Origin of the sequence: Nostoc sp. CMAA1605, assembly GCF_021596505.1 — a bacterium.
GTDB lineage: Bacteria > Cyanobacteriota > Cyanobacteriia > Cyanobacteriales > Nostocaceae > Trichormus.
Window position 1 is genome coordinate 57,672 of the sequence record NZ_PJIZ01000006.1, and the last position, 56,151, is coordinate 113,822.

Consider the following 56,151-nt stretch of genomic DNA (forward strand, 5'->3'; position numbering starts at 1 on the left):
AACTGAGTGCCATTGAAATGGTGTATGGGGTTTGGGGGTGAAGTTGGAAATTGTCAGGTTGAAGTTGAGTGGTCTTCTACCTTTACCCCGACATTCCCTTTGTAACCAACTAACTGTTTCGGCAATACCCAAAACGTCAGCATCTGTCTCCCCTGGTAAGCCGATCATAAAATATAACTTGATTTTATCCCAGCCTTGTTCCCAGGCAGTTTTGACACCTCGTAATAGTTCTTCGTTAGTTAAACCTTTATTGACGATATCACGCATTCTCTGTGTGCCAGCTTCGGGGGCAAAGGTGAGGCCACCTTGGCGTGTACCACCAAGAATATTGGCGATGTTTTCATCAAATCTATCTACACGCTGGCTAGGGAGCGACAGGGAAATATTTTCATTTCTTAATCGATTTTTAATTTCCATCCCCACAGATGGTAGGGATAAATAGTCAGAACAACTCAAAGACAAGAGAGAAAACTCATTATAGCCAGTGGCTCTCATGCCTTGTTCAATGGCTTCTACCACCTGTTCTGGTTCGACATCCCTAGCGGGTCGAGTCAGCATTCCTGGTTGACAGAAGCGACAACCACGGGTACAACCACGGCGGATTTCTATTGTCAGGCGGTCATGTACAGTTTGGACGTATGGTACTAGTCCAATGGAATAGGCGGGGATTGGGGTAGCGACTCGCCGCAAAATCCGTTGGGGTACATCTGGACGGACTGGTTTGACTGAACCATCTTTGTCTGGTGCGTAAAACTGCGGTACGTACACCCCAGGGATTTGCGCCAAGTCTAGGAGTAAATTTTCCCGACTTAGTCCGGCTTGTTTGCCTTCTTCTAAAATTAAGCCGATTTCTGGGAGAAGTTCTTCCCCGTCTCCCAAGGCGAAAAAGTCAAAAAAGTCGGCGTAGGGTTCAGGATTGGATGTTGCTGTTTGCCCTCCTGCGAAGATAAGCGGGTGATTCCCCTGCAATCTTGCTTGCCATGTCAGGGGAATTCCCGCTAAGTCCAACATTTCGAGAATGTTGGTTGCTCCTAATTCATAACTGAGACTAAAACCTAAAATATCAAATTCTTTTAGCTCTCGCTTCGACTCAACCGCAAACAAGGGGGTATTTGTCGCCCTGAGTTTGTCGGCTAAGTCTGTACCTGGTAGGTAAGCGCGATCGCACAACTGTCGGGGTTGGGCATTCAAAATGTTATACAGGATGATATGCCCTAAATTAGATGCACCAACTTCGTATACTTCTGGATAAGTCAACACCCAGCGTATAACTGCCTGATTCCAAGGCTTATGTACCGCCAGTTGTTCGTTACCCAAGTAACGGCCTGGTTTTAAGATATCAGATGTGATTAATTGTTCAAATGCAATAGCCACTTTGCCAACTTTGCGCTACTCGAATTACAGCTACGTCTTCCCTCCAACATTAGCATTGATTAGCTATTTGGGTGGCTTTTGTTGTAGCAAGTTACAAGTGTTTTACACTTAGTTGCTCAAAGGCGTGGCTTGTGTTAATCTAGCGAGCCTGTGTGCAAGAAGTTATCCCTGAGATATCTCGAAAATCTGATCAAGTTGAGTCAACTCTAAAACTATTTTGATCGCTGGGGATACGGAATCAAGCTGAAAGCCTTTGCCTAGATTCTGAGCTAACTTCAGCGCAGATACTAAAGCCATCAGTCCAGAACTGTCACAAGAATCTACTGCTGCTAGGTCTACTAATAACCCAGCCACATCTTCTTGAGCTAGCGTTGTGGACAACTCTCGCTCAAACTCCAGCGCGTTAGTTGCATTTAGGCAGTTATGGGGACAAGTAACTGCTACCTTTTGACTCTTTAGTAGTGCTTGCATATAGGCATCCTAATCAGAGTTATTTAACCATGAAGCTTGAATTTATTTGAACATAAACTGTCAGCTCATACATCGACCAGATGTCTTACATCTCTTTGCTGAATCTTTATTTTTTTCCTGTGTATGTTTAAAGTTGTCATAATTTCGGAGTAAAAAGTATTTATATATACTTTTTTTCTAATGAGTTACCAAAAAAATCAACATAGATAACCACAAAGCAAAAGACGGGAAAACAGTCATCCATAATTGTGCGGAAAAATCATGCCCGTCTTGAGAGGTACAGCAAATTGAATTGTTATATGGCCAGGGTTGAAGGGCATTTGCTGTTGATGATATTTGTGGCAACTGTTAAGTTTAATCAGGAACTATCTACTTGAATTAAGTGTGATTTAAATCACTAGTACAATAGTGTGACAATCACATTTTATACTGAGCTTCATCCTGGATAATTTAGTATCACTTTATATTGGGTTCATTACCTATGAGAACTAGATACGTAATTCGTCAGTTAGTGCAGAAAGCCCTCGATATCAAGAAATTAACTCCAGAGATAGAGAATGAAATCAACTCCGAATTGACTCAACAAGGTTACATATCGGATGTAGATTACGAGGCTTTGGAATTGTTAATGACCGAAATGGATGCTGGGCGTATTCAGTTAGTGCCAAGTCTGGGATATTAAATTTCATTGATGACAAGCATCTAGAAAACCTGCTGCTTCTACACGATATTTACTATTTATTTACCTGGTGTGGCGTAAACTGTGCTAGTGAGTCTTCACTTGTGCATTAGTAAAAAGTCGCCATGCAGCCTGCTAAACGTTTAGAAAAAATTCCTCCTTATCTATTTGCTGAGATTAACCGCAAACGGGAAGAACTTGTCGCCCAAGGAGTTGACATCATTAATATGGCAGTGGGTGATCCTGATAAGCCAACTCCTGCTCATATTCTCCAGGCCATGCACACAGCAATTGATCAAGCGAGTAATCATAATTATCCACCCTATGATGGTATGCCAGCTTTTCGGGAAGCAGCAGTGGAGTGGATGAAAAGGCGTTTTGGTGTTGCAGGATTAAACCCGAATACAGAGGTTATATCTTCCATTGGTTCTAAGGAAGCTATACATAATACTTTCTTAGCTTTTGTAGAAGCAGGGGACTATGTATTAATACCTGATCCTGGTTATCCCGTGTATCGAACTGCCACAATTTTTGCTGGGGGTGAGCCATTTACTATGCCTCTAAAGGCAGAAAATAAATTCTTACCTGACCTTAGTCTCATTCCTGAAACTGTAGCCCGAAAAGCAAAACTATTGTGGATTAATTACCCAAATAATCCCACTGGGGCTTTAGCTACCCTAGAGTTTTTCGAGGAATTGGTGGCGTTTTGTCGGCATTATGAGATTTTGCTGTGTCATGATCATGCCTATTCCGAAATGGCTTACGATGGTTACAAGCCACCGAGTGTATTGCAAGTACCATGTGCTAAAGATGTGGCTATTGAATTCCACAGTCTGTCTAAATCTTACAATATGACAGGTTGGCGGATTGGTTTTGTCGTGGGCAATGCCAACGGGATTAAAGCTTTAAGCCAAGTCAAAACCAATGTCGATTCGGGCGTGTTTAAAGCTATTCAACAGGCAGCGATCGCAGCTTACAATACTGATGAAGCTGAATTAACGAGTTTGATGTCAGTGTATCAAAATCGCCGTGACATAGTTATTCAAGGACTACAATCTTTAGGCTGGCCTATTGAACCACCAAAAGCCACTCTCTACGTTTGGGTACAAGTACCTTCAGGATATTCTTCTATTGAATTTGCTAACCTCCTCCTAGATAAATGCGGTATCTTAGTCCCTCCAGGTAACGGCTACGGTGCATCAGGAGAAGGTTACATCAGAATTGCGTTGACTATCTCTGACGAACGTTTACAAACAGCAATAGAACGGATGCGAGATGCGGGAATTCGCTACAGTTGATAGCGAGTACACCAATTTTGGATTTTGGATTTTGGATTTTGGATTAAAAGCTTAGATTCATAGCCTATTCCAGAATCTTGAAACAATACCACTTGTCCCAATTTGGTATAACACCTGACACAGCTATAGTCTCACCCCACTCAATACTCAGCACTCAACACTCAGCACTCAACACTCAGCACTCAACACTCAGCACTCAGCACTCAGCACTCCTCACTCTCTCCTGATAAGCTTGCCAAAGTTGGTGAATAAACTGATGGAGTTTGCTTGTAGCTGTTGTGTCTAGTTCTGATTTTGGTTCTTTAGCCAAAAGTTGACCTAAAAAGGTGATGACTTCTGTGTCTAGGGCTGGCCGAAACAACTCACCAGGCCACAACAAGTCAGAACCATCCCGCAAGTCAGTAATTGTGGGTATTTCTGGGGTGTGTGTGACTAGGAGTAAGGGACGCACCCAGCATAACTGACGGGAAACCACAACTTGAATTACTTCCGCATACAGATTTTGATCATCATGCTCTAAAGACACTATTTGTCCTGGTTGAAAATCAAAACTCATGTCCATAATTACTTGATTTAAGGCAGTAGCACGGATTAGTTGATGGTTTCTTCTAACCTTATTGTAGAAGTGAAAGGGACGAATTACCGTCAAGCTCAGTAGAATGATGGGGAGAACCCGACACCTGAAAACCCTCTTCCCTTCTATCTTCTACCTTTTCGACGGGGAACTTTTGATCAAATATCAGGTTTTGGTAAAAATGCCCTAGAATAAGTGAATAACTGTTAAGCGATCGCCTAAACAGAACCCTGTTGTAGTAAACCAGCAAATTAGAAGAGCAAAAGTCGTGTCAGTCGAAACCATTGAGAAGCGTTCTACATCCCGCAAGCTTGCGCCTCGGTATCGCGTTTTGCTCCATAATGACGACTACAACTCTATGGAGTATGTGGTACAAGTGCTAATCACTACAGTACCCAGCCTGACCCAGCCCCAAGCTGTCAGCATTATGATGGAAGCCCACACCAATGGGCTAGCTTTAGTCATTACCTGCGCGCAAGAACACGCCGAGTTTTATTGTGAAACTCTCAAAAGTCATGGACTTAGTAGTACGATAGAACCTGAAGAATAGTTGTGAGTCATTAGTCATAATCTGAAATGATCAAGTTGTGACTTTGGACTCAATTCGATATGAAAATTAATTTGATGAACTTAGCTCAACGCCCCGCCCCCATTCGGCTGGGTTGTTTTATTTTAGTCCTATTATTGCTGTGGTTGCCTATAGCTGCACCAATTTATTTACTAGTAGATGATTCTAATAGAGTCAGCATCATCACAATGGTGGTGTTATATGTAGAGTTTATTTTCCTGTTGAGATTCTGGGGTCAAAAAGTCTATCAGCAACCACAGATATTAAAGCTTTATGGGTTGAAGTTCACACGACGTAATGGTGTAGAACTACTTTTTGGATTTATTTTAGGCATAATTAATATTTTTATTTTATTTGGAGCGCAAAGTCTTTTAGGTTGGCTAGTTTGGCAGTCACCGAAAATCTTTCTGCCAAAGCTAATTTTAGAAGGGTTACTTGTGGGTATTGGTGTAGGGTTTGCGGAAGAATTATTATTTCGTGGCTGGTTATTAGATGAGTTGCAAAGAGATTACACTCAGCCTGTAGCATTGTGGACAGATGCACTCATATTTGCAGCTTTACACTTTATCAAACCACTAGCAGCAATTATTGAAACATTGCCACAGTTTCCCGCTTTAGTCTTGTTAGGTTTAACGCAGGTATGGGGAAAGCGTTGGCGGCGGGGACTTTTGGGCTTACCTATAGGTTTACATGGTGGTTTAGTAGGTGGTTACTACATTATTAATGTGGGGGGATTAAGTCAATATTCTGGTCGAGTTCCCAACTGGGTAACTGGCGTTAATAATAATCCCTTACAAGGATTAATGGGGGTATTTTTTATGAGTATCTTAGCAATATGGATGTGGCGGCGGAGTGTGAAAGGTTAATGATGAATAAATACGGTGTGATTTTATTAATATTAATATTAATAGTATCTTGCTCTTGGATGTCTCCTGCTTGGGCTATAGTCTGCCGCCACTATGAAGGACATGAAATTTGCATTCTCAGTATCAAACGTAGTGCGAAAAAATATTGGGAATATCAAGCATCTGTAAGTGTTGATGGAGTGAAAACACCTGTAGAAATTTACAATTGTCGAGGTAAGTTTAAATTACAAAAAGATAGGAATGTCATTCAATTTACTGAGAATAGTCCTGGTGAAATGATTTGTAGTTTTTTTAATAAATAGGTAATTACAATTATTTTTGTGCTATAGCAATATATAAGTCAAATTCACAATTACTACATGGTAGGTAATGACTGTTTAAGGAAATATTAACTAAATTTTATTATTTAACTTTAGTTAATGAAAAGGAGTATTTATGAATACAGATGCAGCTTTATGGCAAGCCGTTCTTAAAATGCCAGATGTTCTTAAGACAGAACTTTTACATTATGCAGAATATTTACTAGCAAATTACCCAAATCTTACAAAACCAACGGAAAAGCTTGAAAAACAACATGGTTATGGTAGTTGGGCTACTCAAATCATTATGTCTGATGATTTTGATGAACCACTAGCAGATTTAGAGGAATATATGTAAGATGAAATATCTTTTAGACACTCATACATTCCTTTGGTATTTACTTGGCGATCGCAATTTAGGACTGAAGGCAAAGGAAATTATTGATACTAAAGAGAATTTACATTTTAGTATTGTTAGTTTATGGGAAATTGCCATTAAAATTAACATTGGCAAGCTGACAATTAATCGACCGATTGACGGGTTGTTGGCAGAATTGCAGTATATCAATGCTCAAATTTTATCTATAGGATTTGAAGACATTGAATTATATGCTAAACTCTCTTTTCCAACTAACCATCGTGATCCATTTGATCGGCTTATGGTGGCGCAAGCAATGAATCATGGGTTAGTTTTATTGAGCCGAGATTCAGCTTTTGATGCTTATTCAATTCAGAGGTTATGGTTATAACCTTTTCTCCATTAAAGTACCGACTAAACAAGCTTTCTCTAAATTCACACCATTTAAATTCGCACCTTCCAACTCAGCACAAAGCAAGTTAGCCCCGATGAAATTCGCCCCGGCTAAATTCGCCCCTCGTAAATCAGCTTCTTCTAAATTGGCTTCACTCAACAACGCCCCTTGCAAGTCAGCGCGGCTTAAGTCTGCGCCTTTGAGATTTGCACCCGTTAAGTTAGCACCCCGCAAATCAGCACCGCGTAAATCAACGCCTTGCAAATTAACGTTCATCAAATTAGCACCACTTAAAAAAGCACCAGCTAGGGACACATCACTCAGTCTTGCGCCCATCAAGCTAGCACCACGCAAGTTACTACCTCGTAAGTCAGCACCAGTTAAATCTGCTTGCATGAGGTTAGCCCCCATCAGATTAGCGCGTAAGTCGGTGGCTTGGAGGTTAGCACCCATTAAATTTGCGCCTTCTAAATGTCCGCCTTCGAGTTTAGAACCTGTAAAATTAGTCCCGACAAGGGTAGCACCGGCTAAATTAATGCGGCTTAAATCCAGTTGAGAGAGTTCCTCATCTTCTAAATTTACCCCTGGAAGATGTTTCAGTTGTCCTTGTTTGATAGCTTCAATATTCATCATGGGTAAATTCTCATCTCTTCACTGGCCTGGTTTTGACTTTGCCACCGGGAATCAAGCAGCCACATACCTGTGCTAGCTTTGGTTGTCATTAGGGGTAAGTCTAAACCCTGTTGTAAGCCCATAACTAACAAAGTGAGTGCATCTAATAGTTTAGGGTCAAAGCGGTGAGATTGTTGTCTACATTCGGCTAAGGCTTGAGCAAATATTTCTTCTCGTGGCTGCTGGGAAGATTTTTGTTGATTAACTCGCCATTGAAATTCAGCAACTAAAGCCAAAATTCTGGACTCTAAAGGAATCGCATCACCGACTAATCCGGCTGGTTCTCCTGTACCATCCCAATGTTCGGTTTGGTGTGTGATAATTTGGGCTACTGCCCTTAATCTGGGCATTTTTCGTAATACTTGCGCGCCTGGAACTAGTGGACAACTAGGTGCGGTTTCTTGCTGATTTGTAGTATGACTGCTAGTGAGGACACTGGGTGCTGTGCGGAATGGATCTATGCGATGTAATAATGCTGCTAGTTTTAGTCTTTTGATTTGCCATGCAGGGAGATCCAGAAGTTGCGCCATTGTTTCCGCGATCGCACTCACTTCCGTGGCGGCCATAGGATTATTAATATCCCCTAGTTCCATCAACTGCGCCATCCGCAAAAATGCTTGCACTTCGTTAGAAAGCAAGTTGCTATCTAAGGCTTGCTGACGCATTGTGGTAGGAATTGATAGTTGTTCCTGTCCAGTTTGCAAATAATCTACAACACGGGAGACAACTGTACTTAAGTCTTCTGGGTTAATGATGGCTGGGGGAATGGCTTGTTGATGCGCCGAGAGTTTCTGTGCTAATTCTGGATTGTACTTTTGAATGTGAGCGATCGCTAATTCTGCTGTCTCACTCACCAACGTCGGCTCAAATGTCCACAACCCATAAAACTTACGCTCTAAATCGGTAGCAGGTAATCCTCTGGCACCATAATCAGCATCTGACAACTCTTGACAAAGTACCATTGCTGTGTATTTGGGCGATAAAATAATCAAATGCCATTCCTGTGCCACTGGATCAGTTTCATCCAGTCCTATCAAGTCCACATTCGACAATTGACTAGTAGGATGTTCCACAAAGCCCGTATCTGGTGCAGCCATAATCACGATTTGGCGGCTATTTTTGGCAATGTCTGCGTATCTTTCCGCCTCCTGCAAATACCACTTACCTCGTTGAAAAGCTGTGATGACTAGGGGTGTGCTGTCATCGCTTAATATGTGGTCTTCCAGCGCATGGCACAAAGCCACCAGCGTATTTTTATAATACACCCCAAAGTGAATCGGCCTAACAGTCGAGCGATGGGCGGTTTCTAGTAGTTGGAGAATTGAACCTTCTAGCATAGGCAGGGGGCAGGGGAGGCAGGGGGGCAGGGGAGGCAGGGGAAGCAGGGGGGACAGGGGAAGCAAAGAAGAAAAACTAATGAGTCATTACTCACAACTCAGCACTCAGCACTCAGCACTCACAACTCAGCACTCACTAACTGTTTCTCTTTCGTTTCTATCGGTGCAGATAGTGCTGCTTCTAAATCGGCACAACCCAACTTTTCCTCTAAGATGTTCATGACTTCTCGTCCGAAATCGTTGGGGTTTCTTTGCCAGGCTTGCAAACAAACTTCACCAAAGAATGAACCAAGGGGTTCAGGATTCCATAGTAGTTTTTTAGCAGTCCACGGCATTAAACTCATGGGATTATACCCTGGTTTGAGAACACCTTGTTTCAAGGCATATTCTTCTAGGTGGGTATGGGGTTGTAAACCGATAAAGAAAATGGCGGGTTCAACTTTATCCGCCCCGAAAATCTTTTCTAGTTCTCGGTGGTAAGCAATGGTTTGACGAATGGTTTCGGGACGTTCATCGATAACGTTAAAGGAATAGTTAACAGAGACTAAATCGTTGAAACCAGCTGCTTTTAAATCACGACAATTTTGCAGTACAGTCCGCAAGTTGTAACCCATCCGCATTTTCCGCACGAGTTCTTGAGAACCGCTAGTAATACCAATTTCAAAGTAATTCATCCCTGTTTTCGCCATCAAATCGCACAACTCTGGTGTGAGGTTGTCAGCTCTGATGTATGCTGCCCAATGAATATCCGTCATCCCAGAATCAACGATTTTCTGTAAGAGTTCTACAGCATCGTCAATAAATCGCCGCGCCGGGATAAACTGAGCGTCTGTAAACCAGAAATTGCGAACACCACGATTATATAGTTGGCGCATTTCTGCCACTATTTCTTCGGCGGGGTTAATTCTTACCTGTTTCCCTTCGACAACGGTATACACACAATAACAGCAGTTGTGGGGACAACCTCGTTTAGTCTGTACACCGATGTAAAAGTCTTGTTCTTGGAGGTAATAATTAAACTCTGGCCAAATAGTTTCTATATAGTCATAGTTACAGGCGGTTTTTTCTAGGGGCGTGGGTTGTTCGTGAATGAGTCGTTGTCTTGGTTGGGCTTCCCCTACCACATAACAACGTTCATCTCGAAATTCTTTACCACTCAGAAATTTTTCCAGCAGGGTTTCCCCTTCACCTACAGAAATAATTGTGCCTGGGGGTAGGCTTTTTCCTAATTGTTCGTAAAATACGCTAACTGCACCGCCACCAACGACAGCACGGGCTTGAGAATGATATTGTCTGGCGCGTTTCAAACCCCGTTTGATGAGTCCCAGGTTACGCCACAACTCTACATAGTAAGCAATGAAAATGCGTAAACCGCCCAAAGCACCACGCAATTTAATGAAGGGGTTTTTCGCGTAGTAAAATTCAAAGGCGTTTTGTAGCGGATTCCCACCACGCCCACCCACTGGGGCGTAGATTTGAATATCCCGCCAAGAAAATACTAGTAGTGTAGGCTGGAATTCATCGATACAACGATCTAAGGCTAAGGCATAGTCTAGAGGTGGGACTGTTCCCAAATCAAAAATACGTTGTTCGATGTGGGGAAAAACCTTGTGGACGTGATCACTTAAGTAAACAACCCCTATGGGGAAGATAGGGTTACAAGGAAGGCGAACATACAAAATTCGATTTTCCATCATCTTGCCGGTTTTGGGGAAAGTCTGAGAAACTATTAATTTCTTATGTGCTAATTGAGTAAGCATTTAATTAGCAATCATACTTGACATTTAAGCAGATTCTTGATAAGTAAGTTTGCTTAGTTTTGGCGAGTATGAATCAGGTTTTATGAAGAAAATTTTCATATATCTTTACCATAACATTGAGTTTCTCAGAAAGTTGCTCTCCGTTCACGTGATTTGATGAATGGGGAGGAAAATTTTAGTGTGTTCTTGGAAACTTCCAGAAAATAAACTATCCCATTTCTGTGAGAAGACATCGTGATTTTTCCCACTGCCCCCCGTCCTCTGACCCTTGCCTACAGAGTGATAGTATATTTTTTAAGTTTGAAGTCCTTTGAGCTACGCAGAGTGTTAACCATTAACCTGTGATCCCTGTCTTCATCTTTACCAGATAAAAAAAAGGCAGAAATTCCCCATACTTAAGATTCAAGAGTGCTGAACGTAAACAGTATGGCGATGCTCAAGGTTAATTAATTTAGGTAAAAACTCAAAAAATTTCATTTGTAGTGTAAAATTATATGTGGCGTAAAATTTTTTATTAAAAGTTCATAACTTGAACATAACTTTAGATAGAAATAAGGCAGAAAATTTCAGTTGGTAGTCGGAGTTACAGCATATAGGGATCAGCAAGTGTTAACTTTGCTGGTGTAATGTAAAATTGTGGCGTAAAGCTCCTCGGCAGTTATGGCTCAAATATTAGATCCTCTACCACCTGAGCAATTGGGGAAAGTTCTCTGCTGTTACATCAATGCCACGAGCAAAATTCAGGTAGCCCGCATCACCAACATTCCCAATTGGTATTTTGAAAGGGTAGTTTTTCCTGGACAACGCCTCGTGTTTGAAGCTCCTTTAGATGCTCACATGGAGATTCATACAGGTATGATGGCGAGTGCGATTTTATCGGATACAATACCGTGCGATCGCTTGGCCGTGATCGAACACAGCAACAGTGAATTAGATACAAAATCAATCGGTGCAGACCCTATTAGTACAAAGGCAATTGTGCAACCAAATAATACAAAATCTAGTGATACAACAAAACCTTTAACAGTTTCTGGTTAAGCATCAATTGATAAAAAAACAAATTTAAAACTTCAAAGGTTGCTGATTGCAGCAGCCTTTTTATTTTTAGTCAATAGTCAATAGTCATTAGTTATTGGGCATTGGGCATTGGGCATTGGGCATTGGGCATTGGGCATTGGGCATTGGGGTAAAATCTACCTTGTCTACCTTGTCTACCTTGTCTCCCAGTCCCCAATCCCCAGTCCCCATTCCCCAATCCCCAGTCCCCATTCCCCATTCCCCATTCCCCATTTATGCACCTACCTTCTTTTCTCTGGTTGTGGAAAATAGCTGCTTGGTCGATGGGATTATCGATAGTGGCTTATCTATTTTTGGCTGTTACAGGTTTTTGGATGTGGCGGGTGCGAAATGGTGAGGATGTTCGGGATTTTTGGTTAGGTAATTGGGATACTCTGGGAATGTGGCGATCGCTCCACTATACAATAGGCATCAGCATGGTTAGTTTAGTGCTGTTACTGCTGGCTATTGGTATAGTCGGCACTTTAGGTCACTTCGGTTCGCTAGGACACTCCTCCCACCTATGGGCAGGATTAGCAGTAGTAGGATTAGTTTTAATCTCAGCTTTTAGTGCCACACAAATTAATAGCCAAAGACCTTGGGTTAGAACTTTACATATTACTGTGAATATTATTTTATTTTTCGGCTTTACCTGGGTATCACTCACAGGCTGGAGTGTAGTGCAGAAATATTTACCATAATCTTAATATTTCAAAGATTCTGAGGAGCGATCGCAGTAATTTCAGTGAATCGTTTGAAATCATCTGTATTGAAGGTAAGCAAATGACTGATTTGATGAACAATCATCGCAGCTACCAGTCGTGTATCGTGAACTTGCTTTCCTCTAACTTGGTACTTAATTGCCAACTGCTCCCAAGTTGTATAGATTTCAGGAGTATCGGATTTTAAAGTAAAAAGACTCTTCAAAAGCGAACTTTCATGAGCTACTTCTTCTATTGTTAACCCTAATCCATTTGCACTTGTAGGTCTTGTTGCTACTGCCCAAAACTCAATCAAGTTCTGTGACACAACATAAAGTGATTCATTTTTCCGCCGCAGCAATACGTAGGCCTTCTCAGCATCTTTGTGCATGGGATCAAGTCGATGTACCAAACGCAACAGAACATTTGAATCTACCAAATAACTCATAACTGCTGCTCTTCTCGTTCTTGGTAGATACTTTCGCGGCTGATGGCTTCATCTGATAGTGGCAGTGCTTTCGCTAGAGAAGGACTTCTGCCCAATTGATCAAGGATTAATTTCCATTCAGATTCTGCCGATGTTGCTAAATGGCGTTCAATCAGCAATTCGAGATAACGATCTACGGATATTCCCTGCATAGTAGCTTGGGCAATCAAATGTGCTTCCATTTCTGGCTTCAAATTCACTTGAATGGTCATGCCTGCTACCTTTTAACTATCCAGCTAAATTATAAATCAACCCTGGGGGCGGACTCAAATCTAAGGGAAGGGTAAAAAGTAAAAGCTAATACCAATTCTGTATGAAGATGTACAGTTTTTCTCTTTTGCAATTGTGCCTTTTACCTTTCGCCACCATATTTCCCAATCTCCAGTTCAGTTAGACTAAAATCAACAGCCCATAATTGATGATTGATTGAACTGTGACCACAAATTCAGCTAATACTTCAGTGTCGATTTTCCGTTTATCTCCCCTAATTCGGATCACACTGTTGAGTCTTTATCTTGCACTCACTTTACCTTTACCGTTTTTAGCCAAAGCTACCGCCGCACCCACTCCCCCCGCTTTGTTGTGGGTGGGAATTTGTGTTGGCTTCATTGGTTTATATGCGGTGTTAACTGAAAGAGTTATTGTAGACGACCAAACCATACAAGTCACTTACCCCGCTTGGGTATCTCGCTTCTGGCGTAAAGGTTGGTCTTTAGCTTGGACAGAAATTAAACAGCTTAAACCCCGCACTACAGGTCAAGGCGGGTTAGTTTATTATTTTCTCAGTCAAGATGGCAAAGCTTATCTACTGCCAATGCGCGTAGTCGGATTTGCCCGTTTAGTAAATATAGTTCAAGCTAAAACGGGGATAGACACCACAGATGTACGTCCTTTAGCACAACCTTGGATGTATATGATTTTATTCGGTTGTACAGTCCTGTTATTGTTAATTGATGGCTGGACTATTACCACAGCCTTAGCTATTTAGATAGGGATTGGGGATTGGGGATTGGGGACTGGGGACTAGGAAAAAGCTCTATCCTACCCCTCATACCCTTACACCCTTACACCCCTACACCCCTACACCCCTAATGCACCAACTCCGGCTAGAACAAGTTAATCTGTTTGCCAAGCTGAAAACGCAGCTTCAGGGATACCCCATTTTGCGGGATATTTCTTTTACTGTTTCCCCTGGAGAACGTTTAGCTATTATTGGTGCTTCTGGTGCTGGGAAAACTTCACTGTTACGCTTAATTAACCGGCTGAGTGAACCTGCTAGCGGCAAAATTTATCTAGATAATCAAGATTATCGTCAAATTCCGATTATCAAACTGCGCCAGATGCTCACACTGGTATTACAAGAGCCAAGACTTTTGGGGATGACAGTCCAGCAAGCCTTGGCTTATCCTTTAGTTTTACGAAAATTACCTAAACAAATAATTCAGGAGAGAGTGAATTATTGGGTAGAAGAACTACAAATTCCCAATGATTGGTTAGGACGCACTGAATTACAGCTTTCAGTTGGACAAAGACAGCTAGTAGCAGTTGCGCGTGCTTTAATCATTCAACCGCCAATTCTGCTGTTAGATGAGCCAACCTCAAGTCTAGATAGTGGCAAAGCTACCCATTTAATGGAAGTTTTAATTAAACTCAATCAAACTCATCAAACTACAATTTTGATGGTCAATAATCAATTAGATTTAACCCAGATATTTTGCACCCGGTTGTTAAATCTCCAGCAAGGAAGTTTGTTATCTGACCAAACAGCCTCTCATATCGACTGGGTTAATATACGAGAAAGGTTACTGCACACTGAAGCTCAAATCAGTGAAGAATGGAGCTAATACCATTAGGTGCAATTTAACAATCTACTGGTTTACATCCTCAGCATTTTGTTGATGGAAAATCGACCTATGATAGTTGTCCACTTAGTGTTGAGCGTTGATTGCTAAATCTCTCCTTTGGTAACTTTGGTTGTGTTTGGGGAACATTAGCATTCAAAATTTCCATGTTAAATCTGTATCCCACATTCCGAATAGTTTGAATCAAACTTGGTTGACGGGGATCAAGTTCAACTTTTTTGCGTAGCGATAACACATGAGTATCAATGGTACGCGGGTTGTCAATAGCATCAGGCCAAGCACGGCGCAACAACTCAGACCGACTCAATGGTACACCACCAGCTTGGGCTAAGACATACAGCAAGCTAAATTCCTGGGGTGTGAGGTCGATAAACTCCCCTTGGAAGCGCACACGACGCTGTACTAGGTCAATTTGCAAAGTACCATAGTCCAGGTAGGCAGGTGCGGTTGGCGTGCGCTTACGCCGAATTAGTGCTTCTACCCTCGCCAAAAACTCCTGCATTCCAAAGGGTTTACTCAAGTAGTCATCTGCTCCTGCTTTCAAGCCAGCAACTACATCAGCTTCATTGCTACGAGCCGACAGCATTAAGATTAACGGCTGTTGCTGACGATGCAACCACCGACAAAACTCAATACCGTCTCCATCTGGCAAATCTGCATCGAGAATCACCAAAGTTGGCTGATGGCTCAAGAAAGCTTCTCTAGCTTGATAAATGCTAGCAGCTTGATGAACTCTATATTCCAATTGTTGCAAGTGCCAACCAAGCAACGACCTAAGATGGGGATTCCCCTCAACGATTTCAATACAAACCGAACCCACGGCGGCTAGACCCCTTAGCGTCTGATGAATTTCAAAGTAACAAGCCCATGCTCAAGGTTTTGTAGTCTTTGTTACTCCCTTAATAATTCCCTTTATATTTCCTCAATACAAAAATTGACCAAATGTTTATTTTCTGCCTGTTCCAGAGATAAATTAGGATTTTTATTAAATTTTTGTTATGATTATTAAAATTTTTCCTGCCAATTATCCTGTTCGCTATTTTCCAGTCAAGAATTAATCACAATAGCCAAAGTGGCCAAAATCAAATTGACACACCAAACTGACAATCATACCGTCGGTGTTTGATGTTCTTAACCGATTTAATGGTTGCAATTACCCATACTAGCTAACTAATAGCAGCACAACCCTCACCCAAGATGAAGATTTCTCGTAAGACAACACCAGATTTAAGTCCAGGCGATGTGATGTTTCCCAACAAGCTACCATCCTAAAAAAGTATAAAAATAGCTGATGAGACTATCTAATCGATGTTTTCTGGAATAGGATGTAACTATGTTGTAGTTGCTGGAGGCATTGCCACCAGTCGATGTTAGAGCTTTTGAGAGCAGAGCCGGAAACAGACCCCCTTCACTTTTTAGTCGGAATCAATTAAAATTCTCATTCCAAAGAGATCAACATAGCAGTTATGCTCCAAGACACACAAACCATCCGCCATTACCAAAAAATTACTGACGCCTTCGTCGAGTTATGGAATCGCGGGTATCGCTCGGATGATATGCGGATGTATTTGGATGGCTATCTAGCCGCACTGCGAAATGGCAACGTTATTGAACCATTCCTGATCCATCGTTTGGAGGAAGAAGCTAGTCGTTACTTATACGATGCGTCAAATTTTGTTATGCCACAACCACAGCCACAGCATGATTATTACTAATTCAAAAGCTATTCATAGTGGCTATAAAGCAACGCAGATAATCATAGCACATTATCTGGTAATGTCAACAACTGTATTCATGTTAACTTTGGGAATCTTGTAATTACAAAAATCACCCCTCAACCTTTGAGGGGTATTTAATTAGGGTTTGCGAAAAATTAAACGCAAAGTATCGCGAAGGTTGACGCAGAGGGGCGCGGACTTTTAATGATGGCGTTGTATTTTGGATTAAAAAAAAGGGATGCTTTGTTGCAACCCAAATTAAGCTAATTTAAATTTTATTTTTCACTGATGCAGAATTGATTAAGAAGCTAGTGCGATTTCTACCATTTGTTGTAATTTACCTTGTTGGTAAAGTTCAATCATAATATCAGAACCGCCAACGAATTGACCATCAATATAAACTTGGGGAATTGTAGGCCAGTTGGAGTATTCTTTAATGCCTTGGCGAATTTCGTAATCATCTAAAATGTTAATGGTTTCAAAGGGAACGCCCAGAGTATTAAGAATCTGCACAACGTTGTTAGAGAAACCACATTGGGGCATTAACTTAGTTCCCTTCATAAAAACGAAAATTTTATGATTGTTAATTAATTCTTCAATTCTTTGTTTTACTTCTGGTGTCATGGTTGTTCTGTTCCCTATTTTTGCTGATATTTTTGATAGCTAATAGTCGTTGACTATGGACTAATTTATTTAAGAAGCAGCCCCTTGCCAAGCTTCTGGGGTATATGTTTTTAATGCCAAGGCGTGGATAGCTTCAGTGGACATAGCTTGGCGCAAAGCACCATAAACTAACTGATGCTGCTGCACCAGTCCTTTATCTGCAAACTGCGATGAAACTACTGTCACCTGATAATGGTCGCCACCACCGGTCAAGTCTTGTACTTGCACTTGAGCATCTGGCATTTCCGCTTTGATCATTGCTTCAACTTGCTGCGGAGTAATCATCGCAATTCCTGAAAAACCTACTTATATATTATTAACAGATATGGCATGATTAACTCTGCCAAATTGCGGTTATGGCAGTTTGATTTCAACATTGGTTTTTTACTCCCCTGGTATTGGTGGGAGTCTATGGGATTGGGGATTGGGAGTTGGGGATTGGGGATTGGGGACTGGGAATTGTATTTTCTTCCCCTGCGCCCCTGCCTCCTCTGCGCCCCTGCTTCCTCTGCTTCCTACTTCTGGGATGAAGAAGAACTGCCGCCTTGTCGGGGGTAGGGAGCGTCAACGAAACCTAATTCAAACAGTTGTTGATAGGCTTTTTTGCCTAGTTCGCGTGTGGGGCTTTGACTTTTAATAATTTGCACTAATAGAGGTACGGCAAATTCTGGTTGATTTTGGGCGCGATGCACAAGTGCTAGTTGATATGTGGCTTCATCGCGTTTTTGGGCTGTGATGCGAGCTTTTTCACGCTGGGAATCAGAGACACGCAGGTCTATGCCGGAAAAGCTAGAGTTTAACTCTTGATAAAAATTGGATAGCTGGTTATATACCTGACGGGCTTCTTGGAGCTTTTTAGCAGCTTGGGTGTAGTTTTGGGCAGCTACAGCTTGCTCTGCCTCTTTCATCAAGCGATCGCCACCTTCTATGCTCAGTAGGCTATTATTTTGGGCTGTAGGACGTAAATTATTGGGACTATTAGGATCAATCGGCTTTGGTTGATTTTGAGCTTGAGCAGGTGCAACCAGGGCTAGGGTTGCTAACACCGCTAGAGTAGTCAGACGAATTAAGGGAGCAGGAGCAGCAACTTTCATGGGGTCAATTTGTGCAACAACTATTAAGAAATCGAACAAGGTAGGCAAACTTCGGGTATCTTAACTCTGTTTTCGTTTTTAACAAAACGCAGCTAAGTACGTAGTTTCTTTGATTTAGACTGAAAATCGGTTTTACAGAGTTCCCATTGCCCTTGCATCAACCACAATCGCCCCTATGAACAATCGCAATCTATCTTCTGATTCCGCAAATAACGGTGAACCAGCCAGCAGTATGGGATTAGTTCTGCAACGGGGAGGTGAAGAATTAATCTTAGCGAAAGCTTTAGACCGCTTCACCATCCGTTTTGTCACCGACTTTCCTGTGCAACAATTATCTCAGGTTAGTTGGGCTATTTGGCAGCGTAGTATCATTCAAGCCAAATTAGAACTATTTCAAACTACGCCAGAACAGATAGAAATTGCGATCGCCCAAGCACGTCATGACGATAATGTAGTTTTTGCTAGTCATGTCTACACCGTTCAGAATAATCCTGAAACTTACGTTTATTTGGCTGACCAAATGACGATTCAGTTTGCTGATGGGGTAGATAGCGTTAAAATCAATCTCATCGCTGCCCAATTTCAGCTAGTTCTAGATAAACCCATACCTGGATTACCCAATGCTTTTGTATTTTTGGTGAGCAAACAAGCTACAGAAAATCCCCTCAAAATTGCTAACCAATTGCAAAAAATGCCGGAGGTATTGGCGGCTGAGGCTAATGTGTTAATTGAAAGCGAACCACATTATAAACCCAGTGACACATTGTATAGTCAGCAATGGTATCTCAACCATAATGGCGGTAGTGACCTATCCCTTGGTTCTCATATTGCAGTAGAACAAGCTTGGGATGTTACCCGTGGGGTTCGGTCTGTGGTTGTGGCGGTGGTTGATGATTCTTTTGATTTGAATCACCCAGACTTTCAAGGTAGTGGTAAGGTGGTTGCACCCAGGGATTTAAGGGACAATGACTTTTTACCTTTACCAGATGGCAAAGGTAGTAGTCATGGTACAGCCTGCGCTGGGTTAGCGGTAGCGGAAGAAAACGGTGCGGGGATTGTGGGAGTCGCCCCTGGTTGTGCTTTAATGCCGATTCGTACCACTGGATTTTTAGATGATGAATCCATTGAACAGATATTTAACTGGGCAATAGAAAAGGGTGCTAGTGTAATTTCTTGTAGTTGGGGAGCTTCGGCGGTTTATTTTCCTTTATCTTTGCGGCAAAAGGCGGCTATTACTAGGGCTGTGACACAGGGGCGCAATGGTAAAGGTTGCGTTGTTTTATTTGCGGCTGGTAATGCTAACCGTCCTGTGAGTGGAACTGTATATGAACAGGATTGGCCTAATAATGTTTTACAAGGTCTGACAGACTGGCTCGGTGGTTTTGCTGTTCATCCTGATGTGATTACCGTTTCCGCATCGACTAGCATGGGGAAAAAGGCTGCTTACAGCAATTGGGGGACGAATATTTCTGTGTGCGCCCCTAGCAATAATGCGCCTCCGGGAATGTCATTTCCAGGAAAGGGTTTTTTATATACACAACCCACAATCAAGACTTCTATCATGGGTAAGGGAATGTTGACCACTGACCAGATAGGGGCAGCAGGTTACGATGTAGGAAATTTTACTAACAATTTCGGGGGAACTTCTAGTGCGACACCTGTAGTAGCTGGGGTAGCGGCTTTGGTGTTATCTGCTAATCCTAATTTGACAGCGCAGCAAGTAAAACGCATTTTAGAAACTACCGCAGATAAAATTGTAGACAATGAACCTGACCCGCAATTGGGACTGTATGGCGGGACTTATGATACCAATGGCCATTCTCAATGGTTTGGTTATGGGAAGGTGAATGCAGCTAAGGCGGTGCAAGCTGCTTTACAAATGCGCGCTGATAATATCAATGCAAATCAGCAAATTCAGGGGAGTAATTCTAATCCAGTCGAAATTCCTGATGGTAATCTTCAAGGGGTGAAGAGTGCGATCGCGATTGCTGAAGCGAGTACAGTTAAAGATATTCAAGTTACTGTCAATCTCACCCATAATTTTTTAGGTGATTTAGAAATTTACTTAATTGCACCTAATAATCAGCAAGTTCTATTACAAAATCGGACTTTAGGATGTCGCACTGAGTTAAAAACAACTTATACACTGCGATCGCAGCCTTTACTCAAACAGTTAATCTCTCAGTCTACTAAGGGTAGTTGGCAGTTATGGCTTGTAGATTATGCACCTCAAGATGTTGGTAAACTCATTAGTTGGGAGTTGAGGTTGGGGATTTAGTTATTAGTTATTAGTCATTAGGATTCTTGCATAAATACTTTGGTGTTGCTGACAAGACTATTTAAAAGCTCACGCATTCGCCGCCAGGCGTTCCCGCAGGGTAGGCGCAGAGACGCAAAGAAGAACGCAGAAAGTCACTCTTGAATTTATGTATTTGGAGTGTTCAATTATTCGTGCAAGAGGTTTAATAGTCAATGGTCAATAGTTATTGGTCACGGGTATGTAAATAATTTAATTCGAGTTCATTTTCTGTGTCTCTGGTTCTTTGGTAAACTATGGGGCAAAGTTTTGTGTTGGCACTCATACAATCCATGTGTGGTGTTTTGGCACACACTATGAGTAATCCACCTAAAATAAATAACAAACCACAAATTGCGGCTGTTTGTAGCCACGAAATTTCTAAGATTCCGTGGACTACTATTTCTCTGAGGACAGAAACAATCGCTACTTCTACGGCTACACCTACAGCAATGCTGTGTTCTTGGAGATAAACCATTAATAGGCGAAATAACTCAACTAAAATTAAGACAAAGAGGATTTTCGCTGTAACGTGTTTATAGTTTAGGGGTTGGGCGATCGCAATAAATATTCCCCATAATTCTATAACCATGAAACTAAACAAAGCTAAACATAAAACTATGACTAATAAGTCTTGAAAAGCTTCCATATTACGCACGATCGCATGACGGTCTAACCAGCGATCGCAAAATAAAAATCTACTTTTGATGCGCTTTTTCATGTAAATTTCCGGTTTTCAATGGTTAAACAGCAGTACAGTCAACTCATGACATACTCCCATTGTTACCGAATGTCAATTATTCTTGCATCAGCACAAATAATAATTTTAGAGTTATTATTTATGAACTATTACTTTGTAATTTCTTAACGAATAAACATCATAAATTAGTATATAAAACTGTTCACTCTTGACTATTTATTGTTGAGACTTTTGTGCTTGTTGCAACAATAATTCAGCATTTTTTGACCACTGTAAATTACCCTGTGAACTATATAAATTTTTGGCATGGGTAAGCACTTTCACCGCTTCCCCATATTGATTTAACTGCATAAATGCTAAACCTGCACCATAATAAGCATTGGGATAATTAGGGTTAGCTTCTGCTGATTTTCTAAAAGAGTTTAAAGCTTCTTGTAATTTACCTTGATTAAACCAAATTACGCCGAGATTATAATGCGCGTCGGGATATTGGGGGTTAATTTTAATGGCTTGTTCAAAGGCAGCTTGAGCTTGACTAATTTTACCTTGTTGCAGATAACATAAACCAACATGATAGTGAGGTTCTGGCGCATTTTTACTATAAGTCACGGCTTTTTGAAAAGATGCGATCGCACCTTCCCAATCTTGCTGCTGTTGTTTGACTAATCCTAAGTTATAGTGGGCAAATCCTAGTTGTGGATCTAGTTCTAAAGCGCGTTGTAAATATTCAGTTGCTTGTGGTAAATTATTTCCTTCTAACAATGCTCCTCCTAAATTCGCAAAGGCAAGAGAAAAGTTAGGATCAGCTTGAGTTGCTCGATAAAAGGCGTTAGCTGCTGGCTGTAATTGTCCAGTTTGTCGCAATGCTAAACCTAAATTGTAATGGGCTGCGGCTAAATTGGGATCTAATTGTGATGCGCTTTGAAAAGCTGCGATCGCATCTTGCACCCTTCCCGCCTGAATTGCTTGTAAGCCTTGATTTAATAAGGCTGTGGCTGTGGGTAAGCTAGTTTGTGCTAAGAGTTTAGGGGTGTGGGCGTTTTCTTGTAAGCTGAAATTGTGAGTATCTAAGTTGAAAGCTTGGGTAGTAGGGGATTTTGCTGAGATCGGCGCAATCATTCCCCAGGATAATGTTAACCCCAGTATTGCAATTAGCGGATAGTTATAGATAGATAATTTCATTGATGTATTGACTCTAGCTAATTTCCGTCACTGTTATTCATAAAAAGTTTTTTAAACAATTAGGTTTTAACAAAACTTTTAGCTTTGGTATTAAAGTTAGTTTTCCTTAACCTTTCTTAAGGTAAATCTTACGACAGGCTACAATTTTTTTTGCCTTTAGTTAAACAAGAGATAATGACAAGTTAAAGGGGGGATAATTCTCCAGCAAGAGAACAATTATTCATCCCTGAAAACAACAGGGCTATGCGGTAAGAGAGAGTTACTGCAAGGGAGGTTTTATGAGCGAAAAAGTCATATCAGGTTCACGGAACGTTGCTATTGTCGGCCCTTATTTAAGTGGAAAAACCACATTATTAGAAAGTTTGTTATTTGTGACCGGTGCGATTTCTCGCAAAGGTAGCGTTAAGGATGGTAACACAATCGGTGATAGTGCGGGAGAAGCACGCGATCGCCGGATGAGTGTCGAAGTGAGTGCAGCTAGCACAGAGTATAACAACACGCGTTTTACTTTTATTGACTGTCCCGGTAGTGTAGAGTTTGCCCAAGAAACTTATAACGCTTTAATTGGTGTTGATGCAGCAATTGTAGTCTGCGAACCTATCCGCGATCGAGTTTTAACCCTAGCTCCTCTATTTAAATTCCTAGATGACTGGGAAATTCCCCATCTAGTCTTTGTGAATAAAATGGATCGAGCTAATATTCATGTTTTAGAAACATTACACGCTCTCAAAGCTGTTTCTAGTCGTCCATTAGTAGCGCATCAATACCCCATCATGCAAGGGGAACAACTCACAGGTTTTATTGATATGGTGAGCGAACAAGCCTATCAATATCACCCAGGTGCGCCAGCTGATCCTATTCCTTTTCCTGAACATTTAAAAGCAGAAGAACATACAGCTAGAGCCGAAATGTTAGAAGCTTTAGCCAATTTTGATGATCATTTACTTGAAGAACTTTTAGAAGACATCGAGCCTCCCCAAGAAGAAATTCTCTCAGATTTAAAAATGGAATTAGGAGCTGATTTAGTAGTTCCTGTATTCTTTGGCGTAGCCGAACAAGATTATGGGGTTAGACCTTTATTAGAAGCACTGCTACGGGAAGCACCAGAACCAGAATCAACCGCCCAACGTCGCCTCAAAGATAGTAAAGCCAGCAATACACCCCTAGCCCAAGTCCTCAAAACCTATTACACTCCCCAAGGTGGTAAACTCTCTCTCGTGCGGGTTTGGCAAGGCAAATTAACCGATGGTATTGTTCTCAATGGTGTGCGCGCTGGTGGAATCTATCGCCTCATGGGACAACAACAACATTCAGTCAATGAAGCTGGCGTGGGTGAAATTGTCGCTTTGAGCAGATTAGAAGGCGTTAAAACTGGGGATATCCTGTCTACAGAAAAACCCATTGCATTACCCAAAGTTGAACAGTTAGAACCAGTGTATGCACTAGCCATCACCCCAGAAAAGCGCAACGATGAAGTGAAACTCAGTGCAGCCATTACTAAGTTACTAGAAGAAGACCCCTCTTTAGCTTGGGAACAACACGGGGACACCCATGAGGTGATTCTGTGGGGACAAGGTGAAATACATTTGCAAGTCGCTTTAGATAGACTGCGGCGCAAATATAACCTACCGATGTCTACCCACTTACCCCAAGTACCCTATAAAGAAACCATCCGCAAAACCGTAAATTCAGTACATGGACGCTACAAACACCAAAGTGGTGGTCATGGTCAATTTGGCGATGTTTTTCTAGATATTAAACCCTTACCACGGGGTGAAGGCTTTAACTTTAAAGAAACTATCGTTGGTGGTGTAGTTCCTAGACAATACATTCCCGGCGTAGAAATGGGAGTGAGAGAATTTCTGTCTCATGGGCCTTTGGGTTTCCCTGTAGTCGATGTGGCGGTAACGCTGACTAATGGTTCATATCATAACGTTGATAGTTCCGAACAAGCCTTTAAGCAAGCGGCGCGGTTAGCAATGCAAACAGGTATACCTCAAGCGCAACCTACGCTTTTAGAACCAATTTTGCGGATACAAGTCACCACACCCAGCGAATTTACCTCTAAAGTCCTGCAACTGTTGAGTGGACGCAGAGGTCAAATTTTAGGCTATGAAGGTAGAAACGATTGGCAAGGTTGGGATAATATCTCTGCTTACTTACCCCAAGCCGAGATGCAAGACTTTATTGTAGAGCTGCGATCGCTCACTTTGGGCGTTGGTTATTTCCACTGGGAATATGATCATCTTCAAGAAGTCCCAGAAAAACTTGCTGAACGTGTTATTGCTGGTAACGGTTCCAACGGTCACAGCAAATAGTTTCAATTTACTCAATGTCTCCTCTATTTTGAATCATGGAGTGGCAGTAATTGTCACTCCATTTTCTTCTGCACATCAAATAAGAGAACTCAAGGCATTTAAACAAAAATGGGGTGAAACAGGATACCAAAAATTTCAAGATTTCATTAGATCAAGATTCAATATTAATTAAAAGTTTTTAAAGTCACTGTTATAATATTTTAAAATTAGCTGTTATAGTCTCATTATATTTAGTGATGGTAACACTTCAATTAAGACAATTAAGTGTACCGCCGGGACATAGAGTAATACTACAAAATGTTAGCTGGCAAGAATTTGAAGCAATTCTCGCAGAACTAGGCGAACACCGTGCAACTCGGTTGGCTTACATTCAGGGAACTTTGGAGATAAGAATGCCATTACCAAAGCACGAAGTAGCCAAAGTTATCATCGGTGATATGGTAAAAATTCTCTTAGAAGAATTAGAAATTGATTGTGAATCTTTTGGTTCAACCACATTTAAAAGAGAAGATATGAGTTGTGGTGTAGAACCTGACGATTCTTTCTATATTCAAAATCATGCTCAAATGATTGGTAAAGAACGTATAGACTTAACAGTTGACCCACCACCAGATTTAGTCATTGAAGTTGATGTTACTTCTAAAACTCAACTGGAAGCTTACGAAGCCTTAAAAGTCCCTGAATTGTGGCGATATGAAAAAGGTAAACTGCAAATAAATATTCTGCAAGATGGAAAATATGTTGAATCAGAAATCAGCCCTAATTTTCCCAACTTGCCGATTATAGAAGCAATTTCCCAATTTGATGAACAAAGCCGAACTTTAGGGAGAAGTCCCACACTTAGGTTATTTAGGAAGTGGGTAAAAACACAAATTGATTGAAGCGCACATCATTGCGCCTCTAAGAATTATGTGTGTGTCCACGAAGAAGTTTCTAACTAAAATAAATCAAAGTTCTTGTTGCAGATATTGCTGATATCCTAGCTGTTCTAGTTTAGCTTGCTTATCCATCACCATATCACATAGACTTTGGCGATAATTCTGCACCTTTTCTAATAAATCCGGTTGATGAGTTGCCAGAATTTGCACCGCCAAAAGTCCAGCATTTTTCGCATTACCTATAGCAACCGTCGCCACGGGAATCCCGGCTGGCATTTGGACGATAGAATACAAAGAGTCCACACCTTGTAAATTACGAGTAGCAACAGGAACACCAATTACAGGCAAAGGTGTTAAAGCAGCTACCATACCAGGAAGATGAGCCGCACCACCAGCCCCCGCAATAATGACTTTAATTCCGCGTTGATGGGCAGATTTAGCGTACTGTACCATCCTTTCTGGGGTACGATGGGCAGAGACGATCGCGACTTCACTTTCAACACCGAATTGATCACAAACAGCGATCGCATCTTTCATCGTAGGCAAATCTGAATCACTGCCCATAATAATGCCAACAACAACAGACATAATAATTAAAAATTAAAACTTCAAAATTTAGCCACACCAGAAGGTGAAGTGCAAATATCATCTCATATTTAATCAATAGTCAACAGTCAACAGTCAACAGTTTTTCCCCCTGCCCCCTGCCCCATTCCCTATGCCCTATGCCCTATGCCCCATTCCCAACCTATAGACATTATCAACGCTAGAATTCCCGGTTATCAGGGTTTGCAAATGCTTTTAGTGAATTCTCAGGGCATAATTGAGCAAATTCTGCCGATGGGAACAGTATTTAAGCGAATTACGCCACAGGATTTGCAAATATTAGACGTAGCTGGAGATTGGATTTCTTTAGGAGGGGTTGATTTACAAATTAATGGGGCTTTAGGTTTGGCGTTTCCCGATTTAGCACCGGAAAATTCTCATTTGATGGCGAAAATTTCCCAATATCTCTGGAATGAGGGAATTGATGCTTATTTACCAACTCTTGTAACTACTTCTGTAGAGAATATACAGCGATCGCTGGCTGTGATTGCAGATTTACTTTCTACTCCCCAAACTACAGCGCAAGTTCTCGGTGTCCACTTAGAAGGGCCATTTTTAAACTATCACAAGCGCGGCGCACACCCAGCCGAGTATTTATTGCCCCTCACTATCGATGAAGTCAAGCGGGTATTAGGTGATTATGCTCATATTGTAAAAGTGATCACCTTAGCACCAGAGTTAGATACCACAGGGGAAGTCATCCCCTATTTGCGTTCTTTGGGTATCACCGTCAGTCTAGGACATTCCCAAGCCACGGAAGCGCAGGCAAAACAAGCTTTTGAACTAGGCGCAACGATGGTAACTCATGCTTTCAATGCTATGCCACCCCTCCACCACCGCGAACCAGGATTATTAGGTGCAGCGATGACTCACCCTGGTGTCATGTGTGGCTTTATTGCTGATGGGGAACACATTACACCCACAATGTTAAAAATTCTCCTCCGTGCTTGCCCAGGCTTATTTTTAGTTAGTGATGCGCTGTCACCTCTGGGATTACCCGACGGTGTTTATCCCTGGGATAGTCGGGAGATAGAGGTAAAAAACGGCACTGCCAGACTACCCGACGGCACATTATCGGGGACGACTCTCCCTTTATTAGTGGGAGTGCAGAATTTAGTCAAATGGGGAATTTGTGACATAGAAACTGCGATCGCCCTCGCTACCGATGCACCTCGAAAGGCGATCGGTTTACCTGGAATTTCCCCTAAGCAAGCCGCTAACTGCTTACGCTGGCATCAAAATCAGACCACTAAAGAACTTCAGGTTATGCGAATATTGCATTAATTTTTACATTTCTTTAGCAATAGCTTTTAACTTTACATCTTAATTAGCGTTAGAATAAACGATACTTTCCCAGCAATTGATACCAATTCACAAAAAGTTTGATCAAGATGCAAACGCTAAAAGTTTTGCTGAGTATCACTTTTTGAATTTTCAATTTTGCAGGCGCAAGCCTTATCATAGGCGTATTGTGAATTGGTGTGACATCAGGGTTATCAATCAACTTCTTTAGTAGAAAAAGTTAAGTAAAAATGGCACTCTACTTCTTGATTTTGTTGTGTGCTGGTTTAATGTCTGCTTGTTTTTTGTTAAAAAACAATCACAGAGAAATTGCATATTTAGTAGGTATATTTGCGATTATCAGCTTAATTGCCATCTTAATCCTAGCTCCCTGGCAATTCCTACTTTTACTATTGATTCCTGTAGTTATCAGTACAAGTTACGAATACTACATTAATACTCGTGTTTCTATAGAGACAGAAGCAGCACAAACACCTGTATTGCTGAACGAACCAGAAGATAAATTAATTTATCGTGGTGCGATATATCACGCTGACAACCATCATAAATCTGATGAAGTCAAAACATCACCAATTACTCATAAACTACACTACAGGGGGGGTATTTACTCAGTGTGCGCTGATGGCAATGACTCCCACACCACAACAGATACACCATCAACAGACTGTAAATTAAGCTTTCGGGGAAATACATATTCCATCAAATTACAAACAGAACAATTAAAGGAAAAAGCCAGTCAGTAGTTTATGAATGAGGCGCACCCAATAAAACAATTGAGCAGTTTAACTCATTAATAACTTGGGTTGTAACTTCACTGACAGCAAATCCACCTGTGGTTCGATAACGAACAGCGCGTAAAATTGCCAAATCAAAAGTTGCTGCTTCTTTGATGATTGCTTGAGCAACATCATCATCTCGAACTATCTTAATTTCTGTTCGCGCCTGCACTTGACTATTAACGATAATCTCAGATAACTGAGTCGCAAATTTTTCTAATAGCGGTGCTGGTGTACTCAAACCACAAACGTGCAGTAATACCACCTCACCTTGATTACTGTCAGCCATAATTTGCGCTAGCCTTAAAGCACCTACAGTTTGTGGCCTTAAGTCACCAACAGGGACTAAAATTTTGCGGATGGCATTGGGGCTATTTAACAAGCGTGCCACCGCTACCGGACAATGAGAAGACCAGAAAACACTATCAATGACGCTACCAAATAATCTGGCGCGTAAACCCGTAGTTCTAGACCAACCCATCACCACTAAACTAGCATTTTGTTCTCGACTAGCGCGGCTGATTCCTAAAGCCACATCATCATCAATGCGAATAGCAGATTGTACTTCCACGCCAAATTCTTGACCGATATCTTTAGCTAATCTCAGTCTTTGTTGACTTTGTTCTAGTGCTATTCCCAATTGGGGATCATCCATATGCACATGAGATTTAGCAATAGCTAATGGAACAATCCGCCCAGTTTCGTGATGAGCTAAAATTGCCGCCATTTCTATAAGGTATCGTTGGGTTTGAGGATTATATATTGGGACTAAAACTGTAAAAGGATAATGATTTTCTTCTAATAGTTGTTCTTCAGCATTTCCCCACCACATAGCCAGACTATCTGTGTCTAATTCTGTTTGAGGCAATTGTAATAAAGTTGCAGATTTAGCAGTAATAATCGGCCCGATAATTGATGTGACTAGCATCAAGACAATAACACTATTTAAAACACCTTCGTCAACTAACCTTTGCCCTGCCGCATTTATACTTTGATAGGCTACTAATGTAGCTGCTAATGTAGCTGCTACCTGTGGTAATGATAAAGACCACATAGTAATCAGTTCTGCATTATTGTAGCGGTAAATTAATTTAGCGAACAATGCAGCTAAAAATTTACTCCCAATCAAAGCCACAACAATCAATAAAGTTAACCAAAAAGAAGAAAGGGTTTTGATAAAGGCTGGGATGTTAATCAACAATCCCATATCCACAAAAAAGCAGGGAATAAATAAGGCACTACCAATAAATTCGACCTTCTCTTTAACAGGGCTACGTCCCAAAACATCATTAACAGCTAAACCTGCAAGAAATGCGCCTACAATCTTCTCTACGCCAATGATTTGCGCTCCTACGGAAGCTAAAAATAATGCCAGTAAAATAAACAAAAACTGGTTACTTTGCTCGTCTCCAGAACGCCGAAAGAATTCCTTACCCAACCAATCAAAACCAAACAGCACCGTAATCGAGTAAATTGTCAACCCGCCTAATAAAGTTAAGAGACTTAACGTTGTAAAATCACCACTGTGAATACCTACACAAATAGCCAGAACTAGTAAAGCACCTGTATCAGTAAAAATTGTGGCACCAATTGTTACTGTGACAGCTTCATTCATTACTACTCCTAGACGGCTAACAATGGGATATGCCAAAAGAGTGTGAGAAGCCAGTAAAGAACCTATTAAAACAGATGTATTCCAGCTAAAATTAAAAATGCGGCCAACTAAAATTCCGGCGATCATTGGCACTATAAAAGTCAAGAAGCCAAATCCCATCGACCGATTTTTTGTTCTGCGAAACTGCTCAATATCAACTTCTAAACCAGCGACAAACATTAAGTAAACTTTACCGATATCCGAGAGTAATTTCACAGTTTCGGAATCGGGATTTAAAAGCTTTAAACCACTTTGTCCTAAAATTACCCCTGCTAACAGAAGTCCGACTAATCCAGGTAATTTTAAGCGTTCAAATATCGGCGGAACAGTGAAAATTACTGCTAAAAGAATCGTAAAAGCAATAATAGGAGTGTCAACTAGTAAATTAGAACCCATATATTGTGATTATTATTTAAAGGTTAAAATATAACTAAGAAAGTATTCTTGGCGATACTTGATAAATTGGCTATCTATAAACAATTTGATGGGACAAACTATATTTTCTGGATATCAACTCCTATATGGTGTTTATGTCGTAGGCTATTATGGCACCTTTATGATAATTTTATTCAAATATAGAAAAATCTATATATATGCGAATTAATTTAGTATTAATGAGAGTTTACAGGGGCGATCGCCATTAAAAATTTCTCACATCTGAATTTAGAGAAAATACAGTCTCAATCATGATGTATCGACACAATTCACCATACCTACACCAGATATTTACCTCCCATAACCTCACAAAACTGTATTGACCCACACAATTTACCAAACAGCCGATTAGTAATCGTAGCCTTATTGCCGCCTCATCGTAATGCTGCACCAGACATAATTCCAGAAAAATCTGGAAGAGTGTTCTGAATGTTGGCTATCAATGATAATTTTAAGAATCGGGAAGCCTTAAAAATCGAAGTTTATGAACGCAGCCGACGATAAAACTATTGTTCGTGAGTATTTCAACTCCACAGGGTTTGACAGATGGAGACGGATTTATGGCGATGGTGAAGTTAACAAAGTCCAGCTAGATATCCGCAATGGCCACCAAAAAACCGTGGATACCGTCATCGGCTGGCTCAAAGATGATGGTAATTTAGCAGACTTGTCAATCTGTGATGCTGGGTGCGGTGTGGGCAGTCTCAGCATTCCCTTAGCTACGGCCGGTGCGAAGGTTTACGCCAGCGATATTTCCGAGAAAATGGTAGAAGAAGGCAAACAAAGAGCGTTAGCCGCCTTGGGAACTGCTGAAAATCCCACCTTTGCCGTTCAGGATCTAGAATCTTTGACAGGTAGTTATCATACCGTCATCTGTTTAGATGTCCTGATTCACTATCCCCAAGATAAAGCCGATGAGATGATTTCTCACCTCTGTTCTTTGTCTGAGTCAAGAATTATTCTCAGTTTTGCGCCAAAAACCTGCGCCTTAGCTTTACTCAAAAAAATTGGTAGTTTCTTTCCAGGCCCCAGTAAAACCACCCGCGCCTATCTCCACCGTGAAACTGATGTCATCAAAATTCTAGAAAGCAACGGCTTTACTATTCAAAGAAAAGCATTCACCAAGACTCGCTTTTACTTCTCCCGCATCTTAGAAGCTACTAAGAGTGCAGATTAGGGATTGGGGACTTGTACTGAGCTTGTCGAAGTATTGGGGACTGGGATAAAGGAGGCAGGGGGGCAGGGTGCAGGGGGGAAATTCTTCTCCCCCCTGCACCCTGCACCCGTTCGGCTGACGCTCACGGCGGAAGCCTGCTCCAATTCCTCTTCTATGCCCCATTCCCTATTCCCTATTTCCATGAATATGGAATCAAAATTTGTAAGTTAATACCTGAATTGCTGTACTATCAGACAAATCTCCAGATTTAATATTAATGGTGTCGCTACTACTACGACGCACAGGTGTACCTTGCATCAAGGTTAAAAAGTCGTCTACTGGTGTGATATTACAGGTTTGAGGATCAGCAGCTTGTGTGCGGTAGTGGGTAGGAATGACCAATTTGGGATTTAAAACTGCGATCGCCTGTTTTGCTTCTTCAGCAGTATAAGCCTTATCGCTACCACCCACGGGAATTAACAATACATCTGGTCGTCCCATGAGGATTTTTTGTTCGATGGAAATCGGTGCAGCTGCTCCCCCTAGATGTAAAATGTTAACTCCGCCTTGCGTCCACTTCCAAGCTGTATTAATACCAAATTGCTTACCACCTTTGCGATCGTGGTCAGTTGCAATTCCTTGTAACTTCATCCCCTGGAATTCATACGCGCCTGGTGTAAACACTAACTTGGGATTCCCAGGTAAACCATCAACTGCACCCTCATCTAGCAACTGACTGCTGATTAACACCAAATCTGCTGTCACCCTTGGAAGACGGTACTTAGCAGTACAACCAACAGTGCGGAAGGGATTAACGAGGATTCTCTTACCCCCACCTGTGAATAAAAAGCAGGTGTGACCTAACCACTGTACAGAAACCCCACTAGATTGGGCGTTAGCTTCAACATGGGAAACTAAGGTAGAAAATATCGCTGTGGATAATCCTGCCCCAGCATAGCCAATAAACTGTCGTCGTTTCATTGATGATTCTCTTGTAACTGTTGCAGAAAATTTCTGAGTAATTGTTTTCCTGAAGATGTCAGAACACTCTCTGGATGAAATTGGACACCTTGAATGTGAGGATAGTTCCGGTGTCTCACTCCCATGATTGTGCCATCTTCTACCCAAGCGGTGATTTCTAAAACTTCTGGACAAGTTTCCCGTTCAATCACCAGACTATGATATCTTGTGGCAGTCATAGGATTTTCTAACCCCTGGAAAACACCTACTCCAGTATGAGTTACCTGAGAAGTTTTACCGTGCATTAATTCTGGAGCAGAGATAATATTACCACCAAAGACTTGACCAATACTTTGATGTCCTAAGCAAACACCCAGGATCGGTAAATTAGAGCCTAACTCTTTAATTAAATCTAAGGATATTCCCGCATCTTCTGGACGACCAGGCCCAGGAGAAATCACGATCGCATCGGGTTGGAACTGCTGAATTTCGTCTAAAGATATCTTATCGTTACGGAAAACCTGAATATCCGATGCCACGGGAAATTCAGCCGCCAGTTCTCCGAGATACTGTACTAAATTGTAAGTGAAACTGTCGTAATTATCGATGACTATAATCACAGTGTGTAATAGCTCCTGGGTTCTACTCTCACCATGTTAATTGTCACCAGATTTGCGCCATTGTAAACCCATCATCAGCAAAAAATTGCTGTAAGCGTCACCACTCACTACTCATTACTTATTACTTATTACTTATTACTCATCACTCACTACTCAGCACCAGCTAAACGCCGCGCTACCGCCAACAGCACGGGCTAAACGCCCCGCTTCTGCTAACAGCACTCAGCACTCAGCACTCTAAAAAGCCGAAATCACCAAAGTGAACAATGGCGGTAGCAACAATACACCTGCGACAAATACAGCCACTAAAGCCGACACTAACACCGCACCAGCCGCGCAATCCTTGGCAATTTTCGCTAATTCATGGTAGGTCTGCTTTACAGTTAAATCTACTAAAGACTCAATCGCCGTGTTTAACAACTCTAGTGCCAAAACCAAACCACTAGTAATGCCGATAATGGCAATTTCCACGGCGGATAAATGTAAAAATACACTTAAGGCGATCGCCAAAGTACAAGCCGCTATATGAATACGGAAATTCCGTTGAGTCTGAAAACTGTAAATAATTCCAGCCCAGGCATACTTAAAACTCACTAGTAAACTAGAAGCCACTTGCCAAGAAAATTCCCGTTCTTTTTTGACTACGGTAAATAATTGATTTTGTGTTGGTGGCGGTGAGATTTGCTGAGACATAGGCTAAAATTTAGTACAGTGCGGTATATTTACTGAGAACCTGCGATGATTTTACTATTGCTATAAACTTTAATGCAGCTTTTCACAGAAGTATTATAAAAGGATGCTCTAAATTTCAAATCCATAAACACATAAGTATTTAATATTCTATGTTTATGCCAATACCAACAGACTCTAGTAAAGTTACCTGTTGTTTGAGCATTCGCATTAAACTCTCCTCATCAGGGTGATCCCAGCCCAATAAGTGTAGTAAACCATGAGCCACCAACCAAGCCAACTCAGTAGATAAACTATGTTCCTGTTGTTGGGCTTGAAACTGTGCCGTATTTACTGAAACAACTATATCTCCTAAATACAAAGGTGCAAGAGACATTTCCGCCACATATGGAAAATCCACCTCTAAGGCTGCAAAAGAGAGGACATCTGTAGCTTTATTTTGGTGACGATACTGGCTGTTTAGTTCTTTAACTTCTGTATCATCAGTTAGTCGCAGGCTAATTTCATAACTAGATGCTGCTGGAAGATGAGGTTGCAGAATTTCTAACCAGCAATGAAACCACTTTTCCCAAGTGTCAGGTGTAATTTGGTTTTCTAGGTAACAAGATTTCAGAGCCGCTTCAGAGGAAGACTCACAAAAAATATCCTGTACATCTAGTTCAACTTCCACCAATTGCCAAATCTCCTTACACCACTATGAGGAATTTTAAGTTTAACAGAGTCGAGTATCGTGGCAAATCGCAGAGAAAAATTTTAACGCAGAGGTTAGCAGAAAAGTCGCTCCAAGTTGAATGGGGATTGGGGACTGGGGACTGGGGACTGGGAAAGGAGACAAGGGAGACAAGGGAGTATTTATTTCTGTCTTAGCACTCACTCAGCACTCAGCACTCAGCACTCAGCACTCTTCAGCTAGGTATTTAGCGAGTTAGGTAAGCCAAGCCTACAAAAACGGCTAACAATCCCACTGTAGTTAGGAGGAAATGCTTCAATGAAGTACCACCCTTTCGCACCATATTTCGCATAGCCAACTTGACGTAGCTGGGTTGAGGTTCTGTTGAAGGTGAGTTACTCATAATTAAATAACAAGTTCTTTTATATATAAATGTAACAGTTTCCTAGAATTTATATTGCCAAATTGATCAAGTGTCTTCTACTTAGGGTATGAGGAATGGGGCATAGAAGAGGAATTGGAGCAGGCTTCCGCCGTGAGCGTCAGCCGAACGGGAGCAGGGTGCAGGGGGGAGAAGAATTTCCCCCCTGCACCCTGCACCCTGCCCCCTGCCTCCTTTATCCCAGTCCCCAGTCCCCAATCCCCAATTAAACCGACTCCACCAGTTGGTTTTCCTGACGCAGATAGGCTTGGATGAACATATCAAGGTCGCCGTTCATTGTGTCAGCGATCGCAGTTGTTTCTGCATTGGTACGCAAATCCTTTACCATCTGGTAAGGATGAAAGACATAGTTACGGATTTGGTTTCCCCAAGAGGCTTCCACCATATCGCCCCGAATATCGGCAATTTCTTGGGCGCGTTGTTCTTGGGCAATCACTAGCAGCTTGGCTTTCAGGCGTGCTAATGCTTTCTCTTTGTTTTGCAACTGAGAACGTTCTTCTGTACAACGTACAGCCAACCCTGTAGGTAAGTGAACTACCCTCACTGCTGTTTCTACCTTGTTGACATTCTGCCCACCTTTACCACCAGAACGGGATGTAGTGATTTCTAAATCCTTTTCGGGAATATCCAACTGTACAGAATCATCTATTTGTGGCATTACTTCCACCCCAGCAAAACTGGTTTGGCGTTTCCCATTGGCGTTAAAAGGTGAAATTCGCACCAGGCGATGTGTACCTGTTTCCGAACGCAAATAACCGTAGGCGTAACGACCGGTGATTTCTAAGGTGGCTGATTTAATCCCTGCTTCGTCACCTTCTGACTCTTCCGCCAAAGTTACTTTATAACCATGTGCTTCCGCCCAACGGGTATACATTCTCAGCAGCATAAATGCCCAGTCTTGAGCATCAGTACCACCAGCCCCAGCATTTATAGTTAACACTGCCCCTTCGGCATCATAAGGGCCAGACAACAACTGCTGTAATTCCCATTGGTCAAGTTCACGATTTAGCTTGGTAATGGTAGAGTCAGCTTCTTGTAAAAGTGCTGCGTCAGTTTCCAATTCCAAAAGCTCAACCACAGCTTTCGTATCTTCTAAACTGGCGTGCCACTGATGATACTGTTCTAAGTGGGCTTTCAGCTCGTTGAGTTCTTGCAGTGTTTTTTGGGCAGTGTTTTGATCATCCCAAAATTCTGGCTGTGCCGCTATTTGTTCTAAGTCTTGAATTTTTGCTGTCAGTGCAGGTACGTCAAAGATAGTCCTGGGTCTTACCCAGGCGACTAGACAACATTTCGATTTCGCGTTTGAGTTCTAATACGTCCATTTTGCTAGCTTGAAATAAATCGCTGCGAATAAATTTTGCGGGATTGCTATTTATTGTATTTGACTTTCTGATTTTAGCTGTAATTGGTGAAATTCTTGCACCATTCACGATGATTTTTCAGCAGTCATGTAACTTTGCTGTTGCAGATAGGCTTTGATCAAAAAATCAATATCGCCGTTCAATACGTCTTGAACATTTGTTGTTTCGACTTTAGTGCGTAAATCTTTCACCTTGGTGTAGGGATGTAAGACATATTCACGAATGATCTGGCTGGATAGAGATTTGATTTGCCCAGGTTGAATATCCGCAATTGATTTGACACCTTGAGCTAGTGCGATCGCCACTAGTTTACTCTTAAGTATAGCTAGGGCTTGCTTTTTGTTTTCTACTTGACTGCGTTCATGGTCACAAAAGACTACAACACCAGTTGGAGTATGAACCATTTGCACCCATGTTTTTGGGCGGTTAATATTGCCATAGTTACAAGGCAGAATAATTTCTAAATGATGTTCTGGGATTTCAAATTCAGTCTCTTTAGGCAAAATTGGACTTACTTATATAGTGTTTGAGCAAGTAAGTCGTTTACCTTGGCCATTTTTAGGAGATATCCGCACTATTCTTGTATGAATTCCTTGCTCTGACTTCAAGTATCCATAGACATAGCGTCCTTGAATTTGTAAGATGTATTTAACTTTAGTGATATCACTTTTGGCAGTATCAAATAGAGATACTTTGTACAAATGAGTTGTTGCCCAAAGGTAGTAAATCTGAAGTAAAGCGTTAGCCCAAGCATCTGTTTCTTGGTCACTCACTCCAGCAGTAATAGTCAAATATGCTCCGTGTTGGTCACAAGGATCAGATAGTAAATTTACTATCGTTTCTTGCTCAAGCTCTTGCTGGAGTTGGACTAGGTTAGTTTGTGCCTCTAATAGCAGATGTTGATCTACGGATGATTCTAGTAATTCTAGAGCGGCTTGGATGTCTTCTAATTTAGAGTACCACTGCTGCTTCTGTTTCAGATTTTTAGATATTCCCCACTGAATTTTTTGAACTGTTTGAATGTTAGTAGAAGTGTATTCCAAGTTAGCTTGAGCAATCAGTGGGTATAGCCTGTAGTTGATAGAATTTAAATACCTGTAGTCAAAGACAGTCTTCAGCTTTGCCTAAAATATTCGATAACCTTTCTACTTTGCTTTTAATATCTGCAAGTTCTAGCATAGCTTTGCCGAGTTGTGACTAGATACTAATACATATTGTATTACAAAAACTAGTTGCAACGTCTCACAGCTACAAAAAAACCGTAGTTACTCATGCTGTTACTACGGTTAATCAGTGTTTAAGTTGTTGTACTGAAAATATTTGTCTAGCGACGGTTGAGGGCAATTAGCAAGCGTAAAATGAAGATAAACAAATTGATGTAAGTTAAATACATCGACAAAGCCGCAGGTAGATATTGGTCATTGCGGTATGTACGGGGCAAGATGTAGAAATCTACCACTGATGCCCCAGCAAAGAGAAATACGCCAATACCAGAGATGCCAATTTCTAACCAAGTGGGTGTGTAAACACCAAACAGAGAGAAAACAAATTGACTTAAGCAGACAACAATCAAGGCGATAATGCCAAGAGAGATGGTTTTATTTAAAGCTATGCCATCTTGTTCTGAGAGATTTGAACCAATGGGACGGGCAACGATAAAGGTGACACCACAACCAAGGGCAGCGAAACCAATACCTGGAATCCCTACGCCTGGGGTTTTTAATGCCACAAACACTAAACCACTCAAGGTATATCCCGATAAGAGACTATAGGTAGCTAAAAGTGGCAAAGCCAGACTTTTTTTACCTTTTTCGGCGACATTTTGGGCTACAAAGAACAGAATTAACTCTAGAATGAATGCACCGATAAAAGTGGGAAAGAATATTCCAGGGTTAGTACGGATAACACCCAAACCACCGTAAGTTCCCAAGGCTGTCAGTATCAGACCCGCACCAACGTAAGGTAGGGCATTGGCAATGACATTAGGGCCGATTATGCCGTGAGACTGGGCATTACGAAACGCTTCGCGAAAATTGCTAGTATTGCTCATACGACAAGAATAAGTATTTTGAGAAAACTTCCTCATTATTCTTATTTTTAGCAAGATTTCTTGTTATTAGCTAGAGAGCAAATCATTAGTAATAGATTTTGTAGTTTTGTGATAAAAGTTCAAGTAATTGGCTAATTTAACTGGAGTATTAATCAAATTTATCTTTTGAGACTCAGTTTCAGTCTAGAAAGTTTTGGATTCTAACTTTAGACTTGCAGCTAGAGATTAATTAAGCATCTCTCAGGATAAATAGCTAGTTTTGTTGCGAAGAATAAACTTTATCTAAAGAGTATTTTCTATTAGAAAAACATAAGTAGCTGCCAGAAAACGGCAATAAAAATCATGCGTAGAAATACTGAATACGACAGATGTCCCGCCAATAAGTTCAGTAAAACGACGATGGCTTAATAAGTATCATCTGAGGAAAATAATTACAGATTTAAAGAGATACGCAACTCCATTTTGCCAAAAAAGGAGTTACAACAAAGGAACTTTTATATGGCTGCAAGTGAGTCCTCTATGCAAATTGATGGTATGGAGTTATTACACTTATACCACCAAAATCCTTCTATTAAACTTCGTAATCAACTGGTACAGTTACATACTGGATTAGTCAGAAAGATGGCTCATAAATTTAGTCATCAATGTAATGAACCTTATGAAGATTTAGAACAAATAGGTTATTTTGGTTTAATTAGGGCGATTGAGCGTTTTGATCCCAGCCAGGGATATGCTTTTAGTTCCTTTGCTGTTCCGTATATTCGCGGTGAAATGCTGCATTTCTTGCGCGATCGCAGTACCCTATTAAAAATCCCCCGTCGCTGGCAAGAATTATACAATGAAGGGCAGAAAGTCCGCAAAGAATTAGCAATCTCTTTAGGTCGTCCGCCCAAAGATACAGAAATTGCTAAAGAACTCAAAGTATCTGTGCAAGAATGGCAAGAAACTAAGTTAGCAGCCCAAAATCGGATGCCTTTGAGTTTAGATGCGACAGCAGTTCATTATGTTGATTGCCAAATCACCTTAGGTGAAGCACTTCCTTGTCCCCGTTCCACAGCTTTGCAACAGCAAAACGAAGAACGTCAACAATTGCAAGGGGCAATCAATATGCTAGACGACAAGCCCCGTCAAGCTGTGGAAATGGTATTCCTGAAAGAACTTTCTCGCAAGGATGCAGCTAAAAGTATTGGTACTAGCCCCATGACAGTTACCCGATACTTGCAAAAAGGCATTCAAGATTTAATTGTTTATTTGCAACCGCAAGCAGTCGCTACAGGTTCTTAAGAGTGCTGGCTTCGGAGTCCAGGAAGTAAAAAGAATAGCGTCTTTTGTGTGAGTACCTTTTTACAGTCTCAATCATCTGTTCTCCGCATCTCTTCATTAAGAATTACAAACTTGGTATTATTTCTAATTCTAGGGAATACTAGGGAAATGTTTATATCTCTAGTATTCTGCTATGCCTAAATTATTTGGTTATCTAAGCATCTATTTTGTAATTAGCTGGTTTTGTCTAGTTTTAGGGTGGTCATTTCCTGCACAAGCAGCTATTTATCCCAGCCCTCAACTAGAACAGCAAATTTTGGAAGTTCTCCGTAAACACCCAGAGGCAATTATTGAATCTGTCCAAGGATATCAACAACAGCAACAGCAGCAGGTTGATCAATCACGACAGGTGTTTTTACAGGATTTAAAAGTAAATCCACAAGCGATAATTGCTAATTCACCGACAACGGGAACAACCCCAGCAAAAACCGTATTGATAGAATTTTCGGACTTTCAATGCCCTTATTGTGCTGAGGCGCATCAAAAACTGCGGGATTTGTTATCTAAGCATCAACAGGATGTCACTTTAGTTTACAAACATTTTCCCTTACCTTCTCATCCTGAAGCTGTACCAGCAGCAAAAGCCGCTTGGGCAGCAAATCAACAAGGTAAGTTTTGGCAGTATCATGATCAGCTGTTCACCAATCAAAAACAACTAGGTGAGAGTTTATATATAGATGTCGCCAAAAAACTGAATCTAGATATGGATAAGTTTAACCGCGATCGCCTAGTTGCTGACGCTGATATCAAGCAGGATATACAACTAGCCAAAACATTGGGAATTCCTGGCACACCATTTTTTGTCATGAATGGTCAAAATTACTCTGGTGCAATCCAAGTATCAGAGATTGAGAGTCAATTAGCTACTGCTAATTAGAAGGGAGGGGATTTTAGCTTGACGTTCAATCTAAAATCCCAGACCATTAATCTTCTAATTGCTGAGAAGGTATTTCCACGGCTGAGACATCAATTGTCCCTTCCGGCGCAAAGCGTTGAAAATGTCCTTTGTTGACTGTCACTCCCTCTCCACAGTTAGGACATTGGGTTTGACTATTGTTTAAGCCAGCAAATTCATATCCACAAACAGGACATTGATCCGTTACTAGATTGCGTTCCAACCACCAACGCAAGCCAAAAAACGCCACCACAGGTGCAAGCAATAGTAATCCAAAGAGAATAACTAAAGAATTTACTAACCAACCCAAACCCAAAGAAGCCAGCAGCCAAGTAACTGCTAACACTGTTAGCAAAGGACGAAGATTCAAAAGATTCAGTTGAGAATTGTTAAGCCGCATTTTTAAATACTATCTATGCTCTTTATCTAGGATAACGAGTTTGGGGAGGAGTCAAAGGTCAATAGTCAATAGTCAATAGTCAATAGTCAATAGTTTTTTCCCTGCTACCTTGTCTCCTTTCTCCCAGTCCCCAATCCCCAATCCCCAGTCCTTCAAGATTCCAATAGCGATAAAAGTTGCCGTTGTAAAGCAGCTTGACCAAAATTAGCGATCGCTTGTTCTCTTAACCATTGTCCATGACAACGCTGATCTTCTCCTTGAAGAATTTCTATACAAGCTGCGGCTACGGCTTCGGGGTCGCGGTGAGGGACTTGCCAACCTACTTTTCCATCTTGGAGGGGGTCAGCAGACCCATCATTGTCACCGGATAATACTGGTATACCGCAAGCCATCGCTTCTAGATAAACTATGCCAAAACCTTCTTGTGAAGGCATGATGTAAGCATCGGCAAGGCGATAGTGTGCAATTAATTGTTCTGTAGGGACAAAACCAGCGAAAACTACGCGATCGCTGACTCCTAAATCTTGTGCCAATTGTGCTAATCTTGGCTGATCATCACCTCGACCAATAACTAAATATTTGACCTCTGGAAAAGCCTGCAATATTTTGGGTAGGGCGCGAATTGTTACGTCTACACCTTTGTAGATATCTCCTGACCACAATCGCGCTACGGTCATAATTACTTTGCTATCTGCTAGACCATACTTAATTAATAGTTCTGCTGACTTGACACCAGGGGTAAATTGATCACCATCAATAGCACAGGGTAACATTTTCACGTTGTGAGGCTCTATCCTATTAGCGGCACAGGCTTGATCACGACTATAGCGGCTAATAGTCCAAATGTCTTTTGCTACTGCTAAAGCCCGTTGTTCTCGTTTGGTGAGTGGGTGCCAGACTTCTTTACCATAGGTAAGGATGGTGTAAGGAATTCCTAATGGTTGACAGAGGGTTTGAATGAGTACGGCTAATCTGATATGACCACAAAAAACTCTTTGCGGGCGTTTTTGCAATAAATACTTGAATAATGCCCCAGCCATTGTGATTCTCCCCATTTGAGGGGATTTATTCTGGAAGTAATTAAATCTGAGGCGATCGCACTCAAACGGATTCAAACTATCAGGATTATCTCTCAATAAAAATACTTCGGCTTGATAACCTGCGTCTAAACCTAAATAAGCACGGAAAATGTCTTTGACGTAGGATTGGATTCCACCTTCTCGTGCAAAAATTTCTAGGAACACGAAAACATGGTTTGCTTGTTGATTGGTACTGTCACCCAAATTCAAGTTATTAGTCATTAGTTATTAGTTATTAGTCATTAGTCATTAGTCATTAGTCATTAGTCTTCACTCTCTTTTCACTTTACTGAGAAGTGTGAATTCTCACCAAGGAAGTAGTGATGACCTGAAAATCAACTTCAAAGCCATCATTATTAAAATGTATAAAATAATACTTTTATGCTAAAAATTAACTGGAAGAGATTCTGGCTATTCTCAGACATGGAAACAGCCATATATCAGTTCAAATATGAAGTAATTAACCGCCAATTATAACAGACTATCTTTCGGTTCAAATAAGTGAAATTGACTAGAAAATAATATATTATTTAATACATAAAGCAAATATACTGACCCTGTTAACTCACGGTCACTTTACCGTAAATTGCTGCCTGTTTCCAAAGGATCTTTGAGATACTTAAGTATGACTAGACAATTTCTCCCATCATCACTGCGTTCATAGACAACACTATCTGTCAGACGGCGCAGTAAAAACCAACCATAGCCCCCTACTTGTAAAGTACCTGGTGCTGGTTCTGCGATCGCGTCTGGATTAAAGGGTTTACCATAATCCCAAATTCTGATTTCTAATTTGTCAACCCATAGACTGACTGCAATCTCTATGGTTGTATCGGGCGGTAAAGTGTGATGGGCGTGACGAACTGCATTAGTAAAGCCCTCGGCTAAAGCCAAGTTGAGGCGATAAAGTTGAGTTTCTGACCAACCTAGTTGAAACAGATGTTTGAGACAAAAGTCCTCAAACCACTGTTGAACTTGGTTTAGGAGTTTGAGTTCGCTTTTTACTTTTAGATGGTCTTGCTGCATAGTGCCAAGCATTGACCGTGGCTCGAATTTAATACGTAGGAGAATATTCGTAGTCTAGAGTTCTTCAATCTATTTCAGGTTCTGAAATTATTCACTAAAATTGACGCTTGTAACTTGTTTTCAATAGTACATATACCAGAGAAATGAACGACTATTTTGTCGTAGTCACCTCAAGGGCGGCTTGTCATCAGACATCATAACTTTAGTTATGCACTATTGAAAACTACAAGCGTCAAAGAGTTTTGTTGCCTGACAGTTTCAGCTTAGAACAGTCCCAAGGTGAGGGATTTGTCTAAGGGTAACGCAGCACCAATACCTAACCAGAGAGTAACCAAAGTTCCAAACAAGAAAACTGTGGTTGCAACTGGACGGCGGAAGGGGTTTTGGAATTTGTTGACGCTCTCAATGAAGGGGATGAGAATCAGTCCCAGGGGTACAGCAGCCATTGCTAGCACTCCCAACAATTTGTTAGGAAGCGATCGCAAAATTTGGAATACAGGGTACAAGTACCACTCTGGTAAAATTTCCAGTGGTGTAGCGAAAGGATTAGCTGGTTCGCCTGTCATAGCAGGGTCTAATACAGCTAGAGCTACAATACAAGCGAATGAACCCATGATTACTACTGGGAATACATACAGTAGATCATTAGGCCAAGCAGGTTCACCATAATAGTTGTGACCCATGCCTTTGGCAAGTTTGGCTCTTAAATTAGGATCGCTCAGATCGGGTTTTTTTTGTATCGACATAGGAAGAATGCGCTCTCCTGCGAAAATTTCAGTTCAAGCTTTGAGGTTAAGCCATTTAGTCTCTAGACTAACTTTTTAGTAAACTAGCCTGTTTGTTGTGTTGTTGGGTAGCCTACCTCAAGTATGAATCACAAACACTTACCTTTAAGGAAACTTTAAATCACTAGTGAATTGATTATGTTGTTTTGCCAGTGGTGAGTGTTGTTGTCTATCGACTTTGTGGCTATTAGCATTACAAGGGGCCGGAAATACCTTGTTTACGGATCATCAAGAAGTGGAACAGCATGAAGACCGCAATTAACCAGGGCAATACAAAGGTATGTGCGCTGTAGTAGCGTGTCAAGGTTGCTTGACCAACACTAGAACCACCACGCAGCAAGTCGGAGATGAGTACGCCGACTACAGGGATTGCTTCTGGTACACCGCTAACAATTTTCACCGCCCAGTAACCAACTTGATCCCAAGGTAGGGAGTAGCCTGTAACGCCGAAGGAAACGGTGATCACAGCTAGAATGACACCGCTTACCCAGGTTAATTCGCGGGGCTTTTTGAAACCACCAGTCAGATACACCCGGAAGACGTGCAGAATCATCATCAGCACCATCATGCTGGCAGACCAGCGATGGATGGAACGAATGAGCCAACCGAAATTCACCTCATTCATGATGTACTGTACTGAGGAGTAAGCTTCGGCCACTGTTGGCTTGTAGTAGAACGTCATGGCAAAGCCTGTGGCGAACTGGATTAAGAAGCAAACCAGGGTAATGCCACCTAGACAGTAAAAGATGTTGACGTGGGGAGGGACGTACTTGCTGGTGACATCATCAGCGAGGGCCTGAATTTCCAGGCGTTCCTCAAACCAGTCGTAAACGTTGGCCATACAATCTCAAGTTCCTAAAAATCGGTTGCGGTTGATTCAATCTCCCAATTAGCAGTTTTGGGATTTTCTTTTAAGAGGATTTTGTTCGTTTACTTCTGCACTGCGAGAGTGCTAAAAGTTTAGAAACTTAACACTCTGTAAATATGGAATATATTGCGTTCCCTTTGCAAGCCAACATCCATAATGATGGTTACAAAGTAGATTTTATCTTTTGTTGAGGTGGTTATTTGCATAGTTCCTTTAACAACTTGATGAGAACAATGCACCACTTCTATAAAAAAAGTAACATAATCGAGAGATAGATTTCATCAACGAAGAGTCAACTGGGTAATTCTACTAGGCATTTTGGGTTGAGGTGAAATTTGAAGATGGGGTTCATGCACAAACAGTTTTTTCGGTTGGGATTTGCTTTTTTGGTGGCTTGTGGTTTGGTGTTCAGCACACTTATCCAACCAGCCGACGCATTGACGGAGGAACAGAAATTAGTTTCAGAAGTTTGGCGCATTGTCAATCATGCTTATTTGGATGATACGTTTAATCATCAAAACTGGTCAGCTGTGCGGCAGAAGGCTTTGGAAAAGCCTTTCAAAGACCAAAAAGCTGCTTATGTAGCCATTCAGAATATGCTCAAGTCTCTTGATGACCCTTTTACAAGGTTTTTAGATCCTGAGCAGTACCGGAGTTTGCAGGTCAATACTTCGGGAGAATTGACTGGAGTGGGCTTACAAATTGCCCTTAACCCCGAAACTGGCAGACTAGAGGTGGTATCCCCTATTGAGGGTTCACCAGCCGATAAGGCGGGAATTAGACCCCGCGATCGCATTCTCAAAATTGAAGGGACTTCCACAGACAATTTAGCTCTAGATGAAGCCGCCGCCAGAATGCGCGGCCCAATTGGTAGTTTGGTCACACTGTTAATTGAGCGAGAAGGCGATGGCGAGAGGGAAGTTAGAATTGTGCGCGATCGCATTGCTCTTAATCCCGTTGTGGCTGAATTACGCTCATCCCCTCAAGGTAAGTCTATCGGCTATTTACGCCTGACTCAATTCAACGCCAACGCTTCCACAGAGTTGGCGCACGCCATTACTAGTCTAGAAAAAAAAGGCGCAGATGCCTACATTTTAGATTTACGCAATAATCCCGGCGGTTTACTACAAGCAGGCATTGAAATTGCCCGATTGTGGTTAGATGCTGGCACTATCGTTTACACAGTCAACCGCCAAGGTATCCAAGGCAGTTTTGATGCCTTTGGCCCGGCCTTAACTAAAGATCCTCTAGCTATTTTAGTCAATCAGGGGACAGCCAGTGCTAGCGAAATTTTAGCCGGCGCACTGCAAGATAATCATCGTGCCACATTAGTAGGTGAAACTACCTTCGGCAAAGGTTTAATTCAATCTTTATTTGAACTTTCCGATGGTTCTGGTCTTGCCGTTACTATTGCCAAATATGAAACTCCTAATCATCGAGACATTAATAAATTAGGCATTAAACCAGATCAAGTCATATCCCAGCCGCCCATCAACCGCGATCAAATCGGCTCTCCAGTTGATTTGCAATATCAAGCAGCCGTGGAAATGTTGAGTAAAAATGCTGTGGTAGCGGGTGTAGAAGCTAGAGGATAGGGAATGGGGATTGGGGATTGGGGACTGGGGATTGGGGACTGGGGACTGGGGATTGGGGACTGGGGACTGGGGACTGGGGACTGGGGACTAGGAACAAGATGAAATTGATTTCCTAACCTCAGCATCAGCTAAACACCGCGCTACGGTTAACAGAACTCATTACTCAGCACTCATTACTCATTACTCATTACTCATTACTCAGCACTCATTACTCATTACTCATTACTCATTACTCATTACTCATTACTCATTACTCATTACTCATTACTCAGCACTCATTACTCATTACTCAGCACTCTCAATCCATACCCCACGCCCTAAAACACTGATAAATCAATTGCGGTTAAGCGTTGGTAGGCTTGGTCTATAATTCTTTGTCCCCGCAAGAAGCCGGTGTTAGCTCCAGGACAGATGTAGTGGAGTGTTTCTGGTGTAAAGATTTGTATAAGTTTTTGCAGGCTGTTAATTTGTCTTCGCCAATGAAAGGTTTTTGAGGTTTGAATTGGCACTGGTTCACCTTGCAGGTTAGGAACTAGGTGACGACCGGAAAACAGCACGCCTCCATAGTTGTTATAGTAGAGGCAAGATGAACCAGGGGAGTGTCCTGGTGTCCAAATTAATTGGGTTGTAGCATCTAAGGTTAGTTCTTGAGTAAAAGTAGTGACTGTTAATCCTGGTAGTAAATAGGCTTCTTGCTCTTGAATGATGACCTCACAACCAAAATGCTGCTGAATGTCTGAAGTTTTGCCAATAGCACCACGATGGGTAATACATAACCATTTCACACCACCGTGCGATCGCAAAAAATCTTGACTTACTTCGTCTAATGATGGGCAATCTATGAGGATATTCCCTTCATTTCCTACAATGAAATAAGATGTTCCCCCTAGTGTGTCCCGATTTGGTGGAAAAGCAAAAATATTGTCTAGGACAAACCTTGGGGATTTAGTTGTAGGGCTTGATGGTTGAGGTACGGGGGACATGAGCAAATGTGGGGAGTAGGGACTAAGTTAAATTCAACAGGTAAAAAGCTGAGACAATAAAAGTTCTTTCTTTTTACTTTTGTACTTTTACTGTTGCCTTCTGTTAGCAGGCTGTTTTTTCTCAATTAATGAAAAGCAAATGACATTTTGGTTTCTCTTCCTACTGGGATTAGCTACTTATCTCATGGTGCAGCGTAGTGTCGTCAATATCACCCGCACACCAATTTGGTTGTTATGGTTGGTATTAATGACACCTGCATTATTATTAAGTGGTTGGACTTTGGTGTATGGGGTCAAACAACCTCCACCACCATCACTGATTATCTGGCCGGCAATCATCTGCCTTTTGTTATACTGGCTGTTGTTTCAGTGGGGACGGCAACCACCAAGGGATCAACAAACCCAAACCACAACCCAAACCCCAGAATCACAATCGGCTATCCATCCTACCGCAGAACAAGCACCTGTGCGTCCCATTGAACCTACGGAAGAAACCCAACTCAGAAATTGCTTTCCCTGGTCTATTTACTACATTCAGAACATTGAGTATAGACCCCAAGCAATTATCTGTCGTGGTCAGTTGAGAACAACACCTATTCAAGCCTATCAGCAGATTAGAGCCAATATCGAAGCACAATTTGGCGATCGCTTTTTGATTATCTTTCAAGAAGGTTTTAACGGTAAGCCTTTCTTTGTGTTAGTTCCTAATACGCAAGCCGCAAGAGCCGGAAGCACTAACAAGCAAGAACAATTAACCAGACCTGGATTAGCACTTTTGCTCGTTTTAGCCACTTTAGTCACTACCTCATGGGTGGGTCTGACCATTGCTGACATTAATCCTAAAACTCTATCATCAAACCCACTGCTTTTTTTACAAGGATTACCCTATGCCTTAGCCTTGATGACTATTTTGGGTATCCACGAATTAGGACATTATTTAACTGCTAGATTCTACAAAATTCGCTCTACACTGCCTTACTTTATACCGATGCCCTTTTTCTTGGGAACTTTTGGGGCATTTATTCAAATGAAAAGTCCTATTCCCAACCGCAAAGCTTTATTTGATGTCAGTATTGCTGGGCCACTGGCGGGTTTTATTGCGACATTGCCTTTAGTGATTTGGGGTTTGGCACACTCAGATATTGTCCCTTTGAATGACAAAACCAGTATTTTGAACCCCGATGCACTCAACCCAAAATACTCTATTCTTATAGCAATACTCGCTAAAATCGCTCTAGGTGGTGCATTAACTGCAAAATCGGCTATTGATTTACATCCTGTAGCAGTGGCGGGTTTTCTAGGGTTAATCGTCACAGCTTTGAATTTAATGCCTGTGGGACAGCTAGATGGCGGACATATTGTCCATGCGATGTTCGGACAACGCACAGCCATGTTAATTGGTCAAATTGCCCGTTTGTTATTACTTATGCTGTCCTTAGTGCAACCAGAATTTTTTGTCTGGGCAATTATTCTTTTGTTTATACCGTTAATTGATGAACCTGCTTTAGATGATGTCACCGAACTAGATAACAAACGTGACATCCTCGGTTTAATGGCAATGGCTTTATTGGTGGTAATTATACTGCCCATGCCCCAGGCGATCGCCAATTTATTAGGAATTTAGCAGCACAAAGGGATGCAGTAGAATGGTGTCAATATTTGTAGTTGAAATGGACAGGGGGCAGGGAGAAAGAGGGTTTTAGCTGATTAGCAAATAGGTTCATTCGATATTTCCTCCCCCTGCCTCCCTTGCCTCCCCTGCTCACCTAAGCGATTGTATACTTTTTAGCTGGAAGTACCTAAAATCCTCTGTCTCCTAATTTGCTGACTTAGCCACTTCCGAAGTTGTCTTCGCAGGCGCACCACCACCCATACGAATCTCAGAAGTGAAGGCAGCCATACTAAATCCACTAGCATCCTTAAAAACACTAACTCGCATCCGTAAATTGGGACTAGCAAACCACAAACGTTCTTCTGACTGGACTTTTGTGGATTCTGTTGTTATAGTCAACGCCTCATCAGTGCCAATTTTATACCTGCCGATAGTTAGTTCTTGTTGAGCATTTCCCTTTGCTTGCAGTAATCTGCCTTCATGGGGATTATCTTCATCTGGCACAGAAACTAATAAAGTAGAGGCTGGTTTTTCTCTCTCCGATTTTATCGGGTCTTTCCAGGTGACTGTTGCTGCACAGACAGCTGCACTAGGGGAAATTTCATATTGTTGACAAAGTTTGATCACTTCTGGGTGATCAGCTGCTATTGTCTCAATAATCAGGTTGGATTTACCGTCTTCCGATGGCTTAACGTCTAAACTGTGACTGCTGCGATGGGAAAACCATTTTCCAGCACTCAACTCAAAAAATTCTTCAATATTCATAATTAAAATTACCCTGCATCAAAATACGAAAATCCCACTTCTTATTATTAAAAAGCAGCTGGGGGTTTTAATATTAAACTTGATTACCACTTTGCTCAAGTCTGTTCAGACCGATTCTTGCTGCTTCCGCAACGTTGGGATGACTATCTTTGGTTAAATATTTCAAAGCTGAGATACTTTTAGCAGTAGGCAGATGCCCTAAAGATTCTGCTAGCCGTTGTCTGATTAACCAATCATCAGATTGAGCAAAGCGCAGGAGATGATCTACTGAATCAACATCTTGGATTTCTCCCAAGGCTGAGATTGCTGCTTCTTGTAAAACCATTTCCGAACTATCTAAAGCTTGAATTAAGATGTCGCGCGCCCGTGGATCTTTGAGATTACCAAGGGAGACAGCCGCACTAAAGCGCACTAGCCAATCAGTATCTTCATAAAACGCCCTAGCTAGTGTTTCAAAAGCCCTGATATCACCTAAATAGCCCAAAGCCCCAGCCGCATCCGCACGCATCCCATAATCTGGGTCATTTTGCAGAATATCAATTAAAATTTCATAGCATTCAGTTGTTTGCTTGATACCCAGAGCAAAAATTGCCATCGATCGCAGCTGTAAAGATTCATCATCCAACACTTTTTTAATCAGAGGCACAGCATCTTCAGCAGGGACATCCCGCAAATTAGCTAAGGCTACCATGCGATCGCGCAAATTCGGACTTTCTAGCTGAGAAGAAATTTCCTGCAAGTGTGGAACAGTCATTGTAGTTTTCAGCGAATTCTTAATCTATCTTTACTTTACTTTACTCAAGCTCTCATGTGGGAATTGGGCATTGGGAATTGGGGAAAAGGTAGACAAGGTAGCCGGAGAGAAAAAACTAATGACTAATGACTAATGACTAATGACTATGGACTATTGACCAAAAGAATGGGATACAAGCCCCGTTCTTCTAGGACGGCTTTTTATTAATTTTCAACTTCCGAACTAATTCCCTAAGCACATCAGACTTTGTTCTTTTAGTTGATTGGCAATATTCCTCAAGATGCGACAACTCTTCTTCTGTTAGCCTGAAAAATACACTTTTATTCATTGATTTGTATGTCGTTATGATATACAATAATACCAGATGTCAGTAAATTAAATGAAAGCTAGATATCAATTCCGTTTCTACCCAACAGACCAACAGCAAAAGCTTTTAGCTCAGTTGTTTGGTTGTGTGCGCGTAGTTTGGAATGATGCGCTGACTATTTGCAAGCAGTCTGTTAGCGTACCACTCCGTGGAAGCAAGCTACGCGGAGCGTCTCGTAGAGAAGCGGGCGAGCTTACCTGCTCGACAAAGCTTCCTAGCAACAACGACTTACAAAAGTTGGTGATTACGCAAGCTAAAAAGACTAATGAACGCTCATGGTTGTCTGATGTTTCTAATATCCCGTTGCAGCAGTCTGTAGTTGATTTAGGAGTTGCTTACAAAAACTTTTTTGATTCACTCAATGGTAAACGAAAAGGTAAAAAAGTAGGTACACCTAAGTTTAAAAAGAAGATAGGGAGGCAATCAGCGCGATTCAGAATTGGTGGATTTTCAATCAAAGGGGATGAAATATACTTAGCCAGAATTGGTAATGTTAAACCTATCTGGTCAAGACAATTACCTTCTGCACCAAGTAGTGTAACTGTTATTAAAGATTGTGCTAACCGCTACTTTCTCAGCTTTGTTGTAGATGTCGAGCCTATTCAATCTGATGCCAAAAACCAAAGTATTGGTATTGATTTAGGAATCAAGACTTTTGCAGTTATGAGCAATGAAGAGAAAGCAATAAGCCTAGATTACTCACAGCAAGACCGCAAAATTCGTAAACTACAACGCAAGTTAGCGAGGCAACAGAAAGGTTCTAAACGTCGTGAACGTACTCGTATAAAGATTGCTAAACAACACAACGAAATTGCAGATACCCGTAAAGATTTCCTGCACAAACTATCTACCAAAATAGTTAGCGAGAACCAAACTATTGTTTTGGAAGATTTGAATGTGTCAGGGATGGTCAAGAATCGTAAGCTAGCAAGAGTAATTAGCTTGCAGGGTTGGAGAGAATTTCGGGTGTTTTGTGAGGCTAAGTCTGAAAAACTTAATAGAGATTTCAGGGTAATTAATAGATGGGAACCTACCAGCCAGATTTGTTCTTGCTGTGGGTATCGTTGGGGTAAACTCGATTTAAAAGTTCGGACAGTTCAGTGTTTGAATTGTGGCACTGAACACGACCGAGATGAGAATGCAGCAAAAAACATAAACAAAGTCGGGATAGGGCATTGCCACGACTCTAAACGGGCGCAGAGGCAGAGTAAGACTACTTCGGTAGCATCAGTCAGTGAAGCGTCAAGAATCACCTCGCCTTCAGGCAGGTGAGTATGTCAATAATCCTGTATCTGACTTAGCAAAGATAATTAACAGTCAGTTGTTCCTCTAGGATGACGAGAACAAGGAGTTGATTGGCGAATGTAGGTGGAAGAAACACACACCTAATACCTTGGTGTTCACATCCCAGGAGAAAACCTATGGTTCAACTAACAGAACGTCCTGTCTCCAGAATCACCAACTTACAAGAAAAATTCGTTTACGAAATTTGTGCTATGTACGACGCTGAACAACGCTTTTGGGAAGCACAACAGATGATGTTGCAGTGTTGTCAAAATGGTCAGTTAAAGTCTTTGATTGAGACTCACATTCGGGAAACAGAACAACAAATTCAAAATCTAGAACAGGTGTTCAATACTTTGGGACAACAACCTAAGCGGATCACCTGTGATGCGGCTGCGGGTTTAGTCAGTGATGGTCAAAAATTCATGCTGCTAGCTGCGGAAAATCAGAAAATTCTCACGTTAGGACTAGCCGGATCTCAAGCCAAGGTAGAACAACTAGAAATTGCTTGCTACCGTGGTTTGATTCAAGTAGCTGAACAGATAGGAAAACAAGATGCTGTGAAATTACTACAGCAAAACTTGCAGCAGGAAGAACAAACCGCGAAAAAACTAGAACAGCATATGCCACATTTACTTAAGGAGTGTAAGTAGTCAACTGAGCTAAATTTCTATGTCTCAGTGTGAATTTTGAGAACCCATAGCTAAAAGAAAGCGAGGTTAAGACGACCTCGCTTGCGTTTTATTGTTAGTATCACGATGAGATTGGGAATGAGTGCGATTTGCTTGAGCTTCTAGCCATCCATCTAGACAATACTCCGCCCAACAAAAGCAATATTCATTCCAGCAAAAATCACATAATCTCTCACCAGAGAAGGAATCGCCGCCATTTCTCTGTGTGGGACAGTAACGAGGGCATGGGAAGTAATTAGTCATTGCTTCCTCTATCAGAAAATTACTACACTAGTCGTCAATTTTCTCAGATCCCGAAAAAATTACCAATCTAAGTTGTGTGAGTATATGGATTGATTACCTATTTTTTTGGTGTTAGCCTACTATCATCGGCAATTCAAAGGGAAAACCGATGTATATAGTAAATTTTATTTTTGCTTGATTACCGAATTATTTCACTTGCATAAATGTAATATTTTTAACTAAAACTTTAAGTTTATGATAGTCACCGTATCAATACAAGGTGATTAATTCAGTATTATTACATATAAACTCTTTTCAATAACTTCATCAATTGCAGTAAAGATAGTGAATTTAGATGAAAATTTCACTATCTTATTTTTCTAAATTCAGTAATGACAAATCTATTTTAAGTAGTTAGACTTTACTTCATAAAGAGATTACCGAAAGGTAAAGAGCTGAAGTTGTAAGACACCAAATTTTTAAATAGGTTTAGAGTTCAGTATTCCACTTAAACTAACCGTAGAGTTCCCCTACGGTTTTTTATTGTCAATTTATCTAGGCTAAAACAGAAAATAGGAAGTTTGACAAAATTACCCTGCTGCTGTCACTTTCATCCTCTTATTTACTAAAATTGATAAATTTTCAATTTAAGGAATCTTGCGATCATTGATGAATATCCGTAAACTTTCGGAAAGCAGATTTACTTATTCTCTTCACTTTGAAAATTTTATCGTCGATTTTTGAGATTTTTCTGAGTAAATATCATTGCTTCTATGAGATTTCCACATTAATTATGTAAGCATCTTACGTGAGTAATTAAGTAAATTTCATAATTCTCAGTTAAAGCCTGTTTTTTTTACTTGATAAAAATACTAATTATTTATGTTGAAGATTGTATCTTTATGTAAAGATTTTCCAGTGGTTTTACCACAGCTAAAACAACACTTTATGAATAAAAATAAAGTATGAGTTTACAAAATATTAATTATGAGATTAACAAAACTCGGTGGTCTTGTTGCTCTTATTTCACTAACATTTAGTAGTGTGGCATTGGCTGAAACTACAAAAAATAGTTTTTATCTTCAAGTAGGATCTAATAGGAATGGTGATCCTATTGTTTTGGATTTATCATCTGTGCAAGGAACTGAGTACACTCTGTTAGAACAACAGGGTAATAGTATAATCAGAAGAACATTAAGAGCAGCTTGTGGTCAAGGTAAGTTATTTTCTAAAAAATTGGCTATCTACGCGTCTAATGGTAATTTGACTAGAGTTGATAGAACAGAACAAGAAATCTTTCCCAAACCCAGGAGTGCTGATGCTAACTCTATGGAAATTGTTTGTCGAGTAGCAACAAATAGGACAAAATAGTTACTCTTGAGGCATCTGATTTTTTATTTACAAAAGAAATAGATGATGATCTTTTCAGAAACATTTGCAACGTTTTAACAGTCTGGAAATTGCAAATTCTGCAAAAATTCTGCAATGTATTCTGCTAACCAGGGAATTCCCGGACTACCTGATTTAACACATCCCACAGAACTAATTCAAATTGGTTCTCAATTACTGCCAGCTTTTTTATTTTTAGTATTTTTAATCATAGCTTTGGGAGTAGCGATCGCACTTATCAGTTTTGCGTTACGCGCCCATCCTTTAGACCAAAAATGGTCGTTGGGGAATGGACTATTCATTACTCTAAGCTGTTATGGGGTTTGCAACATTTAACTCTAGTTTTGATATTGTTAGTTGCAGGGTTTTTTCTGTGTTCCACTTTGAGCAATCGTTATCACCATTGGGAACAGGCTAAGGTTGCTCAAGTTGCTCAAAGTGTAGCTGGAGATAAACTAGAGCAAATAGTCCCCCAAGTGCGCTATGTGACACAAGAGCCATTTACCTATACAACGCAGGTAGATGGCAAAATAGTTAAAGTCAACGACAAAAGAGAAGTGAACCGTTTACTTTCCCTTGCTGGTTCACAAGTCCAAGTGAAGTTAGATCAAAGCACAGATGTTCAAAACCGCAGTGCCGTTTATCGTGTAGATTACAGTGCGGAATATAAAGTAGTTAACCGCCTCAATAATATTGAGAAGTTCTTTTTTGAAGCACAGCCACCCATTGGCTATTCCCTACTTTCTAACTATAAAGTAGAGCGCGATCGCACCCGACTAGAAGCTGTCGAACCAGGAAACTATAGTTTTGCTTTCCAGTTACCACCAGGGGAAGAGGCCAGCTTTCGTGTTACTTATCAAGCACAAGGGGGCCACGTTGGGTTTATAACGCCACCGGACAGTTACTTTCTAACTTCCGTTTGACAGCAACAGCTAACTTTGCTGGTGCTGATTTTGCTAGTGGGATTATCCCCAGCGAAACTAAAGCTGATGGTCGTAGCACTCAGTTTACTTGGATATTCGACGATAATGTGTCCGTAAAAAATCCCTTTGGTGTCTTCACCAACACTGACCCCATCCGTCAAACCGGAATTCTTCCCAGGCTGTTGTTACTAGCACCAGCTTTATTTTTATGGTGGATATTGCTGCTCTATTTGTCTATCCCCATGAGTTTGAGAAATGTGGCGATCGCTGCTAGTATTTTCTTTGCTTGTCTGTTGACTTTAACCTATCTCAGCCGCTTCATGAATCCTGTATTCGCTTGGACTATGCTTTCCGCGATATTACTGATGTTATCTTGGGGTTTAGGTTATAGTCGCAGTGCTTCTCTCGCTGCCATTATCTGTACTATCACAGGTGCAATCTTACCAGTATTGGGTTTACTAGTTCCCTTTAGCGGTCTAACTTTAAGCATCGCGGGTTTATTATCCGTAATTTGGTTAGCAGTGCGCCACTGGTACGGCTGGTATAAATTACAGCCCAATGATCAATAAAAGCAATTCGCAATGGACTAACGTCCCGCTACGCTAACGCAATTCGCAATGGACTAACGTCCCGCTTCGCTAACGCAATTCATTCAGCCACCCACAAGGGGTGGGGTTTTTACCTACCTTCTCTACGAGAGGCTACGCCAATGGAAAACTTGGATTTTTGGATGCAAGTCCGGTTTTGAACTTATCTTTTTCCGATAAAATTCCCTAATCCCCAATCCCCAATCCCCAATATATTTACCTTTGATTTTTAAGTGGTTTACGAATAGCACTTTGCCAAGTAATTGTTTGCTTGG

At 41.2% G+C, this 56,151-nt stretch carries 62 protein-coding genes and 1 pseudogene (2 of these 63 running past the window's edge); 27 read left to right on the forward strand and 36 right to left on the reverse strand.

Annotated elements, in window-relative coordinates; all coding sequences use genetic code 11:
* Both CV014_RS03840 and CV014_RS03845 read right to left on the reverse strand, forming a co-directional pair.
* Positions 1 to 1,374, reverse strand: the 5' portion of a protein-coding gene (locus tag CV014_RS03840; protein ID WP_236140804.1) for a TIGR03960 family B12-binding radical SAM protein. It extends 1,308 nt beyond the left edge of the window; the window shows 1,374 of its 2,682 coding nt (coding positions 1–1,374); the start codon lies at positions 1,372 to 1,374; the stop codon falls past the left edge of the window.
* 162 nt (positions 1,375 to 1,536) lie between these two features.
* Complete coding sequence (locus CV014_RS03845) at positions 1,537 to 1,845, reverse strand: STAS domain-containing protein (protein ID WP_236140805.1); 309 nt, start codon at positions 1,843 to 1,845, stop codon at positions 1,537 to 1,539.
* Between the two features lie 481 nt (positions 1,846 to 2,326).
* Here CV014_RS03845 and CV014_RS03850 point away from each other — a divergent pair, with 481 nt between their 5' ends.
* Entirely contained in the window at positions 2,327 to 2,527 is a 201-nt protein-coding gene (locus tag CV014_RS03850; protein WP_103139227.1) for a hypothetical protein, read from the forward strand.
* 122 nt (positions 2,528 to 2,649) lie between these two features.
* Entirely contained in the window at positions 2,650 to 3,822 is a 1,173-nt protein-coding gene (locus CV014_RS03855; protein ID WP_236140806.1) for a pyridoxal phosphate-dependent aminotransferase, read from the forward strand.
* A 196-nt stretch (positions 3,823 to 4,018) separates the two neighbouring features.
* On the opposite strand, the gene CV014_RS03860 is transcribed toward CV014_RS03855, so the two are convergent.
* Positions 4,019 to 4,384, reverse strand: a complete 366-nt coding sequence (locus CV014_RS03860) for a hypothetical protein (protein WP_236140807.1) — start codon at positions 4,382 to 4,384, stop codon at positions 4,019 to 4,021.
* A gap of 280 nt (positions 4,385 to 4,664) precedes the next feature.
* Here CV014_RS03860 and clpS point away from each other — a divergent pair, with 280 nt between their 5' ends.
* The 5 genes from clpS to CV014_RS03885 all read left to right on the forward strand — a co-directional run bounded on the left by clpS (position 4,665) and on the right by CV014_RS03885 (position 6,878).
* Positions 4,665 to 4,946 (forward strand): ATP-dependent Clp protease adapter ClpS, encoded by a 282-nt coding sequence (gene clpS / locus CV014_RS03865; protein ID WP_236140808.1) that lies wholly within the window; start codon positions 4,665 to 4,667, stop codon positions 4,944 to 4,946.
* A gap of 59 nt (positions 4,947 to 5,005) precedes the next feature.
* Positions 5,006 to 5,830, forward strand: coding sequence for a CPBP family intramembrane glutamic endopeptidase (locus CV014_RS03870; protein ID WP_236140809.1), 825 nt, complete (start codon positions 5,006 to 5,008; stop codon positions 5,828 to 5,830).
* Between the two features lie 2 nt (positions 5,831 to 5,832).
* Entirely contained in the window at positions 5,833 to 6,132 is a 300-nt protein-coding gene (locus tag CV014_RS03875) for a hypothetical protein (RefSeq protein ID WP_236140859.1), read from the forward strand.
* Between the two features lie 133 nt (positions 6,133 to 6,265).
* Entirely contained in the window at positions 6,266 to 6,487 is a 222-nt protein-coding gene (gene vapB, locus CV014_RS03880) for a type II toxin-antitoxin system VapB family antitoxin (RefSeq protein ID WP_236140810.1), read from the forward strand.
* Position 6,488: 1 nt separating this feature from the next.
* A complete protein-coding gene (locus CV014_RS03885) occupies positions 6,489 to 6,878 on the forward strand; it encodes a type II toxin-antitoxin system VapC family toxin (RefSeq protein ID WP_236140811.1) in 390 nt (129 codons plus the stop codon).
* Here the strand turns inward: CV014_RS03885 and CV014_RS03890 are convergent.
* The 3 genes from CV014_RS03890 to CV014_RS03900 form a co-directional block, all read right to left on the reverse strand.
* Entirely contained in the window at positions 6,873 to 7,511 is a 639-nt protein-coding gene (locus CV014_RS03890) for a pentapeptide repeat-containing protein (protein ID WP_236140860.1), read from the reverse strand. The genes CV014_RS03885 and CV014_RS03890 overlap by 6 nt on opposite strands.
* Complete coding sequence (locus tag CV014_RS03895) at positions 7,511 to 8,890, reverse strand: DICT sensory domain-containing protein (RefSeq protein ID WP_236140812.1); 1,380 nt, start codon at positions 8,888 to 8,890, stop codon at positions 7,511 to 7,513. The genes CV014_RS03890 and CV014_RS03895 overlap by 1 nt, the downstream gene beginning before the upstream one ends.
* Positions 8,891 to 9,009: 119 nt before the next feature.
* Positions 9,010 to 10,587, reverse strand: a complete 1,578-nt coding sequence (locus tag CV014_RS03900; RefSeq protein ID WP_236140861.1) for a photosystem II high light acclimation radical SAM protein — start codon at positions 10,585 to 10,587, stop codon at positions 9,010 to 9,012.
* A gap of 723 nt (positions 10,588 to 11,310) precedes the next feature.
* On the opposite strand from CV014_RS03900, the gene CV014_RS03905 reads away from it, so the two are divergent.
* Positions 11,311 to 11,688 carry a DUF1830 domain-containing protein gene (locus CV014_RS03905; RefSeq protein ID WP_236140813.1) on the forward strand — a complete coding sequence of 126 codons (378 nt, stop codon included), beginning with the start codon at positions 11,311 to 11,313 and terminating at the stop codon, positions 11,686 to 11,688.
* Positions 11,689 to 11,775: 87 nt separating this feature from the next.
* Here the strand turns inward: CV014_RS03905 and CV014_RS03910 are convergent, their stop codons facing one another.
* Entirely contained in the window at positions 11,776 to 11,940 is a 165-nt protein-coding gene (locus CV014_RS03910; RefSeq protein ID WP_236140814.1) for a hypothetical protein, read from the reverse strand.
* A 2-nt stretch (positions 11,941 to 11,942) separates the two neighbouring features.
* Here CV014_RS03910 and CV014_RS03915 point away from each other — a divergent pair, with 2 nt between their 5' ends.
* Positions 11,943 to 12,407 (forward strand): DUF4079 domain-containing protein, encoded by a 465-nt coding sequence (locus CV014_RS03915; protein ID WP_236140815.1) that lies wholly within the window; start codon positions 11,943 to 11,945, stop codon positions 12,405 to 12,407.
* Between the two features lie 10 nt (positions 12,408 to 12,417).
* Here the strand turns inward: CV014_RS03915 and CV014_RS03920 are convergent, their stop codons facing one another.
* Together CV014_RS03920 and CV014_RS03925 are read right to left on the reverse strand one after the other, a co-directional pair.
* A complete protein-coding gene (locus CV014_RS03920; RefSeq protein WP_236140816.1) occupies positions 12,418 to 12,855 on the reverse strand; it encodes a type II toxin-antitoxin system VapC family toxin in 438 nt (145 codons plus the stop codon).
* A complete protein-coding gene (locus CV014_RS03925) occupies positions 12,852 to 13,106 on the reverse strand; it encodes a hypothetical protein (RefSeq protein WP_236140817.1) in 255 nt (84 codons plus the stop codon). The genes CV014_RS03920 and CV014_RS03925 overlap by 4 nt, the downstream gene beginning before the upstream one ends.
* 221 nt (positions 13,107 to 13,327) lie before the next feature.
* Here CV014_RS03925 and CV014_RS03930 point away from each other — a divergent pair, with 221 nt between their 5' ends.
* On the forward strand, positions 13,328 to 13,882 hold the full coding sequence (locus CV014_RS03930) for a hypothetical protein (protein WP_236140818.1): 555 nt from the start codon (positions 13,328 to 13,330) through the stop codon (positions 13,880 to 13,882).
* A 103-nt stretch (positions 13,883 to 13,985) separates the two neighbouring features.
* The gene (locus CV014_RS03935; protein ID WP_236140862.1) at positions 13,986 to 14,738 is read left to right on the forward strand and encodes an ABC transporter ATP-binding protein; all 753 of its coding nucleotides are present in this window, start codon (positions 13,986 to 13,988) and stop codon (positions 14,736 to 14,738) included.
* Between the two features lie 67 nt (positions 14,739 to 14,805).
* Here CV014_RS03935 and CV014_RS03940 read toward each other — a convergent pair whose 3' ends face one another.
* Entirely contained in the window at positions 14,806 to 15,576 is a 771-nt protein-coding gene (locus CV014_RS03940) for a response regulator transcription factor (protein WP_236140819.1), read from the reverse strand.
* A gap of 646 nt (positions 15,577 to 16,222) precedes the next feature.
* Here CV014_RS03940 and CV014_RS03945 point away from each other — a divergent pair.
* A complete protein-coding gene (locus CV014_RS03945; protein ID WP_103139212.1) occupies positions 16,223 to 16,471 on the forward strand; it encodes a DUF6761 family protein in 249 nt (82 codons plus the stop codon).
* Between the two features lie 303 nt (positions 16,472 to 16,774).
* Here the strand turns inward: CV014_RS03945 and grxD are convergent, their stop codons facing one another.
* The 3 genes from grxD to CV014_RS03960 all read right to left on the reverse strand — a co-directional run bounded on the left by grxD (position 16,775) and on the right by CV014_RS03960 (position 18,231).
* Positions 16,775 to 17,098 carry a Grx4 family monothiol glutaredoxin gene (gene grxD / locus CV014_RS03950; RefSeq protein WP_236140820.1) on the reverse strand — a complete coding sequence of 108 codons (324 nt, stop codon included), beginning with the start codon at positions 17,096 to 17,098 and terminating at the stop codon, positions 16,775 to 16,777.
* Between the two features lie 69 nt (positions 17,099 to 17,167).
* On the reverse strand, positions 17,168 to 17,422 hold the full coding sequence (locus tag CV014_RS03955; protein WP_236140821.1) for a BolA family protein: 255 nt from the start codon (positions 17,420 to 17,422) through the stop codon (positions 17,168 to 17,170).
* Positions 17,423 to 17,652: 230 nt separating this feature from the next.
* Positions 17,653 to 18,231 carry a hypothetical protein gene (locus CV014_RS03960; protein ID WP_236140863.1) on the reverse strand — a complete coding sequence of 193 codons (579 nt, stop codon included), beginning with the start codon at positions 18,229 to 18,231 and terminating at the stop codon, positions 17,653 to 17,655.
* Between the two features lie 175 nt (positions 18,232 to 18,406).
* Here CV014_RS03960 and CV014_RS03965 point away from each other — a divergent pair, with 175 nt between their 5' ends.
* Complete coding sequence (locus CV014_RS03965; protein WP_236140822.1) at positions 18,407 to 20,509, forward strand: S8 family serine peptidase; 2,103 nt, start codon at positions 18,407 to 18,409, stop codon at positions 20,507 to 20,509.
* 205 nt (positions 20,510 to 20,714) lie between these two features.
* Here the strand turns inward: CV014_RS03965 and CV014_RS03970 are convergent, their stop codons facing one another.
* Complete coding sequence (locus tag CV014_RS03970) at positions 20,715 to 21,248, reverse strand: phosphate-starvation-inducible PsiE family protein (RefSeq protein WP_236140823.1); 534 nt, start codon at positions 21,246 to 21,248, stop codon at positions 20,715 to 20,717.
* Positions 21,249 to 21,443: 195 nt separating this feature from the next.
* Positions 21,444 to 22,409, reverse strand: a complete 966-nt coding sequence (locus CV014_RS03975) for a tetratricopeptide repeat protein (RefSeq protein WP_236140824.1) — start codon at positions 22,407 to 22,409, stop codon at positions 21,444 to 21,446.
* Positions 22,410 to 22,687: 278 nt separating this feature from the next.
* Between CV014_RS03975 and CV014_RS03980 the strand changes: the two genes are divergently transcribed.
* Positions 22,688 to 24,727 (forward strand): elongation factor G, encoded by a 2,040-nt coding sequence (locus tag CV014_RS03980; protein WP_236140825.1) that lies wholly within the window; start codon positions 22,688 to 22,690, stop codon positions 24,725 to 24,727.
* 236 nt (positions 24,728 to 24,963) lie between these two features.
* A complete protein-coding gene (locus CV014_RS03985; protein WP_236140826.1) occupies positions 24,964 to 25,608 on the forward strand; it encodes a Uma2 family endonuclease in 645 nt (214 codons plus the stop codon).
* Positions 25,609 to 25,674: 66 nt separating this feature from the next.
* On the opposite strand, the gene purE is transcribed toward CV014_RS03985, so the two are convergent.
* Positions 25,675 to 26,193: a 5-(carboxyamino)imidazole ribonucleotide mutase gene (purE, locus tag CV014_RS03990; protein ID WP_236140827.1), complete on the reverse strand. Its 519-nt coding sequence runs from the start codon at positions 26,191 to 26,193 to the stop codon at positions 25,675 to 25,677.
* A gap of 144 nt (positions 26,194 to 26,337) precedes the next feature.
* Between purE and nagA the strand changes: the two genes are divergently transcribed.
* Both nagA and CV014_RS04000 read left to right on the forward strand, forming a co-directional pair.
* Positions 26,338 to 27,495 carry an N-acetylglucosamine-6-phosphate deacetylase gene (gene nagA / locus CV014_RS03995; RefSeq protein WP_236140828.1) on the forward strand — a complete coding sequence of 386 codons (1,158 nt, stop codon included), beginning with the start codon at positions 26,338 to 26,340 and terminating at the stop codon, positions 27,493 to 27,495.
* Positions 27,496 to 27,743: 248 nt separating this feature from the next.
* Complete coding sequence (locus tag CV014_RS04000; protein ID WP_236140829.1) at positions 27,744 to 28,256, forward strand: hypothetical protein; 513 nt, start codon at positions 27,744 to 27,746, stop codon at positions 28,254 to 28,256.
* 1 nt (position 28,257) lies between these two features.
* Here CV014_RS04000 and CV014_RS04005 read toward each other — a convergent pair whose 3' ends face one another.
* On the reverse strand, positions 28,258 to 30,339 hold the full coding sequence (locus CV014_RS04005) for a cation:proton antiporter (RefSeq protein WP_236140830.1): 2,082 nt from the start codon (positions 30,337 to 30,339) through the stop codon (positions 28,258 to 28,260).
* Between the two features lie 523 nt (positions 30,340 to 30,862).
* Here CV014_RS04005 and bchM point away from each other — a divergent pair.
* Positions 30,863 to 31,555: a magnesium protoporphyrin IX methyltransferase gene (gene bchM / locus CV014_RS04010; protein WP_236140831.1), complete on the forward strand. Its 693-nt coding sequence runs from the start codon at positions 30,863 to 30,865 to the stop codon at positions 31,553 to 31,555.
* Positions 31,556 to 31,747: 192 nt separating this feature from the next.
* Here the strand turns inward: bchM and CV014_RS04015 are convergent, their stop codons facing one another.
* The 4 genes from CV014_RS04015 to ybeY form a co-directional block, all read right to left on the reverse strand.
* The gene (locus CV014_RS04015) at positions 31,748 to 32,515 is read right to left on the reverse strand and encodes an MBL fold metallo-hydrolase (protein WP_236140832.1); all 768 of its coding nucleotides are present in this window, start codon (positions 32,513 to 32,515) and stop codon (positions 31,748 to 31,750) included.
* Entirely contained in the window at positions 32,512 to 33,114 is a 603-nt protein-coding gene (locus CV014_RS04020; RefSeq protein ID WP_236140833.1) for an anthranilate synthase component II, read from the reverse strand. The genes CV014_RS04015 and CV014_RS04020 overlap by 4 nt, the downstream gene beginning before the upstream one ends.
* Positions 33,115 to 33,351: 237 nt before the next feature.
* Positions 33,352 to 33,807 carry a diacylglycerol kinase family protein gene (locus CV014_RS04025; protein ID WP_236140834.1) on the reverse strand — a complete coding sequence of 152 codons (456 nt, stop codon included), beginning with the start codon at positions 33,805 to 33,807 and terminating at the stop codon, positions 33,352 to 33,354.
* A 139-nt stretch (positions 33,808 to 33,946) separates the two neighbouring features.
* Positions 33,947 to 34,474, reverse strand: coding sequence for an rRNA maturation RNase YbeY (gene ybeY, locus CV014_RS04030; RefSeq protein ID WP_236140864.1), 528 nt, complete (start codon positions 34,472 to 34,474; stop codon positions 33,947 to 33,949).
* A 121-nt stretch (positions 34,475 to 34,595) separates the two neighbouring features.
* On the opposite strand from ybeY, the gene CV014_RS04035 reads away from it, so the two are divergent.
* Entirely contained in the window at positions 34,596 to 34,733 is a 138-nt protein-coding gene (locus tag CV014_RS04035; protein ID WP_236140835.1) for a hypothetical protein, read from the forward strand.
* On the opposite strand, the gene CV014_RS04040 is transcribed toward CV014_RS04035, so the two are convergent.
* The 5 genes from CV014_RS04040 to CV014_RS04060 all read right to left on the reverse strand — a co-directional run bounded on the left by CV014_RS04040 (position 34,722) and on the right by CV014_RS04060 (position 38,327).
* Entirely contained in the window at positions 34,722 to 34,877 is a 156-nt protein-coding gene (locus CV014_RS04040) for a DUF3285 domain-containing protein (RefSeq protein WP_236140836.1), read from the reverse strand. The genes CV014_RS04035 and CV014_RS04040 overlap by 12 nt on opposite strands.
* 244 nt (positions 34,878 to 35,121) lie before the next feature.
* Positions 35,122 to 36,238 (reverse strand): peptide chain release factor 2 gene (prfB, locus tag CV014_RS04045; protein ID WP_236140865.1). Its coding sequence is split into 2 segments (ribosomal slippage): positions 35,122 to 36,165 and positions 36,167 to 36,238, totalling 1,116 coding nucleotides; the frame shifts between segments, so codons are not numbered across the junction.
* 104 nt (positions 36,239 to 36,342) lie between these two features.
* A complete protein-coding gene (locus CV014_RS04050; protein WP_236140837.1) occupies positions 36,343 to 36,780 on the reverse strand; it encodes a peptide chain release factor-like protein in 438 nt (145 codons plus the stop codon).
* 12 nt (positions 36,781 to 36,792) lie between these two features.
* Positions 36,793 to 37,320 carry a PCRF domain-containing protein gene (locus CV014_RS04055; RefSeq protein WP_236140838.1) on the reverse strand — a complete coding sequence of 176 codons (528 nt, stop codon included), beginning with the start codon at positions 37,318 to 37,320 and terminating at the stop codon, positions 36,793 to 36,795.
* Between the two features lie 281 nt (positions 37,321 to 37,601).
* Complete coding sequence (locus tag CV014_RS04060; RefSeq protein ID WP_236140866.1) at positions 37,602 to 38,327, reverse strand: Bax inhibitor-1/YccA family protein; 726 nt, start codon at positions 38,325 to 38,327, stop codon at positions 37,602 to 37,604.
* 498 nt (positions 38,328 to 38,825) lie between these two features.
* On the opposite strand from CV014_RS04060, the gene CV014_RS04065 reads away from it, so the two are divergent.
* Both CV014_RS04065 and CV014_RS04070 read left to right on the forward strand, forming a co-directional pair.
* A complete protein-coding gene (locus CV014_RS04065) occupies positions 38,826 to 39,611 on the forward strand; it encodes an RNA polymerase sigma factor SigF (protein WP_103139189.1) in 786 nt (261 codons plus the stop codon).
* Between the two features lie 172 nt (positions 39,612 to 39,783).
* Complete coding sequence (locus CV014_RS04070) at positions 39,784 to 40,527, forward strand: DsbA family protein (RefSeq protein WP_236140839.1); 744 nt, start codon at positions 39,784 to 39,786, stop codon at positions 40,525 to 40,527.
* A 46-nt stretch (positions 40,528 to 40,573) separates the two neighbouring features.
* On the opposite strand, the gene CV014_RS04075 is transcribed toward CV014_RS04070, so the two are convergent.
* From CV014_RS04075 to petB, 5 genes are all read right to left on the reverse strand, one after another.
* On the reverse strand, positions 40,574 to 40,945 hold the full coding sequence (locus tag CV014_RS04075; protein ID WP_236140840.1) for a hypothetical protein: 372 nt from the start codon (positions 40,943 to 40,945) through the stop codon (positions 40,574 to 40,576).
* 152 nt (positions 40,946 to 41,097) lie between these two features.
* Positions 41,098 to 42,246, reverse strand: a complete 1,149-nt coding sequence (locus CV014_RS04080) for a glycosyltransferase family 4 protein (RefSeq protein ID WP_236140841.1) — start codon at positions 42,244 to 42,246, stop codon at positions 41,098 to 41,100.
* 354 nt (positions 42,247 to 42,600) lie between these two features.
* Positions 42,601 to 43,062, reverse strand: coding sequence for an ATP-binding protein (locus tag CV014_RS04085; protein ID WP_236140842.1), 462 nt, complete (start codon positions 43,060 to 43,062; stop codon positions 42,601 to 42,603).
* 251 nt (positions 43,063 to 43,313) lie between these two features.
* Positions 43,314 to 43,796 carry a cytochrome b6-f complex subunit IV gene (petD, locus tag CV014_RS04090; protein ID WP_103139184.1) on the reverse strand — a complete coding sequence of 161 codons (483 nt, stop codon included), beginning with the start codon at positions 43,794 to 43,796 and terminating at the stop codon, positions 43,314 to 43,316.
* A gap of 232 nt (positions 43,797 to 44,028) precedes the next feature.
* A complete protein-coding gene (gene petB, locus CV014_RS04095) occupies positions 44,029 to 44,676 on the reverse strand; it encodes a cytochrome b6 (protein ID WP_103139183.1) in 648 nt (215 codons plus the stop codon).
* A gap of 368 nt (positions 44,677 to 45,044) precedes the next feature.
* Between petB and ctpA the strand changes: the two genes are divergently transcribed.
* The gene (ctpA, locus tag CV014_RS04100) at positions 45,045 to 46,298 is read left to right on the forward strand and encodes a carboxyl-terminal processing protease CtpA (protein ID WP_236140843.1); all 1,254 of its coding nucleotides are present in this window, start codon (positions 45,045 to 45,047) and stop codon (positions 46,296 to 46,298) included.
* Between the two features lie 317 nt (positions 46,299 to 46,615).
* On the opposite strand, the gene CV014_RS04105 is transcribed toward ctpA, so the two are convergent.
* Positions 46,616 to 47,281 (reverse strand): MBL fold metallo-hydrolase, encoded by a 666-nt coding sequence (locus CV014_RS04105; protein ID WP_236140844.1) that lies wholly within the window; start codon positions 47,279 to 47,281, stop codon positions 46,616 to 46,618.
* Positions 47,282 to 47,420: 139 nt separating this feature from the next.
* Between CV014_RS04105 and CV014_RS04110 the strand changes: the two genes are divergently transcribed.
* Positions 47,421 to 48,905, forward strand: coding sequence for a site-2 protease family protein (locus CV014_RS04110; protein ID WP_236140845.1), 1,485 nt, complete (start codon positions 47,421 to 47,423; stop codon positions 48,903 to 48,905).
* A gap of 192 nt (positions 48,906 to 49,097) precedes the next feature.
* Here CV014_RS04110 and CV014_RS04115 read toward each other — a convergent pair whose 3' ends face one another.
* Positions 49,098 to 49,658: a phycobiliprotein lyase gene (locus CV014_RS04115; RefSeq protein WP_236140846.1), complete on the reverse strand. Its 561-nt coding sequence runs from the start codon at positions 49,656 to 49,658 to the stop codon at positions 49,098 to 49,100.
* 73 nt (positions 49,659 to 49,731) lie between these two features.
* Positions 49,732 to 50,412: a HEAT repeat domain-containing protein gene (locus CV014_RS04120; RefSeq protein WP_236140847.1), complete on the reverse strand. Its 681-nt coding sequence runs from the start codon at positions 50,410 to 50,412 to the stop codon at positions 49,732 to 49,734.
* A gap of 379 nt (positions 50,413 to 50,791) precedes the next feature.
* Here CV014_RS04120 and CV014_RS04125 point away from each other — a divergent pair, with 379 nt between their 5' ends.
* On the forward strand, positions 50,792 to 52,051 hold the full coding sequence (locus tag CV014_RS04125; RefSeq protein WP_236140848.1) for an RNA-guided endonuclease InsQ/TnpB family protein: 1,260 nt from the start codon (positions 50,792 to 50,794) through the stop codon (positions 52,049 to 52,051).
* A gap of 149 nt (positions 52,052 to 52,200) precedes the next feature.
* Complete coding sequence (locus tag CV014_RS04130; RefSeq protein ID WP_236140849.1) at positions 52,201 to 52,716, forward strand: YciE/YciF ferroxidase family protein; 516 nt, start codon at positions 52,201 to 52,203, stop codon at positions 52,714 to 52,716.
* A 66-nt stretch (positions 52,717 to 52,782) separates the two neighbouring features.
* Here the strand turns inward: CV014_RS04130 and CV014_RS04135 are convergent, their stop codons facing one another.
* Complete coding sequence (locus CV014_RS04135; RefSeq protein WP_236140850.1) at positions 52,783 to 52,998, reverse strand: hypothetical protein; 216 nt, start codon at positions 52,996 to 52,998, stop codon at positions 52,783 to 52,785.
* A 966-nt stretch (positions 52,999 to 53,964) separates the two neighbouring features.
* Between CV014_RS04135 and CV014_RS04140 the strand changes: the two genes are divergently transcribed.
* Together CV014_RS04140 and CV014_RS04145 are read left to right on the forward strand one after the other, a co-directional pair.
* On the forward strand, positions 53,965 to 54,348 hold the full coding sequence (locus tag CV014_RS04140; protein ID WP_236140851.1) for a hypothetical protein: 384 nt from the start codon (positions 53,965 to 53,967) through the stop codon (positions 54,346 to 54,348).
* 114 nt (positions 54,349 to 54,462) lie between these two features.
* A pseudogene (locus tag CV014_RS04145) lies at positions 54,463 to 55,858 on the forward strand (hypothetical protein).
* A gap of 234 nt (positions 55,859 to 56,092) precedes the next feature.
* Here the strand turns inward: CV014_RS04145 and CV014_RS04150 are convergent.
* On the reverse strand, positions 56,093 to 56,151 hold the end of the coding sequence (locus CV014_RS04150) for a collagen-like protein (protein WP_236140852.1). It continues 1,354 nt past the right edge of the window; the window shows 59 of its 1,413 coding nt (coding positions 1,355–1,413); its start codon lies beyond the right edge, outside the window — the gene reads right to left on this strand; the stop codon is at positions 56,093 to 56,095.

What these genes read in the sequence shown, in the direction of transcription:
- CV014_RS03915 (WP_236140815.1), top strand. Translation starts at nt 11,943, where the DNA reads ATGCACCTACCTTCTTTTCTCTGGTTGTGGAAAATAGCTGCTTGGTCG.
- ctpA (WP_236140843.1), top strand. Translation starts at nt 45,045, where the DNA reads ATGGGGTTCATGCACAAACAGTTTTTTCGGTTGGGATTTGCTTTTTTG.
- CV014_RS04070 (WP_236140839.1), top strand. Translation starts at nt 39,784, where the DNA reads ATGCCTAAATTATTTGGTTATCTAAGCATCTATTTTGTAATTAGCTGG.
- CV014_RS04080 (WP_236140841.1), bottom strand. Translation starts at nt 42,246, where the DNA reads ATGACTAATAACTTGAATTTGGGTGACAGTACCAATCAACAAGCAAAC.
- CV014_RS04105 (WP_236140844.1), bottom strand. Translation starts at nt 47,281, where the DNA reads ATGTCCCCCGTACCTCAACCATCAAGCCCTACAACTAAATCCCCAAGG.
- CV014_RS04035 (WP_236140835.1), top strand. Translation starts at nt 34,596, where the DNA reads ATGGGGATTGGGGACTGGGGACTGGGGACTGGGAAAGGAGACAAGGGA.
- CV014_RS03945 (WP_103139212.1), top strand. Translation starts at nt 16,223, where the DNA reads ATGCTCCAAGACACACAAACCATCCGCCATTACCAAAAAATTACTGAC.
- CV014_RS03985 (WP_236140826.1), top strand. Translation starts at nt 24,964, where the DNA reads ATGGTAACACTTCAATTAAGACAATTAAGTGTACCGCCGGGACATAGA.
- CV014_RS03970 (WP_236140823.1), bottom strand. Translation starts at nt 21,248, where the DNA reads ATGAAAAAGCGCATCAAAAGTAGATTTTTATTTTGCGATCGCTGGTTA.
- CV014_RS03920 (WP_236140816.1), bottom strand. Translation starts at nt 12,855, where the DNA reads ATGAGTTATTTGGTAGATTCAAATGTTCTGTTGCGTTTGGTACATCGA.
- CV014_RS03890 (WP_236140860.1), bottom strand. Translation starts at nt 7,511, where the DNA reads ATGAATATTGAAGCTATCAAACAAGGACAACTGAAACATCTTCCAGGG.
- CV014_RS04060 (WP_236140866.1), bottom strand. Translation starts at nt 38,327, where the DNA reads ATGAGCAATACTAGCAATTTTCGCGAAGCGTTTCGTAATGCCCAGTCT.
- vapB (WP_236140810.1), top strand. Translation starts at nt 6,266, where the DNA reads ATGAATACAGATGCAGCTTTATGGCAAGCCGTTCTTAAAATGCCAGAT.
- CV014_RS03910 (WP_236140814.1), bottom strand. Translation starts at nt 11,940, where the DNA reads ATGGGGAATGGGGAATGGGGAATGGGGACTGGGGATTGGGGAATGGGG.
- CV014_RS04115 (WP_236140846.1), bottom strand. Translation starts at nt 49,658, where the DNA reads ATGAATATTGAAGAATTTTTTGAGTTGAGTGCTGGAAAATGGTTTTCC.
- CV014_RS03980 (WP_236140825.1), top strand. Translation starts at nt 22,688, where the DNA reads ATGAGCGAAAAAGTCATATCAGGTTCACGGAACGTTGCTATTGTCGGC.
- purE (WP_236140827.1), bottom strand. Translation starts at nt 26,193, where the DNA reads ATGTCTGTTGTTGTTGGCATTATTATGGGCAGTGATTCAGATTTGCCT.
- CV014_RS04075 (WP_236140840.1), bottom strand. Translation starts at nt 40,945, where the DNA reads ATGCGGCTTAACAATTCTCAACTGAATCTTTTGAATCTTCGTCCTTTG.
- CV014_RS04125 (WP_236140848.1), top strand. Translation starts at nt 50,792, where the DNA reads ATGAAAGCTAGATATCAATTCCGTTTCTACCCAACAGACCAACAGCAA.
- bchM (WP_236140831.1), top strand. Translation starts at nt 30,863, where the DNA reads ATGAACGCAGCCGACGATAAAACTATTGTTCGTGAGTATTTCAACTCC.
- CV014_RS04000 (WP_236140829.1), top strand. Translation starts at nt 27,744, where the DNA reads ATGGCACTCTACTTCTTGATTTTGTTGTGTGCTGGTTTAATGTCTGCT.
- CV014_RS04130 (WP_236140849.1), top strand. Translation starts at nt 52,201, where the DNA reads ATGGTTCAACTAACAGAACGTCCTGTCTCCAGAATCACCAACTTACAA.
- CV014_RS04140 (WP_236140851.1), top strand. Translation starts at nt 53,965, where the DNA reads ATGAGATTAACAAAACTCGGTGGTCTTGTTGCTCTTATTTCACTAACA.
- CV014_RS03860 (WP_236140807.1), bottom strand. Translation starts at nt 4,384, where the DNA reads ATGGACATGAGTTTTGATTTTCAACCAGGACAAATAGTGTCTTTAGAG.
- CV014_RS03850 (WP_103139227.1), top strand. Translation starts at nt 2,327, where the DNA reads ATGAGAACTAGATACGTAATTCGTCAGTTAGTGCAGAAAGCCCTCGAT.
- CV014_RS03885 (WP_236140811.1), top strand. Translation starts at nt 6,489, where the DNA reads ATGAAATATCTTTTAGACACTCATACATTCCTTTGGTATTTACTTGGC.
- CV014_RS04085 (WP_236140842.1), bottom strand. Translation starts at nt 43,062, where the DNA reads ATGCTTGGCACTATGCAGCAAGACCATCTAAAAGTAAAAAGCGAACTC.
- CV014_RS03925 (WP_236140817.1), bottom strand. Translation starts at nt 13,106, where the DNA reads ATGACCATTCAAGTGAATTTGAAGCCAGAAATGGAAGCACATTTGATT.
- CV014_RS03965 (WP_236140822.1), top strand. Translation starts at nt 18,407, where the DNA reads ATGAACAATCGCAATCTATCTTCTGATTCCGCAAATAACGGTGAACCA.
- petD (WP_103139184.1), bottom strand. Translation starts at nt 43,796, where the DNA reads ATGTCGATACAAAAAAAACCCGATCTGAGCGATCCTAATTTAAGAGCC.
- CV014_RS04040 (WP_236140836.1), bottom strand. Translation starts at nt 34,877, where the DNA reads ATGAGTAACTCACCTTCAACAGAACCTCAACCCAGCTACGTCAAGTTG.
- CV014_RS04015 (WP_236140832.1), bottom strand. Translation starts at nt 32,515, where the DNA reads ATGAAACGACGACAGTTTATTGGCTATGCTGGGGCAGGATTATCCACA.
- CV014_RS03960 (WP_236140863.1), bottom strand. Translation starts at nt 18,231, where the DNA reads ATGAAAGTTGCTGCTCCTGCTCCCTTAATTCGTCTGACTACTCTAGCG.
- grxD (WP_236140820.1), bottom strand. Translation starts at nt 17,098, where the DNA reads ATGACACCAGAAGTAAAACAAAGAATTGAAGAATTAATTAACAATCAT.
- CV014_RS03870 (WP_236140809.1), top strand. Translation starts at nt 5,006, where the DNA reads ATGAAAATTAATTTGATGAACTTAGCTCAACGCCCCGCCCCCATTCGG.
- CV014_RS03845 (WP_236140805.1), bottom strand. Translation starts at nt 1,845, where the DNA reads ATGCAAGCACTACTAAAGAGTCAAAAGGTAGCAGTTACTTGTCCCCAT.
- petB (WP_103139183.1), bottom strand. Translation starts at nt 44,676, where the DNA reads ATGGCCAACGTTTACGACTGGTTTGAGGAACGCCTGGAAATTCAGGCC.
- CV014_RS03935 (WP_236140862.1), top strand. Translation starts at nt 13,986, where the DNA reads ATGCACCAACTCCGGCTAGAACAAGTTAATCTGTTTGCCAAGCTGAAA.
- nagA (WP_236140828.1), top strand. Translation starts at nt 26,338, where the DNA reads ATGCCCCATTCCCAACCTATAGACATTATCAACGCTAGAATTCCCGGT.
- CV014_RS03875 (WP_236140859.1), top strand. Translation starts at nt 5,833, where the DNA reads ATGAATAAATACGGTGTGATTTTATTAATATTAATATTAATAGTATCT.
- CV014_RS04005 (WP_236140830.1), bottom strand. Translation starts at nt 30,339, where the DNA reads ATGGGTTCTAATTTACTAGTTGACACTCCTATTATTGCTTTTACGATT.
- CV014_RS03975 (WP_236140824.1), bottom strand. Translation starts at nt 22,409, where the DNA reads ATGAAATTATCTATCTATAACTATCCGCTAATTGCAATACTGGGGTTA.
- CV014_RS04135 (WP_236140850.1), bottom strand. Translation starts at nt 52,998, where the DNA reads ATGACTAATTACTTCCCATGCCCTCGTTACTGTCCCACACAGAGAAAT.
- CV014_RS04120 (WP_236140847.1), bottom strand. Translation starts at nt 50,412, where the DNA reads ATGACTGTTCCACACTTGCAGGAAATTTCTTCTCAGCTAGAAAGTCCG.
- CV014_RS03955 (WP_236140821.1), bottom strand. Translation starts at nt 17,422, where the DNA reads ATGATTACTCCGCAGCAAGTTGAAGCAATGATCAAAGCGGAAATGCCA.
- CV014_RS03905 (WP_236140813.1), top strand. Translation starts at nt 11,311, where the DNA reads ATGGCTCAAATATTAGATCCTCTACCACCTGAGCAATTGGGGAAAGTT.
- CV014_RS04065 (WP_103139189.1), top strand. Translation starts at nt 38,826, where the DNA reads ATGGCTGCAAGTGAGTCCTCTATGCAAATTGATGGTATGGAGTTATTA.
- CV014_RS03855 (WP_236140806.1), top strand. Translation starts at nt 2,650, where the DNA reads ATGCAGCCTGCTAAACGTTTAGAAAAAATTCCTCCTTATCTATTTGCT.
- CV014_RS03895 (WP_236140812.1), bottom strand. Translation starts at nt 8,890, where the DNA reads ATGCTAGAAGGTTCAATTCTCCAACTACTAGAAACCGCCCATCGCTCG.
- CV014_RS04025 (WP_236140834.1), bottom strand. Translation starts at nt 33,807, where the DNA reads ATGTCTCAGCAAATCTCACCGCCACCAACACAAAATCAATTATTTACC.
- CV014_RS04110 (WP_236140845.1), top strand. Translation starts at nt 47,421, where the DNA reads ATGACATTTTGGTTTCTCTTCCTACTGGGATTAGCTACTTATCTCATG.
- CV014_RS03900 (WP_236140861.1), bottom strand. Translation starts at nt 10,587, where the DNA reads ATGATGGAAAATCGAATTTTGTATGTTCGCCTTCCTTGTAACCCTATC.